This is a genomic window from Amphritea sp. (assembly GCF_050300915.1).
Lineage (GTDB): Bacteria > Pseudomonadota > Gammaproteobacteria > Pseudomonadales > Balneatricaceae > Amphritea.
In genome coordinates, this window is sequence record NZ_JBNKYN010000032.1 from 1 (window position 1) to 43251 (window position 43251).

The 43251-nt window shown below is 50.9% G+C and carries 37 protein-coding genes; 12 read left to right on the top strand and 25 right to left on the bottom strand.

The annotated features are described in order from the left end of the window. Positions 1 to 260: 260 nt before the first annotated feature. Positions 261 to 2324, bottom strand: a complete 2064-nt coding sequence (locus ACQY8X_RS10285; RefSeq protein ID WP_428035049.1) for a PQQ-dependent dehydrogenase, methanol/ethanol family — start codon at positions 2322 to 2324, stop codon at positions 261 to 263. Positions 2325 to 2392: 68 nt separating this feature from the next. Beyond that, positions 2393 to 3274 carry a transporter gene (locus ACQY8X_RS10290; protein ID WP_428035050.1) on the bottom strand — a complete coding sequence of 294 codons (882 nt, stop codon included), beginning with the start codon at positions 3272 to 3274 and terminating at the stop codon, positions 2393 to 2395. A 243-nt stretch (positions 3275 to 3517) separates the two neighbouring features. Here ACQY8X_RS10290 and ACQY8X_RS10295 point away from each other — a divergent pair, with 243 nt between their 5' ends. Together ACQY8X_RS10295 and ACQY8X_RS10300 are read left to right on the top strand one after the other, a co-directional pair. Beyond that, entirely contained in the window at positions 3518 to 4420 is a 903-nt protein-coding gene (locus tag ACQY8X_RS10295) for a helix-turn-helix domain-containing protein (protein WP_428035051.1), read from the top strand. 132 nt (positions 4421 to 4552) lie between these two features. After that, on the top strand, positions 4553 to 5251 hold the full coding sequence (locus ACQY8X_RS10300; protein WP_428035052.1) for a winged helix-turn-helix domain-containing protein: 699 nt from the start codon (positions 4553 to 4555) through the stop codon (positions 5249 to 5251). Positions 5252 to 5306: 55 nt separating this feature from the next. Here the strand turns inward: ACQY8X_RS10300 and ACQY8X_RS10305 are convergent, their stop codons facing one another. The 4 genes from ACQY8X_RS10305 to exaC form a co-directional block, all read right to left on the bottom strand. Beyond that, complete coding sequence (locus ACQY8X_RS10305; protein ID WP_428035053.1) at positions 5307 to 5483, bottom strand: DUF3012 domain-containing protein; 177 nt, start codon at positions 5481 to 5483, stop codon at positions 5307 to 5309. A gap of 26 nt (positions 5484 to 5509) precedes the next feature. Further along, positions 5510 to 5923, bottom strand: a complete 414-nt coding sequence (gene arfB / locus ACQY8X_RS10310; RefSeq protein ID WP_428035054.1) for an alternative ribosome rescue aminoacyl-tRNA hydrolase ArfB — start codon at positions 5921 to 5923, stop codon at positions 5510 to 5512. A gap of 40 nt (positions 5924 to 5963) precedes the next feature. Further along, a complete protein-coding gene (locus ACQY8X_RS10315) occupies positions 5964 to 8072 on the bottom strand; it encodes a cache domain-containing protein (protein ID WP_428035055.1) in 2109 nt (702 codons plus the stop codon). 317 nt (positions 8073 to 8389) lie between these two features. After that, positions 8390 to 9910, bottom strand: a complete 1521-nt coding sequence (gene exaC / locus ACQY8X_RS10320; RefSeq protein ID WP_428035056.1) for an acetaldehyde dehydrogenase ExaC — start codon at positions 9908 to 9910, stop codon at positions 8390 to 8392. Between the two features lie 291 nt (positions 9911 to 10201). On the opposite strand from exaC, the gene ACQY8X_RS10325 reads away from it, so the two are divergent. Next, on the top strand, positions 10202 to 11764 hold the full coding sequence (locus tag ACQY8X_RS10325; RefSeq protein WP_428035057.1) for a methyl-accepting chemotaxis protein: 1563 nt from the start codon (positions 10202 to 10204) through the stop codon (positions 11762 to 11764). A gap of 25 nt (positions 11765 to 11789) precedes the next feature. Here the strand turns inward: ACQY8X_RS10325 and ACQY8X_RS10330 are convergent, their stop codons facing one another. Beyond that, on the bottom strand, positions 11790 to 12416 hold the full coding sequence (locus tag ACQY8X_RS10330) for a LysE/ArgO family amino acid transporter (protein WP_428035058.1): 627 nt from the start codon (positions 12414 to 12416) through the stop codon (positions 11790 to 11792). 121 nt (positions 12417 to 12537) lie between these two features. Here ACQY8X_RS10330 and ACQY8X_RS10335 point away from each other — a divergent pair, with 121 nt between their 5' ends. Beyond that, positions 12538 to 13440, top strand: a complete 903-nt coding sequence (locus ACQY8X_RS10335) for a LysR family transcriptional regulator ArgP (protein WP_428035059.1) — start codon at positions 12538 to 12540, stop codon at positions 13438 to 13440. Between the two features lie 51 nt (positions 13441 to 13491). Here the strand turns inward: ACQY8X_RS10335 and ACQY8X_RS10340 are convergent, their stop codons facing one another. Then, on the bottom strand, positions 13492 to 14106 hold the full coding sequence (locus tag ACQY8X_RS10340; protein ID WP_428035060.1) for a cytochrome b/b6 domain-containing protein: 615 nt from the start codon (positions 14104 to 14106) through the stop codon (positions 13492 to 13494). Positions 14107 to 14245: 139 nt separating this feature from the next. Here ACQY8X_RS10340 and ACQY8X_RS10345 point away from each other — a divergent pair, with 139 nt between their 5' ends. Both ACQY8X_RS10345 and ACQY8X_RS10350 read left to right on the top strand, forming a co-directional pair. Further along, entirely contained in the window at positions 14246 to 14749 is a 504-nt protein-coding gene (locus ACQY8X_RS10345) for a helix-turn-helix transcriptional regulator (RefSeq protein ID WP_428035061.1), read from the top strand. Positions 14750 to 14825: 76 nt separating this feature from the next. Next, positions 14826 to 15662: a 23S rRNA (adenine(2030)-N(6))-methyltransferase RlmJ gene (locus tag ACQY8X_RS10350; protein WP_428035062.1), complete on the top strand. Its 837-nt coding sequence runs from the start codon at positions 14826 to 14828 to the stop codon at positions 15660 to 15662. Positions 15663 to 15738: 76 nt separating this feature from the next. On the opposite strand, the gene ACQY8X_RS10355 is transcribed toward ACQY8X_RS10350, so the two are convergent. From ACQY8X_RS10355 to ACQY8X_RS10380, 6 genes are all read right to left on the bottom strand, one after another. Then, entirely contained in the window at positions 15739 to 17502 is a 1764-nt protein-coding gene (locus ACQY8X_RS10355; RefSeq protein WP_428035063.1) for a PQQ-dependent methanol/ethanol family dehydrogenase, read from the bottom strand. 174 nt (positions 17503 to 17676) lie between these two features. After that, complete coding sequence (locus ACQY8X_RS10360; protein ID WP_428035064.1) at positions 17677 to 17961, bottom strand: hypothetical protein; 285 nt, start codon at positions 17959 to 17961, stop codon at positions 17677 to 17679. Between the two features lie 136 nt (positions 17962 to 18097). Further along, positions 18098 to 19003, bottom strand: a complete 906-nt coding sequence (locus tag ACQY8X_RS10365) for a substrate-binding periplasmic protein (protein WP_428035065.1) — start codon at positions 19001 to 19003, stop codon at positions 18098 to 18100. 12 nt (positions 19004 to 19015) lie between these two features. Continuing rightward, positions 19016 to 19459 (bottom strand): cytochrome c-550 PedF, encoded by a 444-nt coding sequence (pedF, locus tag ACQY8X_RS10370; protein ID WP_428035066.1) that lies wholly within the window; start codon positions 19457 to 19459, stop codon positions 19016 to 19018. 330 nt (positions 19460 to 19789) lie between these two features. Continuing rightward, positions 19790 to 20611 carry a tetratricopeptide repeat protein gene (locus ACQY8X_RS10375; protein WP_428035067.1) on the bottom strand — a complete coding sequence of 274 codons (822 nt, stop codon included), beginning with the start codon at positions 20609 to 20611 and terminating at the stop codon, positions 19790 to 19792. 35 nt (positions 20612 to 20646) lie between these two features. Next, complete coding sequence (locus ACQY8X_RS10380; protein ID WP_428035068.1) at positions 20647 to 21123, bottom strand: copper-binding protein; 477 nt, start codon at positions 21121 to 21123, stop codon at positions 20647 to 20649. A gap of 156 nt (positions 21124 to 21279) precedes the next feature. Here ACQY8X_RS10380 and ACQY8X_RS10385 point away from each other — a divergent pair, with 156 nt between their 5' ends. From ACQY8X_RS10385 to ACQY8X_RS10400, 4 genes are read left to right on the top strand one after another with little or no spacing between them, the layout of a single operon-like run. Further along, positions 21280 to 22461, top strand: a complete 1182-nt coding sequence (locus ACQY8X_RS10385; protein ID WP_428035069.1) for an ABC transporter substrate-binding protein — start codon at positions 21280 to 21282, stop codon at positions 22459 to 22461. A 37-nt stretch (positions 22462 to 22498) separates the two neighbouring features. Beyond that, positions 22499 to 23482: a YVTN family beta-propeller repeat protein gene (locus ACQY8X_RS10390; RefSeq protein WP_428035070.1), complete on the top strand. Its 984-nt coding sequence runs from the start codon at positions 22499 to 22501 to the stop codon at positions 23480 to 23482. A gap of 14 nt (positions 23483 to 23496) precedes the next feature. Further along, entirely contained in the window at positions 23497 to 24222 is a 726-nt protein-coding gene (locus ACQY8X_RS10395; protein ID WP_428035071.1) for an ABC transporter ATP-binding protein, read from the top strand. Then, complete coding sequence (locus tag ACQY8X_RS10400) at positions 24219 to 25010, top strand: ABC transporter permease (RefSeq protein WP_428035072.1); 792 nt, start codon at positions 24219 to 24221, stop codon at positions 25008 to 25010. Before ACQY8X_RS10395 ends, ACQY8X_RS10400 begins: the two co-directional genes overlap by 4 nt. Here ACQY8X_RS10400 and ACQY8X_RS10405 read toward each other — a convergent pair. Next, the gene (locus tag ACQY8X_RS10405) at positions 24970 to 27099 is read right to left on the bottom strand and encodes a cache domain-containing protein (protein ID WP_428035073.1); all 2130 of its coding nucleotides are present in this window, start codon (positions 27097 to 27099) and stop codon (positions 24970 to 24972) included. The genes ACQY8X_RS10400 and ACQY8X_RS10405 overlap by 41 nt on opposite strands. 420 nt (positions 27100 to 27519) lie before the next feature. Here ACQY8X_RS10405 and ACQY8X_RS10410 point away from each other — a divergent pair, with 420 nt between their 5' ends. Then, positions 27520 to 28188 (top strand): response regulator, encoded by a 669-nt coding sequence (locus ACQY8X_RS10410; protein ID WP_428035074.1) that lies wholly within the window; start codon positions 27520 to 27522, stop codon positions 28186 to 28188. Positions 28189 to 28337: 149 nt separating this feature from the next. On the opposite strand, the gene ACQY8X_RS10415 is transcribed toward ACQY8X_RS10410, so the two are convergent. The 3 genes from ACQY8X_RS10415 to ACQY8X_RS10425 all read right to left on the bottom strand — a co-directional run bounded on the left by ACQY8X_RS10415 (position 28338) and on the right by ACQY8X_RS10425 (position 33442). Then, on the bottom strand, positions 28338 to 30935 hold the full coding sequence (locus ACQY8X_RS10415) for a NahK/ErcS family hybrid sensor histidine kinase/response regulator (RefSeq protein ID WP_428035075.1): 2598 nt from the start codon (positions 30933 to 30935) through the stop codon (positions 28338 to 28340). Next, positions 30932 to 32095 carry a nitric oxide-sensing protein NosP gene (gene nosP, locus ACQY8X_RS10420; RefSeq protein WP_428035076.1) on the bottom strand — a complete coding sequence of 388 codons (1164 nt, stop codon included), beginning with the start codon at positions 32093 to 32095 and terminating at the stop codon, positions 30932 to 30934. The genes ACQY8X_RS10415 and nosP overlap by 4 nt, the downstream gene beginning before the upstream one ends. Positions 32096 to 32320: 225 nt before the next feature. Continuing rightward, positions 32321 to 33442: a porin gene (locus ACQY8X_RS10425; RefSeq protein WP_428035077.1), complete on the bottom strand. Its 1122-nt coding sequence runs from the start codon at positions 33440 to 33442 to the stop codon at positions 32321 to 32323. A 639-nt stretch (positions 33443 to 34081) separates the two neighbouring features. Here ACQY8X_RS10425 and ACQY8X_RS10430 point away from each other — a divergent pair. After that, the gene (locus tag ACQY8X_RS10430) at positions 34082 to 34600 is read left to right on the top strand and encodes a M23 family metallopeptidase (RefSeq protein ID WP_428035078.1); all 519 of its coding nucleotides are present in this window, start codon (positions 34082 to 34084) and stop codon (positions 34598 to 34600) included. 199 nt (positions 34601 to 34799) lie between these two features. Here ACQY8X_RS10430 and ACQY8X_RS10435 read toward each other — a convergent pair whose 3' ends face one another. The 7 genes from ACQY8X_RS10435 to ACQY8X_RS10465 form a co-directional block, all read right to left on the bottom strand. Next, positions 34800 to 36614: a methyl-accepting chemotaxis protein gene (locus tag ACQY8X_RS10435; protein ID WP_428035079.1), complete on the bottom strand. Its 1815-nt coding sequence runs from the start codon at positions 36612 to 36614 to the stop codon at positions 34800 to 34802. A 164-nt stretch (positions 36615 to 36778) separates the two neighbouring features. Further along, on the bottom strand, positions 36779 to 37525 hold the full coding sequence (locus ACQY8X_RS10440; RefSeq protein ID WP_428035080.1) for a M48 family metallopeptidase: 747 nt from the start codon (positions 37523 to 37525) through the stop codon (positions 36779 to 36781). A 90-nt stretch (positions 37526 to 37615) separates the two neighbouring features. Continuing rightward, entirely contained in the window at positions 37616 to 39610 is a 1995-nt protein-coding gene (locus tag ACQY8X_RS10445) for a transglutaminase TgpA family protein (protein WP_428035081.1), read from the bottom strand. Next, complete coding sequence (locus ACQY8X_RS10450) at positions 39607 to 40626, bottom strand: DUF58 domain-containing protein (RefSeq protein ID WP_428035082.1); 1020 nt, start codon at positions 40624 to 40626, stop codon at positions 39607 to 39609. Before ACQY8X_RS10450 ends, ACQY8X_RS10445 begins: the two co-directional genes overlap by 4 nt. Before the next feature lie 35 nt (positions 40627 to 40661). Beyond that, a complete protein-coding gene (locus ACQY8X_RS10455) occupies positions 40662 to 41582 on the bottom strand; it encodes an AAA family ATPase (RefSeq protein ID WP_428035083.1) in 921 nt (306 codons plus the stop codon). Between the two features lie 214 nt (positions 41583 to 41796). Next, entirely contained in the window at positions 41797 to 42279 is a 483-nt protein-coding gene (locus ACQY8X_RS10460; RefSeq protein ID WP_428035084.1) for an FKBP-type peptidyl-prolyl cis-trans isomerase, read from the bottom strand. A gap of 145 nt (positions 42280 to 42424) precedes the next feature. Beyond that, positions 42425 to 43251: NAD(P)H-dependent flavin oxidoreductase (locus tag ACQY8X_RS10465; RefSeq protein WP_428035085.1), on the bottom strand; the 827-nt coding region annotated here is incomplete at its 5' end.

Below are 43251 nucleotides of genomic sequence, written 5' to 3' on the forward strand. Positions count from 1 at the left end.
GTCTTGTGACTGTCTTTAATCATATGAAGTCAACGACCAAACCCATATGGTACTTTGGAACTAATAAGGATGACTTTTTAGTCGTAGTCTATCAGCACCATTATCAGGGTTGGTCCACAAGTCCTCATCAGATGTTGAAAAAAGGGATGGCCGGAGCCACCCCAAGCGCGGTTGTATTACTTCGATGAGGGTGTAATAACAACGCGGAGAAGTGTTAAACACTGTCTCTTTTCAAAACTTACGCTTTACCTGGTGGCTCTTTACTGGGTATCGGAAGCAGATGCCTGAGCGTTTTGCAGATCATAGCCACGCTTAATAACGTATGCTTTGATCGCATCGGCCTGCCCGACACTCAATACACTCTTGAATGACGCCATGCCATTCTTCGCTTTCAGGCCGTTGACCACAATCGCTTCCCAGAAACCGAAGGTGTCGGCACTGGCATAGCGAAGGTCTGGCACCACGCCACCACTCACCGCCCCGTCGCCGTGACAGGAAACACAGAAGGTGTGATACAGCGCTTTACCCTGCTCTACTTCTTCCGCCGAAGCGGTCATCTCAGGCAGGTTTAACTGGCGTGGCTTAGCCTCCAGCGTGGGCAGCGTTTTATCCCCGCCCAGTTTAAACACCAGCAAACGGTTAGTATTGGTTTTAACGGCTTCGCTCACCAACTCGCCGACCACCAGAGGAACGGCCCCACCCCAGCCAGCCATGACAGCAACATACTGTTCGCCATTGACGCTGTAGGTCATCGGTGCAGCAACGATGCCGGTCTGACTGAAAAATGACCATTTCTGCTCACCGGTTTTAGCATCATAAGCAACAAAGTTACCCTTCGCATTTCCCTGAAACAGCAAACCACCAGCAGTACTCAAAGTCCCCCCATTCCAGGGAACCGGCATATCAACCCCCCAGACCTCTTTCTGGGCAACCGGGTCCCATGCCACCAGTCGACCTTTAGTGGCTGCTTTTATTGCTTTGCGTACAGCAGGATCTTCCGGCATTGAAGCCGCAAGCAGGCTGACACCCAGATTCACCGTCAGATTCTTAGCTTTAAAATCACCATCGGGAATATAGGGAAACGCCATCTCCCGGGTTGGCAGATACACCAGCCCCGTTTGCGGATTGAAACTCATCGGTTGCCAGTTGTGACCGCCAAACGGTGAGGGTAATGCCAGAAAAGGCTGAGCCGCACTACTGTAGCGAGCTTCCGGCTTGATATTAGGGCGGCCGGTTTTCGCATCAACACCATCTGCCCAGTTGACCGTGACGTAGTTTTCCGCCGAGATAAACTCACCGGTTTGACGATCCAGCACATAGAAGAAGCCATTCTTAGGTGCCTGCATAATCACTTTGCGGGTTTTACCGTTGACCTCAATATCCGCAAGAATCATATGCTGCGCGGCAGTGTAATCCCACTCTTCGCCGGGTGTTGTCTGATAGTGCCAGACATATTCACCGGTATCAGGACGAACCGCTACAATGGAAGAAAGGAACAGGTTGTCACCTTTGCCGTCACTGCGCAGCTCCCGGTTCCAGGGTGAGCCGTTACCCACACCCACATAGAGCAGATCCAGATCAGGATCGTAGGCCATTGAGTCCCAGGCTGTGCCGCCACCGCCGAGTTTCCACCATTCACCCGACCAGGTCTTGGATATTTCAATCATCGTCGGATCAGTTTCATTAGCCGGATTATCAGGCACGGTATAGAAGCGCCAGAGCATTTTACCGCTATCAGCATCATACGCAGAGAAGTAGCCCCGCACGCCAAATTCAGCACCGCCGTTACCAATCAGAACCTTACCCTTAACCACCCGGGGTGCACCGGTTATCGAGTAATACTTGTCTTTCTCTGTGGTCTGAGTTGACCATTTCTGTTGACCCGTCTCGGCATCAATAGCGATCAGACGGCCATCCAGTGTTCCGACGAAGATCTTTCCATCCCAGGCAGCAACCCCGCGGTTAACCGCATCACAACAGATTTTTGGCCCCACCTCTCCCTTGTTGATCTGAGGATCAAAGATCCATTTCAGTTCTCCCGTCACAGCATCAAATGCGTAGACCACACTCCAGCTACCCGTGACATACAAAGTGCCATCGATCACCAGCGGGGTCGCTTCCAGCCCCCGGGTAGAATCAAACTGATAAGACCAGCTTAAGCCCAGATCACCAACAGTCTCTTTATTGATCTGTACCAAAGGGCTGAAACGCTGTTCAGAATAATCCCGGCCGTGGGACATCCAGTTACCGGGCTCTTCATTTGCCTGACTGATCCGTTTGCCATCAACATTGGCGGCTGCCTGCACCTGCGACATAAGGGGCATAACACATAAAGTCCCCAGCATGAGCGGCAAAAGTTTTTTGCTAAATCGCATGATAGATTCCTCGCAGATTAAAATGGAACGACAAGACGTAAAGTGACACCATCGGTTTCAATGCCATTCTCAACATTGAGATCTTTACTGTATTCACCCTGCAGCTGAAACTCTTTACCCACCCACTGGCTATAGCCAACCGTCAGGGTATCGGTGTCGATATCCGTAGCTGCCTGTGTAACCCCATCAATCTGCTGCTCACCGCCTTTCTGTTTACTGTAACGCCCCCAGATATAGCCACCCTGAGTGACATCCTGGGACAGCATTGCGCTCATCCGATACATATTATCCCGGCTCAGGCTATCACCGGCGGCCAGGTCATTATTGTCACCATAGACCTCGACTTCACCAATCAGATCCATGTACAAACCACCCTCGGTCAACCCCTTGGTATAGCCAGCCTGGAGTACAAATGACCAGCGGTTAGCACCCACATTCACCGCCTTATCACTTTCATACTCCCCGGTCGGCAGGTAGACAAAAGGAGTGATACCCAGCCACTCCTTGTTCGCGCTGTCAGCAATAGGCCAGAAAGTAGACCCCAGGAAAATATCACCAATACCAGAGCTGTCATCACCCAGAAGACCAACTTTCTGATCAACAACCGGAATAATAATCTGGGGATCAGCAGGCATACCAAAGAGTTCGGTATAATGGATCAGACGCTCAACAACCGCGTTCACTTCCAGATTTGCGTTATCCGCTACTTTATTACCATCAATATTGAAATTATCACCGTTAACCGTTTGCAGGTAGGTCACTGACAGGTTAACCCCGGAAGGGGCGACAATATAATCGCGCGGGTGAACTGTTTCAGCGACTGCAAATACCTGACTGGACAAGAGAGTGCCGCACAGCAGAGCGGAGACAGGCAAGAGCTTATAGTTATTGTTTTTCACGTTGTATTCCTCATGTACGTTATGCAACAACACCAGAATACTGAAAGAGGTAAAAAGGAAATTGATAAGATTTTATAGATCTTGTAACAATATGTAACAAAATAGGCATCACCAACGAGCAACTTGTTAACATGTAAATTATTAAGCTTATAACGACTTCATTCTTGTCATAGTTTCATAAAATCTCTAATATCTCCGCTATACAGGTCATCATTCAAAATAAAAAAAAGAGATGTAGATGTTATGCCTGAGAATAAAATCAAGCTGATAACGCCAGACCAGAGACTGGAGACTATTTCCTTTAAGCCCACTGACACCAGCGAAGGAAAAAGCTTTTGTAATATCCGCCTGGAGAATTATGCCAAGCTACCCTTTGTCGACCTGAACCTGCCCGGAATGGATCATCATGTACTGATCTACAACTATAAGCCGCCCACCGTGGCAGTGCAGTACAGCTGTGGTGACAACCATTTTCAAGGTGTCTGGGACAAACAGTCGCTCTCGGTTATACCCGCCTTTCAGGATAACCAGTGGCTGATTCCAGAATCTGACTCCAGCACACTTCATATCATGTTTCCTCACTCCGCCGTGCGAAAAGTGATCGAAGAGAACCTCAGCGTAAGCCCTGATAACTTTGAACTACAGTCGCTGTTTCAAACGGATGATCCGGTACTGAGAAACTTATCAGAGCTCATTTTATCTGAGACCCGGGCGCAGTTCCCCAGTGGTAATCTGTATATGGAGAGCCTGGCAAACGCACTGATTGTGCACCTGTTGAACCACTATTCAAACACAACAGATATCAGTCTTAAGCATAATGAGGCTGGAAAGATCACCCGAAAAGGGCTACAAAAGATTGTCGAATATATTGATCGCAATCTGAGTGACAAGATCAGCCTGGAGCAGCTGGCAGAGATCCTCAGCATGAGCAGCTTCCACTTCAGTCGCAGCTTTAAAGAAAGTACCGGCTATACGCCGCACCAGTTTCTTCTGCTAAGACGTACCTATCGCGCACGCCAACTTTTGTTGGATAAACGCTTTACCCCCAGCCAGATTGCGCAGATGACAGGGTTCACCGATCAAAGCCATCTGAACCGTTTTCTGCGCAGGATATTCAACCAGACCGCTTCACAAATCCGCAGTTGATCCCGGCGTAAGCAAATCATTTCATACTAAAATCGAGCATTTTTATACCAGACCCGCAGTATAAAGATCACTATTATTATCAATAGATACTTCTCTAATTTTATTTTCCAATAAAAATAAAAGAATAATAATATGTGTATTAATATAACTATCATTACTGATCAGTCAGATAATAATATTTTTGATTTAGATAAACACAATGACTTCGGCTTTAATATCAAGAAACATAAAGCAGATAGTTGTTTTCAGTCAGACCGCTCTACCGATGTATTTATCGTCGATTATTCAGCATCGAAACGAATAGATTTTTCTACAACCAGAGATCTGCGCAGTAAAAGCAATGGCGGCATTATTATAATAGGCCCTAAACCCAGCAATGAAGATCTGATCATTGCACTGGAGATGGGAGCTGACGAATTCATTACCCCTCCAATCAACTACCGTGAGCTGTCCGCCCGTATCCGCAATCTGGGCCGCTGGTCGAGATTAAGCCAGTCAACCAAGCCGACGGAAGAGAACCCTGTAATCAAATTTTCTGACTGGGAACTGGACACCATACGCCAGGTATTAAAATCACCCAGCGGGCAACTGACTAAACTCGCCAGAAATGAGTTTATGCTGCTCAGCATACTGCTGAACAACCGCAATGAACTGCTGACCCGGGAACAGCTGCTAAACCATCTCTACAACCGGGACTGGCATCCGTCGGACAGGACTATCGATGTGCTGATCGGTAAACTGCGAAAATACCTCAACGATTACCGCAAAGAAAAGGCGCTGATCAACACCGTCTATGGCATCGGCTACATCTTCGCCGGGGAGCAGCGGTAAAGGCTCTGACGACCCTTTACCGCAGAAAAGCTAAACAGCGCAAACGCTGAGTGCCTCAGAGAATACAGTGCTTAGCAAAGTCTTTTGCTTCATTCGCTGTCCAGTCGCCCTTTGGTTTCTCTTTCAACTCTTCGCACCAGGCTTTAGTGCCTACTTCAGGCGAGCAGCCCTGCATGCTGACCACAGCAACCCCCAACATCATCACAAAACTCAACTGTTTAATCATGCTCATCAATCTTTACTCCTGGTTTTATTCAATTAGTCGGTTACCCGCCCCCGCAGAGATTTAGTCTGTCCCCGCCGGGTTTTACTATCGACCCGTTTACGCTGAGATGAACGGGTAGGTTTAGTTGGCTGACGCGCTTTCTGCACTATCAAGACACTGCGAATCAGTAACTGTAGCCGCTGTAGTGCATCTTCGCGGTTTTTCTCCTGGGTGCGAAACTGCTGGGCTTTTATCACCACCACCCCCTCTTTGGTAATACGGGAGTCTTTTAACTGCAGCAGCCGTTGCTTATAAAACTCCGGCAAAGAGGAAGCCTGAATATCAAAACGCAGATGGATCGCAGAGGAAACCTTGTTGACGTTCTGCCCACCGCTCCCCTGAGCGCGGATTGCACTCAGCTCAATCTCATCATCCGGTATCGCGACATTGTTGGAAATTATCAGCACAGCTTAGTCCATTTAAGATATCGGGCGATTATATCAGTTTCTATTGTTCTGATTTTACCCCGGTCATCCACAGCGAAAACAGCTTGTAATTATTACGCCCCTCCTGCTTCGCATGATAAAGCGCAAGATCAGCACACTCCATCAGATGGGTGTCATCGCAGCTATCCACCGGTGCCAGAGCGATACCCAGGCTAGTGGTCAACTGTATCGGTTCACCAGCAACCGTTAAGGGCTGCGCCACTGCAGCAATAATTCGTTCAGCGAGGCTGATAGCGGTCTGTTGCATCTCCCCCGTCTGATTACCTAAGAGGATAACAAATTCATCTCCGCCCACCCGGCTAACCATGTCGATACTTCGCACAGTATCAATCAGGCGCCGGGCAATAATAATCAGCACCTGATCGCCAACCCCATGCCCATAGCTATCATTGATCTGCTTAAAGAAATCCAGATCCATGAAAATCAGCCCTAACTGGCGATCAGGATGACGTTTCAACACACTCAATTCGTGTTGCAGACGACAGCTCAGGGAGCGCCGGTTGGGCAGATCGGTCAGCGAATCACTCTGAGCCAGATGCTCAAGTTGCTCTTCAAATGCTTTGCGCTGGCTGATATCAGTGAAAGTGCCGATATAGTTCTCAATCTCTCCCTTCTGATTACGGTAAGAGGTAATCGACAAAGCCTGAGGGTAAACAGTGCCGTTCTTGCGCACGTTCCAAACCTCACCATGCCACTCCCCCTCGGTTTCAAGGGAGCTCCACATCATCTGGTAAAACTCGTAGTCATGCGCCGATGACTTGAGAATATTTGGGTTTTTCCCTTTCACATCGCTAAACAGATAGCCCGTAATCCGGGTAAATGAGGCGTTAATACTGATAATCCGGTTTTCTGCATCAGTAATCATAATGCCCTCATGGGCAGCATCAACAATCCGCCTGCTGATCTCCAGTGAACGAGCATTTTCACTCAGGGTAACATTTTTCTCATCGAGGTTACTCTGATAATCATCGAATACCCGCCACAACCCCCGGGAGTAATACCGTATCATGCCAATAGCCAGCAGCAGCAACACCGTGAATAGTAAAACCAGAGTAATATTGCTCTGCTTCTGTGACTGCAGAATCGCCTGACGCTGCTGTATCAGCAGATCCAGTGAAGGATCGGCATTACCTGCGGCAACGATCACCCAGTCCCATACCGGCAGTGGCCTCGCGTACACCAGTTGATTATCAACCGGCTGACCATCAGCCTGATACCAGTCAGCTCGAATAAATCCCTCAGCTTTGACCCGGCTCAGCAGCGAAAAAATCCGCTCACGGTCGTGGGGATTATCCAGTTGCGAGAGATTCAGGCCAACAAAGGGCTTAACCCCTTTACCCGCGATAACCATACCGCTACGGTCCAGCACCGCAAGATAACCGGCTTTACCAAACTGAATATGTTGCAGATGGTCAATAATCTCCTGTTGCAGATCATTCTGTATCTGAAACACATAGTCTCCCGCACCGACTAACCAGTTGAACGGTTCAAAGCGTGCGATAAAGGCAATCTTATCGCGCATAACCGACCGGTCACCCGGAGAGTACCAGCGATAACGTACATAACCACGCCCCTCTTCAGAACTGCTCACCTGCATAAAGCGGCGAACAAAATAGTTTCCTCGATCATCTTTAAGGTCAACCATGAGCGTGTTTTCCTGCGCTGGCTCAAGCGGCAAAAGCAGACTCCGACCCTGCTGGTCGCCAACAAAAAGATAACCTCTGCCATTAAAAAAGCGCACGCCCCTCAGGGTTTCTAACAACAGCTTTTTGAGTTCAGCGTCTGGAATCTTACCGTGATTTTGCTGATACAGGCTGTTCATGACCTCTATCGCCTGAATCACTTCATTCTGCGAGCGGGTCATAATAACCTGTTCAGCACTTTTGTAACGGGCATTAATAAACTGATACGCATCGTCCACTTCCCGCTGTAAGCGGCGGTTCAGATTAAGCTGAAGTGATTCCTGAAGATCCTCCAGATGACGGTTGGCACCCTGCTGCCCGGCTATAAAAAAATAGCCAAAAAGACTAACCAGCACAGAAACGAAAACTGCAAACATCAGCCAGAATTGGTACAAACCTGCTCTGCGAATTTTTTTCGTAAAGTCCATTGACACCCCGGCATCACCCTGCAAGCGTAAAAATCATACTCCCCGTTAGCTTAGTTGAGCTATTTCAAGGCGTATAGTTTCACAGCGGGGCAATTTACTCAGGATGACAGATGTTTTAAAAAAAGCGGCCATTGGCCGCTAAAAAACACCGACATAACCCGGCACGGAAATAGGCTACCGGGGACGGAGTGCATCCTGCTCAGAGAGAGCCGGTTGCGGTGCGAATCTCCAACGACGACTGGAGACTGAGAAGCGGGGTAGTAAACTACCCCAGGGAATAAACTATTGCGTTTAAAACAAGTGGCTTTAAGCCCAGCTTAGAAGAAGCCCAGTGGATTAATATCGTAGCTGACCAACATGTTCTTGGTCTGCTGATAGTGATCCAGCATCATCTTGTGAGTCTCACGACCGACACCGGATTTCTTATAACCACCGAACGCTGCGTGTGCAGGGTACAGATGGTAACAGTTAGTCCATACACGACCAGCCTGAATACCCCGACCCATACGGTATGAGCGGTTCATGTCGCGGGTCCATACACCCGCACCGAGACCAAACTCAGTATCGTTGGCAATTTCCAGTGCTTCAGCTTCATCTTTGAAGGTAGTAACGGCAACCACAGGACCAAAGATCTCTTCCTGGAAGACACGCATCTTATTGTGCCCCTTCATCAGCGTTGGCTGAACATAGTAGCCTTTGCTGAACTCGCCTTCATTTGCATGGGAATCACCGCCGATCAGGAACTCAGCACCTTCAGACTTACCTATTTCCATATAAGACATAATCTTATCGAACTGCTGCTGAGATGCCTGAGCACCCACCATTGTTTCAGTATCCAGCGGATTACCACGCTTGATCTGCTTAGCACGCTCAATCACTTTCGCGATGAACTGATCGTAAATGCTTTCCTGAATCAGCAAGCGAGATGGGCAGGTACACACTTCGCCCTGGTTGAAGAATGCCAGAACGGCACCCTCTACCGCTTTACTGACAAACGCTTCTTCCTGATCCATAACATCTTCGAAGTAGATGTTTGGTGACTTACCACCCAGCTCTACGGTTGATGGAATGATGTTATCAGCGGCACATTTAAGGATATGTGCACCAACAGGGGTTGAACCGGTAAAGGCGATTTTGGCAATCCGCTTGCTGGTAGCGAGCGCTTCACCGGCTTCTTTACCAAAGCCGTTAACCACGTTCAGTACGCCCGGTGGCAACAGGTCACCGATCACTTCCATCAGCTTCAGGATTGAAGCCGGAGTCTGCTCAGCAGGCTTCAGTACAACACAGTTACCAGTCACCAGTGCTGGTGCCAGTTTCCAGGCAGCCATCAGCAGCGGGAAGTTCCAGGGAATGATCTGACCGACCACACCCAGTGGCTCATGGAACTGATAAGAAACGGTATTCTCATCGATCTCACCCATGGAACCTTCCTGAGCACGGATACAACCGGCATAGTAACGGAAGTGATCAACACAGAGAGGTACGTCGGCAGCCAGTGTTTCACGAACCGCTTTACCGTTATCCCAGGTTTCGGCAACCGCCAGCATTTCCAGATTTTGTTCAATGCGGTCGGCAATTTTCAGCAGAATATTGGAGCGTTCTGTAACAGAGGTGCGGCCCCAGGCATCTTTCGCTGCGTGCGCTGCATCCAGTGCCAGATTAATATCTTCTTCAGTCGAGCGTGGGATCTCACAAAACTCTTTGCCGGTTACCGGTGAAGTATTCTGGAAATACTGACCTTTAACCGGTGCAACCCACTCACCACCAATATAGTTTGCGTAACGTTCTTTAAAGGAAACAACTGAACCTTCGGTTCCTGGCTGTGCGTAAATCATTATCCAAGCCTCTCTTTTTGTTATACACCGCACTTTGCGGGCTGTTTAACTACGCTTCCATATTAGCCAGTAACCATCACTTTTACCTATGCTCCCTTGGCACTGAAAAATTAGTTATTTAGTAGTAGTTTTTTATGTTTGCAATTCAATGACCACTTTGAGGATAAAGACTTAGCAACATACTGATATTAAACATACAATAAGTACGTCCTTAGTACTTTGAACAACATATCCGCATATACTGCGGATATAAGCACAACTATAAAAATTTAATTTTGTGAGGAGCTTCCCATGACTAATGATACGCATGGAAAGGAGCGTAACTTTGCTGAAGGTAGTCGCCTGATCTCGACGACCAACCTGACGGGATGCATCACCTATGCGAACCAGAACTTCGTCGATATCTCTGGATACAACCGCGATGAACTGATAGGCAAACCTCACAATATTGTTCGCCATCCCGATATGCCTGCAGCGGCATTCGCTGACCTCTGGTCTAACCTTAAGGCGGATAAACCATGGCTGGGCGCGGTTAAAAACCGCTGTAAAAATGGTGATTATTACTGGGTACTCGCCTATGTCACGCCACAATATGATAACGATGGTAAAAAAGTCGGTTATCAATCCGTACGTGGCCGGCTCCCCAACGAGATAAAGCAGCAGGCACAGGCGCTCTACGACAAGATAAATGCTAATCCCAAACGTTTATCCCTGTCCCGCACGCAGATGAGTCAGCGTATCCTCGCCACCGTTCTGTCCGGGCTACTGGCGGTCACGCTGGTTACTCTTACTCCGCTGGATACCCCCCTGCAGTTGCTACTATCAGGGGGGCTGACATGCGTATTTACCGCCCTTACCTACTGGCAGTTGAAGCCGTTGCACAACAGCCTCAACCAGGCGCTGAAGATCTACGACAACCCTCTCTCCCAGCGAGCCATAACCGGACGAATGGATGAAGTGGGTGCATTCAACATTGCCATTCAACTGCTTGAAGCCCGATTACATACGGTTACCGGACGGGTTGAAGATGCGATATCAACCCTCAAAGGGGTGATGGATATCACCACCCAGAGCCTGAGCCAAACGACAACCGGCATCGAACAACAGAATCTTGAAAGCGATATGCTGGCTTCCGCCAGTACTGAGATGGCATCCTCCTCCCATAATGTGGCAGAAAATACCGCCCGCACCTCCGATGTCACCCATCAGGCGGCGCTGGATGCCCAGACCGGCAGAACGACCATCAATGATATGCTCGACACAATTGGGCTACTGGCTGGCGAGGTCGAACAGGCGGCTGAGCAATCAGAGCAGTTGCATCTGCAAACCGAAGAGATCGGCCATATCACCACCATCATCAACGATATCGCCAACCAGACTAACCTGCTGGCACTTAATGCGGCCATCGAAGCGGCCAGAGCCGGTGACAATGGACGTGGTTTTGCGGTGGTGGCAGATGAGGTGCGTGAACTCGCCATTCGCACTCAAAAAGCAACTGAACAGATCAAATCCAGCATTGGCGCAGTACAGAAACAGGTGCGCAATACTGCGGATACGATGAGCAAAACCCATGCACAGGCAAAAGACAGTATCAGCCGGGCAGAGACAGCCGGACAAGCCTTTGATCAGCTGAGTCAGTCGCTGGATCAGATCTCGGATCAGAGTCAGCAGATCGCGGTAGCCGCAGATGAACAGAATGATACCGCTGAAAGCCTGAGCCGCAGCATCATCTCTATTCGCGATATATCCGACAGCAACAAAGACTCAATCAGCAATACTAATCAGGCGATAGAGGATCTCGGCCGACTGGTCACCGATCTGTCTCAGATCATTAACAGAACCGCCAAGCACTGATCAGAGGTACCTCGCCCCTGGATCCTCAGGGGCTGAGGTTGCCGCTCAACAACAAGCCCGCCAGTGTCCACATCATCAGACATACGGTACCATCCAGAATCCGCCAGTTGAGTGGTTTGCGAAACAGCGGAGCCAGCCAGCGCGCCCCCAGGCTGAGTGAAAAAAACCAGATAAACGAAAACAGCGCCGCCCCCGCGCCAAACCAGAAGCGCTCCTGATCGGGATAACGCCCACCGATACTTCCCAGCAGCACTACCGTATCCAGATAAACATGGGGGTTCAGCAGACTCAGTGCCAGAGTGGTCAGCAGTGCAGAGCCAAGCGAGGCAAACTGCCTGCCAGACACCGTCAGGGTTTCACTGCGCAGTGCTGAACGCAGAGCATTAGCCCCATACCACAACAGAAACGCACTACCCGCCCAGCTGATCAGTGTTAACAGCTGCGCCGACTGACTGATCAATATCCCCATCCCGGCAATGCCTGCGGTAATCAGCAGCGCATCAATCAGACTGCACAGCGCGGCAATCGACCAGTGATACTCCCGGCGCACGCCCTGACTCAGAACAAAGGCGTTTTGCGCACCGATGGCAATAATCAATCCGGCACTGGTAGCCAGACCGGTCAGAAAAGCAGCGGGAATCGAGAACAGCATAAAGATGGAATGTCCTGTGATTGCAGTGAAGTCAGAATTGACCAGGGCAGAATATGAGATCGACACCAGTGAGTAAAACTAATAATATTTATATTTCATTAGCAAAACTGATATCACCTCTATGTTTGATTATCGCCAGTTAAAGGCCTTAGCCACTGTGATCGAAGAGCAGAGCTTTGAGCGTGCGGCAAAACGGCTGTTTTTAACCCAGTCAGCCATCTCTCAGCGGATCAGGCAACTGGAAGAGTCAGCAGGCCAGTTACTGCTGGTACGCAGCCAACCGTTACGACTTACCGCGGCGGGAGAACATCTGCAGCGTCACTACCACCAGGTCACGTTGCTGCAGAATGAGCTGTTAAAAACCCTGGACCGGGCCCACGAAGAGGGTTTTACCAAACTGACAATCGGTTTAAATGCCGATACGCTGGCAACCTGGTTCATGGATGCGATACAACCATTACTGGCACAGAGTTCACTGCTGCTGGACCTTCGGGTTGATGATCAGGATCAGACCCATCTGCTGCTGCGGCAAGGCGATGTACAGGGCTGCATCAGCGCCAGTAGTAAACCGCTGCAGGGTAGTAATGCTGTGTTTCTCGGCATCAGTCGTTATCTCGCGCTGGCCAGCCCGGACTTTATCCAGCGCTATTTTCCCGACGGCGTCACAGCAGCGGCCCTGAGCCACGCGCCAGCGGTGGAATATAATGAGAAAGATGAACTGCAGGACAGTTTCATTCAACGCTTCTACCCCGAGGTGCAGGATTATCCCCGCCACCGGGTGCCGTCCTCCGAAGCGTTCACCGAGCTGATACGACGCGGATTCGCCTGGGGGATGGCACCGGATATGCAGATGCAGAGTTTGATCGATCAGGGGGCGGTCACAGAAATATCAGCAGGACAGCGTCTGGAAGTGCCACTGTATTGGCACAGCTGGAATCTGATCACTGAGACAGGTAAGCAGCTAACGCATCAGTTAGCCACCTATTGTCGACACCATCTGCAGCAATCCGCTACCCTGGATTAACGGTCAGTAGCGTAGCCTGAGGCTACGCCAACAACGGAGGAGAGTGCCTCTTCAGTGCTTTTCTTTAAAGCCGCTGAGCATAGACTTAACCAACGATTCGTTATGTAACTTGCTGGACATAACCACCCCGGCAATATGCAGAAGGATTAGTAACACCATCAGGTTAACGGAAAACTCGTGAATCTCTTTCCAGAACTCATCACCTTCACCCTCCTCTTTGCCCTTGTGGTCATGGCCTTCATGCGCATATGCAGCACTGATAAGGTGAATCTGAGGAGCCCCCGCCAGCGGACCTTTACCCTCTTCCACCGCATACAGTTTCATACCACTCAGAGTAATCAGCGTCAGCATCACCAGAAAAGCCACCACCATCAGTCCACCCAGTGGGTTATGCCCCAGGTAATGCTTTGGCTTACCGGATCTGATAGTTGAAATATACTCTTTAGTGGTTGTCAGTGATGGCACAAAATCGTTGAAACGTGCGTACCGGGTACCAAAGATACCCCAGAGAATACGCAAAACAACTAAGACGGCAATGGTATAACCCGAGTAAACATGCAGCCACTCGACCTCCTCTGCCGACAGATAACTGATAGCAAACAACGCCACCAGAGACCAATGAAACAACCGAACAAACTTATCCCATACATACACTTTTTCAGACATAATCCTATCCTGGACGGGTAAACGAAAAAAATCAGAAATTTTTAAACCGCGCTGCTTTATAATTCCCCAAACAAAGCAACAAATCGATCCGGCATCTGCCGGAACTGATGATATAACAGAAATATAACAAGGAATTGCAGTGTTTAAGAATTTTACTCAGGATTATTTGTTGATGTTCTTCCTGGCAATCGTGGTTCTCGCCAGTGGCACCGATATCGTCGCAGATCTATCCCATGGTGCCGGACTGACCCACCTGCTGCAAGAGATTACCATCCTGATATGCGCTCTGGTTATCCTCAGCCTGCTAGCCTACGATAACCTGGTTAAAAAAAGAACAATCAACCATCTGATGGCGGAACTGGAAGCAGTTAAACAGATGCCGGTGCCCGAATCAGTCGCCGTGCTGGCAGCCCGGCACCAGCTAAGCCAGGCGATCAATGAACAGTTCACAGAGTGGCAGCTGACAGGCAGTGAGCGGGATATCGGCATCATGCTGCTAAAAGGCTATAGTCTTAAAGAGATTGCCACCTTGCGTGGTACGGCGGAAAAGACCATCCGCCAGCAAGCATCATCAGTCTATCAAAAATCCGGCACACCGGGACGCCATGCGTTCTCCGCCTGGTTTATCGAAGACCTGTTATAAAGTTGTTGGTGGACACAGCCGCAGGTTGTAACGACACTATCTGAATAAACCCAAACTCACTGATCGGGATACCACTTTGCTAAGTTATCGACACTCATTTCATGCGGGCAACTTTGCCGACCTTCTAAAACATGTGGTTCTGACAGACATTCTCGAACACCTGATCAAAAAAGATAAGCCGTTTGACTATATCGACACCCATGCAGGTGCCGGACTTTATGACCTGCAGTCAGATGAAGCAGAGAAGCTGGGAGAGTACAGCAACGGCATCGGCAAACTCCAGGCAGACAAGTGGCCTGCGCTCGCCAGCTATTTTGCCGCGATTCGCAGCTGCAATCCTAAAGGCGGACTACGCTTTTATCCCGGTTCACCCATGATCGCCAGCCATTTTATGCGCCCCCAGGACCGGGCAACCCTGTATGAGCTGCACCCCACCGATTTCAAACTGTTGAGCAAAAACACCCGCGCCAACCGGCGCATCAGGGTGTTGAATCAGGACAGCCTGGAGGGACTTCTGTCGCTGCTGCCACCCACCTCCCGGCGGGCACTGGTACTGATGGACCCCTCTTATGAGATCAAGAGCGACTATGACCAGGTATTTAAAGTACTGAAAAACGCCCATAAGAAGTTCGCCACGGGTACCTATGCGCTCTGGTATCCGGTGGTTGAACGTCATCGCATTCGTAAACTGGAAAAACTGTTTATCAGCAGTGGTATCGCTAACATTCAGCGCTTTGAACTGGGACTGGAGCCCGACTCACAGGAGCGGGGAATGACCGCCTCTGGCATGATCGTTATCAATCCGCCCTGGACGCTGTTTGAGCATATGCAAACCCTGCTGCCGCAACTGGTTAAAGCCCTTGATGAAGGCAAGGGCGCGTTTTACAGCTGCGATATTCTGGTGCCGGAATAACCTCCTTGCTTTTTTCAGGGCAAAAAAAAGCCGATGCAGATGCATCGGCTTTTTTGATCGTATCAACGACCAGACATTAAGACTTAGGCAGTTTGAAAGTCCAGATTGAGCCACCCTGGTTCAGGTGCTTAATACGCTTGGCAACTTCACCACCCCACAGTGGCACTGCACCACCCCAGCCAGAAACAACTGAGATAAACTGCTCGCCATCCTGCTTCCAGGTGATAGGAGAACCAACGATACCGGAGCCGGTGTTAAACTGATATTTCAGCTCGCCAGTCTTAGCATCGAAGCCTTTCAGATAACCTTCCGGAGTACCGATAAAGACCAGATTACCGGCCGTTGCCAGAGCACCACCCCAGAGTGGAGAGAAGTTCTGGTAACGCCATACCTCTTTACCGGTTTTCGGATCCATCGCCCGCAGCACACCGATATGATCATCAGTCAGAGGCTTAATCGTAAAGCCAGCACCCAGATAGGCAGCGCCTTTCTTATAGGCAGTTGGCTCGTTCCAGATATCCATGCCCCACTCGTTGGAAGGTACATAGAACAGTCCGGTATCCTGGCTGAAGGCCATCGGCATCCAGTTCTTACCCCCCAGGAAGGCCGGTACCGCATGGACAGAAGAGCCCTTCTTACCATCGTCTGATGCACTTGGGTTGCCCGGACGCATCTCTTCGTTGTAGATCGGACGGCCATTCTTATCCAAACCTTTCGCCCAGGTAATCTCATCAACAAATGGGAAGCCGCGGATAAAGTCACCGTTGGTACGGTTCAGGACATACATAAAGCCGTTACGGTCAGCAGTTGCAGCCGCTTTAACGGTTTTACCACCATCCTTATAGTCAAATGAGATCAGCTCATTTACACCATCGTAATCCCAGCCATCATGTGGTGTTGTCTGGAAGTGCCATTTGATCTTACCGGTATCCGGATCGATCGCCAGACGGGAGGATGAGAACAGGTTGTCACCCGGACGCATATGGGAGTTCCACGGTGCCGGGTTACCGGTACCAATGAACAGGGAGTTGGTGTCAGGATCATAGGTGCCGCCCAGCCAGGTTGCTGCACCACCGCTCTTCCACAGATCACCAGGCCATGTCTGACCAGGCTTGCCGCCGGAGATACCGTTTTCAACTTTTTTACCATCTTTCCAGATATAACCCATATGACCTTCAACAGTCGGACGGGTCCAGAGAATCTGACCAGTTTTGGCATCATAGGCTTCAGCTTTACCCACAATACCGAACTCACCACCGGATACACCGGTAATGACTTTACCATTAACGATCATCGGAGCGGCGGTAATTGAATAGCCCTCTTTATAATCGGCAACGGTTTTTTTCCATTTAACCTTACCCGTCTTCGCATCCAAAGCGACCAGTTTGGCATCCAGAGTACCGAAGATAACCAGGTCTTCATACAGGGCTACACCCCGGTTAATAACGTCACAGCATGGCATAATGCCATCCGGCAGACGGGCATTGTATTCCCACAACTCATCACCGGTTTTTGTATCCACTGCGAATACCCGGGAATAAGAAGCGGTGACATACATCACGCCATCTTTCACCATTGGCTGGGACTCCTGACCCCGTTGCTTCTCTCCACCAAAAGAGAAAGACCAGACCGGACGCATATCTTTAACAGTATCGGTATTGATCATATCCAGCGGACTATAGCGCTGTCCACGAGGGCCCATACCGTTGGATACTACATCCTCTACTGTCTTCTGATCATCCAGAATATCTTTATCGGTTACATTTGCCTGACTCAGGCCCGACACTGACATTGCTGCAACCAGCGCTGTCACAGCAAAACTGCCGCTGAACTTCTTCATTGCATAGCTCCTTGATTAAGGATTGTTCTTATTTTCTGACTCTCAACAGGTCTGAGCAAAGATTCCAGACCTATCACATTGTGTAAACTTGCACCCATTCCAACAATTAACCGGGGGAATGAGTTTTATACTTACTTAGTAGTAATACCTGCTGTTATCGTTAAAAAACCGGTCTCAGGCGTTCAGCACGGACAAAAATCCACGCCGCTCAAACTCTTCAAGCACGTCCAGCACATCAAACTCAGTGACATTGTTCAGATCGGGAAATGACGCTAATGAGCGGGCTATCTGAGCACCGCTGCAATTACCATCGCAGGCTTGCAGCGTTATCAGAGTCAAGCGATCAGGAAATATAAGCTGTTGTGGTCCTTTCAGTACCCAACGGTTATGCTGACCATCAAAATAGAGTCTGCAGTCAGCATTGAGCACCGGCATCAACCCAGGCATTGCAGTGATCATGACAAAGCCCTCTCCTGTTTAAACTCTTCTAACTAAAGGCTCTCTGACTAAAGACCCTGCACCCTGCAGGGCCCTATCGTAAAGACATAGCCGGCGAACGGCTGATCGACCAACACCACAGACCAGGCAGGTCAGCTTACTGCGCAACATCCTGATACAGTCCTGGCAACTCATAGCGCAGGTTATAGCTGGCATAGATCTTTTCTACCTCACCACTGCGGATCAACTGATCAACCACAGTTTCAACCTCATTCCCCAGCTGACGATAACTCTGGGCTACCGCCATACCGATATCCCATTGCTGCTTACCCATGGTTGGAAAGCCATTTTCAGCCAGCTTGTAACGCGGGTTCCCCAGCTGTCCAAGCTGCCAGTCAACCTCAGCTCTCATCCCCATTACCGCATCGACCTTTCCCGCCTGCATGGCCGCAAAGGCTTCGCTGTTATTAAAGAAGTGAACGGTATTGTCACGCATCCGGCCACCAAAGGCCGATGTCAGATAAAACGCTGGCAGACTATCAATCTCGACGCCGATAGGGTGATACTGAAACACCGCCACAGTGGCCACCCGATCAAGCTTTTCGCTGTCAAAGGCAACTTGCCAGCGTTCTCGCTGATAGGGCCCAAACAGCACCACCTGCTCATTAATCAGCAACCCCTGATCATCCCGTTTAAAGGCGTATTCACGGTCATATGGCACCCGCATCATCACATCAGCAAGGTGTTTGCGCGCCAGCGGATTAGCTTCATCTTTATCCAGATAGTGACCTTTCCAGACATTGTTGCGCAGATCATCTTCCAGACTCTCATCCGGAGTGATCCAGTGCACCTTCATCTGCAGCCCGAAAGCATCAGCGATACGGCGGCCGATCTCAATGTCTACCCCCTGGGGCTCACCCGCACTCTCAAATGAGTAGGGCGGGAAGTTTTTGTAAGCACCGATGTAGATCACCCCACTGGCGATCACATCATCAAAAGTCCGGGCCTGAGCTGTACCGGTCCAACTCAGGGTCAATACAGCCAGCAGGACTAAAATACGCATCACTAACTCCAATTACTCTGTCGTCGCTACAGACACTAACCAGGTACGGATAGCCCACAGTGCTTCCTGATTCAGGTAGTCAGCCATTTTGGGCATATAGACGCGACCATCGCGAACAGCGCCATTGATAACCCGGTACTTAAACCAGTCATCACCCTCAATACCTGGCTCGAGATAACGCAGATCCGGTGCAATACCCCCGGAGATAGCTTCCAGACCATGACAACGGGCACAGTTCTGGGTATAGGCAGAAAAACCGATCTGCAAAGCAACATCGTGCTTTTCGTATCCCTCACCGTAGGGGTTTTCATCCAGCCATTCATCACCCAATTGCTTCAGTTCATGAGTGTCAACAGACTGCGGCGTGACATCACCATGAGCCATTACCTGCACCGACAGCAGCATAGAAAGTGAACCTGCAGCAATTGCACCCAGAGTTTTAGTTGGCATTCTCATTTACATCACCAGTCTTATTAGAGTTTTAAAATCCTGGATCTTTCGTTTCTGACAGCGGCTAAGCCACAATTCAGAAAATCGACTGACCTCTATGGGTTTGATAATAGAACGGCAGGGTGAAGCTCAAGAATTCTGCTTTGGTGTTGAAAAACTAGTACCTTCGTACTAGCCACAATTCATCAGGAGAGATTATCTTTTTAAGATCATAAACTTAGGCAATAAAAAAAGTAGTCATCAAGCGAATGAGATGACTCATCAGACATAGCTAAAAGGCTGTTGACAGCTATCTGCCAGACCACGGCAGACGGCAGCGGCCTCAATACCAACCGTTTAATCGGCAGGGTTAGCCAGTTTGTCCAACGCAGGCTGATAACTCTGGGCAGCGGAACGCTGCAACCACTGTGCGGCTAACTGGCTATCCTGTGGCTGCCCGACACCGGTCTGATACATCACCGACAGAGCATATTGAGCTTCGGCATTACCCGCCTCTGCTGCCTGAGCAAACAGTTCTGCGGCCCGGGTTATATCCTGTTCAACCGCCAGACCGCTTTCATACAACCATGCCAGCCGTGTAATTGCACGATTATCAGGTGGCGTCGCTGTCGCCAGCGTATGCAGCAGTTGCAAAGCCTGATCAGCATCACCGTTAACCAGTAATGACTCAACCCGGGACAAAGGATCAGCAGGATCATCGTTGTTCAGATTGGCTAACTGCTGTGCCGCATCACTGTCGCCATCCAAAGCGGCAACCGTCAACCAGTGACGCGCCTGATCACGATTCTGATATTCAGCTGAATGCAGATAGATAAGCCCCAGTTGATAGGCCGCAGCCCGACTACCGGTTTCAGCGGACTGTCGATAAAGCTGCATTGCCCGCTGCGGGTCTTTATTTACCCCAACCCCCTGGATATAGAGATTGGCGAGATTAAACAACGCCTCAGATCTGCCGGAGCCACCAATACTCTGCCACATCTGTCGGGCCAGGTCATGATGCCCCATTTTGAATTCGGCATAGGCCATATAGAGCTGATGACTGGGCCGGGCATCGAGAAACTCTTGCGGCAGTTCGATGCTGTCAGCGGCATAACAGCCGGTCGACGCAAAAAAGAGCAGCGCGGTGAAAAACATCGAAACCGGTAGCGTTTTCATCATCGTCCCCAACCCAGTCAACTGCAGCTCTTTAAAGATCACTTAACCACAAACTCTCCCTCCATGCCCTTGTGCCTGAGCCCCCCAATATAGAACTCAAACGTTCCCGGCTTGACCGGCACAAAGAAGATCTCTGCACTGCCCTCCTCCTCAAACTCAAGTTCCATCAGGCTGACAGCCTTGATCTCCATTCCACCCGCTTCTACCTTACGCAGATAAATTGAAGAGAAGAACTCTGGTGCCCGCAGTGCGTAGGGTTTCAAACCACTGGCGAAAATCTCCAGACGATAGGCTTTACCAGTTTCCAGTTCATAGCGTTTTTGTGACAGACTATAGTCACTTGCTTCGCTCCCCATCACCAAATCAGGAAGTCTTTCGGGCTTAAGAGTCAGATCGCCCTTGGCAAACAGATTATCACTAAACATGACCGCAGCCATAAGACAGATAACCACAAACCCGCTCAAAGTGCCACGGGCAATCTCCGCTGACATTACCGGCAAAACTCTTTTAATCATCGATCCATCCTCACTATTTTTTTTATATACCTCAATGCTAAGCGGATGGCATTTTTAAAAAATAGTACTTCAGAACTATTTGATCGGTACTTTTCGCATATTTAATCCTCCTTCAGTACCTCCTATGCTGAAACACTCTGACCGATGAGTTTACATATGCGTACACTAAAACAATTACTCTGGATTCTGGCCGCTGCGCTGTTCAGTCTCTGCGCGCAGGCAAACCCGCAGGAGATCCGGATCGGCTATATCGCCTACCACCCCAACCAGGGGCCGGTGCTCTCAAACCTGCTTCCCGAACCGGAAGACCGGGGCTTCAGCGGTGCTGAACTGGGGTTGCAAGATAACAATACCACCGGACGTTTTTTACACCAGCACTACACTCTGGTATCAGCGCTTGCCAACACCCCGGAAGAGGTTAACCCAACCGTGAAAAAGTGGCTGGATGATGGCCTCAGACTGCTGATTACCGACCTTCCGCAACAGGAATTAATCTCACTGAATAAGCTGGCCAGATCCTATGGTGCAGTGCTGTTTAACGCTGGCAGCTATGCTGATGAGCTGCGCACTCAGGAGTGTTTGGTGAATACCCTGCATACCCTGCCAAGCCGCGCCATGCTCACCGATGCTCTGGGTCAGTGGAGTAACGCCCGCCGCCTGCAACGCTGGCTGCTGATTAAAGGCTCGCAACCTGAGGACCTGGCCTTTGCAGACGCGCTGAAACGCAGCGCTAAGCGTTTTGGTCTGAAGATTGTGGCAGAGAAAACCTGGAGTTTTGATACGGATCTGCGGCGTACCGCACAACGTGAGCTGCCTCTGTTTACCCAGACAGACGAGTATGATCTGGTGGTGATTGCCGATGAGCGGGGCGATTTCGGCGAATATGTCATGTACAACACCTGGTACCCCAGACCCGTTGCCGGCACCCAGGGGCTGACCCCGGTTGCCTGGCACCGGGTGGTAGAACAATGGGGCGCGGCTCAGCTGCAAAGCCGTTTTGAGAAAGACTACCACCGCTGGATGAACAGCAAAGACTACGCCGCGTGGGCTGCCGTCCGGAGCATCGGTGAAGCCGTCACACAAACGAAATCTGCTGACACTGAAACCCTGTTTCGCTTTATCAATTCAGATCAGTTTCAGCTGGCCGCCTTTAAGGGGCGTAAACTGAACTATCGTAGCTGGAGTGGTCAGTTGCGCCAGCCGATACCGCTGGTTCAACCCCGTTCACTGGTCGCACAACCGCCACTGGAGGGTTTCCTTCACCCGGTTACTGATCTGGACACCCTCGGTTTTGATAAGCCAGAATCAAGCTGCACAGTGGTTTATGCAGCACATTGACACTAATCGGAACAAGAATAACAACAGGATCTGTTCTATGAAATGCTTAACCAAACTCCTCCCTCCCCTGGCACTGTCTCTGCTGGGCACTGCACTGGTGTGTAATCAGGCAGCAGCTGAAACCGCCTACGTATCCAATGAGAAAGACAACACCATCTCAATTATCAATATGGATACACTGGAGGTGACTGACACCATCGATGTCGGTGAACGCCCCCGGGGGATTATTTTCAACCACGACAAAACCCGACTGTATATCTGTGCCAGCGACTCTGACACAGTACAGGTGATGGACCTGAAAAATAACCATATCATTGCCCAGCTGCCCTCCGGTGAAGACCCGGAGCAGTTCGCCCTTCACCCGGATGACCACCACCTCTATATTGCCAATGAAAATGATGCTCTGGTGACCATCGTTGACACCGAAACCCAGGAGGTTATCAGTCAGATCGATGTTGGCGTAGAACCGGAAGGGATGGCGGTGAGCCCGGATGGTAAGTGGGCACTGAGCACCAGCGAAACAACCAATATGGTCCACTGGATCGATACCGCGAGTAAACAACTGGTTGATAACACTCTGGTGGATCAGCGCCCCCGCCACGTCGAATTTAACCAGGATGGCAGCATCGTCTGGGCCTCATCAGAGATCGGCGGCACAGTCTCAGTGATTGATGTGGCCAGCAAACAGATCACCCATAAACTTAACTTTGAAATCAAAGGGATCCACCCGGACAAGATCCAGCCGGTTGGCATCAAGCTGACCAATGATGGCAAATACGCCTTTGTCGCACTGGGTCCGGCGAATCACGTCGCGGTTATCGACGCCAAAACCTATGAAATTCTGGATTACCTGTTAGTCGGCAGACGAGTATGGCATATGGCGTTTAACAACGATCAGAGCCGCCTGCTGACTACCAACGGTATCAGCGGTGATGTATCGGTGATCGATATAAACCGGATGAAGGTGACCAAGTCGATCAAAGTCGGCCGTTACCCCTGGGGAATCCAGATCAAACCCTGATCCGGCCAGCGATGATGAGCATTGAAATACGTAATCTCAGTTTTAACTATGGCGACCTGACAGCACTGGAAGAGATTAATCTGTCACTGCGGGAGGGCTGCTTTAACGCCCTGCTGGGGCCTAACGGTGCTGGCAAAAGCACTCTGTTTGCACTGCTGACCCGACTCTACGCCCTCCAACGTGGCGAAATAATCATTGCCGGCCACAGCATCACCCGGCATCCGGCGCAGGTGATGCGTAAACTCGGTGTGGTGTTTCAGCAGAGCACACTGGATCTGGATCTGAGTGTCGCCCAGAACCTCTTCTACCACGCGGCACTGCACGGCATGTCTAAACGCCAGGCCTTGCCCCGGATCAGCGAAGAGCTGACGCGCTTTGATCTCAGTGCGCGCCTGCATGACAAGGTGCGGAACCTTAATGGAGGTCACCGGCGACGTGTTGAAATCGCCCGGGCGCTGCTGCATAAACCCACTATCCTGCTACTGGATGAGCCCAGTGTCGGCCTCGATCCCGCCACCCGGGAATCCCTTAACCGGCACATTCGTAAGCTGTGTCAGGAACAACAGCTGACCGTTCTCTGGGCAACCCATCTGATGGAAGAGGTGCAGCAAGACGACCCGGTAACCATCCTGTTCAAAGGTAAAATGCTGGCCAGCGATACCGCAAACGAGCTTTGCAGACAACATCAGTGTGCCGATATCAGCACGCTGTTCCGGTCTCTCACAGGAGCGATAGCATGACGTTTAGGGATGCACTGATCTGCTTTAACGGCCTGCTGCAACGGGAACTGCTTCGCTTTGTCCAGCAACGTTCCCGTTTTTTCAGTGCGCTGGTACGGCCGTTGTTATGGCTGGTGGTATTCGCTTCAGGCTTTCGCGCCGCGCTGGGGATCGCCATCATCGCGCCTTACGAAACCTATATCACCTATGAGGTGTATATCGTGCCGGGACTGTGCGCCATGATCATTCTGTTTAACGGTATGCAAAGTTCGCTATCAATGGTCTATGACCGGGAGATGGGTAGCATGCGGGTGTTACTGGTCAGCCCTATGCCGAGATCGTTCCTGCTATTGGCAAAACTGCTGGCAACCTCACTGATTTCGCTGCTACAGGTGTATGGCTTTTTGCTGATTGCCTGGTTCTGGGGGGTCGAAGCGCCACTCTGGGGATACCTGGCTGCACTGCCAGCTTTCCTGCTGGTGGCGATGATGCTGAGCGCGATTGGCCTGTTTATCTCGGCCAGAATAAAGCAGCTGGAAAATTTCGCCGGGGTGATGAACTTCGTTATTTTTCCGATGTTTTTTCTCTCGTCGGCACTTTATCCACTATGGAAGATGCGCGAAGCAAGCGAGTGGCTCTACTGGATCTGCGCCTGGAACCCCTTCAGTCACGGTGTCGAGCTGATCCGCTTTGCACTCTACCAGCAGCTCAACGGCGAAGCGCTGCTGCTTGTCGGCGGTGTCACGCTGGTTGCATCCGTGCTCGCCGTCAGGGGTTTTCAGCCTCAGCAGGGGATGGGGAAACGCTAGCCTTTAGTGCATCGCAATAGAAAACCACCCGTCCCCGGCCCTGACGTTTGGCTTCGTAGAGTGCCTGATCGGCACTCTTCATCAGTTCTGAAGAGTCCTCACCCTGAAGGTGAATAGCGGCACCAATACTACAGCTGATATCGATCTCTGTGTCTGCAAAACAAACCGGTTTAATCAGCTGCTCCAGCAATCGCTTGCAGAGTACTTCCAGCTGCTCACGCCCCTCTTCTGGTCTGAGCTTAATAATGATTACAAACTCATCCCCACCTACCCGGCAAGCCAGATCAGTTTCGCGTAAACAACGTTTCAGTTTGTTGGCAACGTCAACCAACACAGCATCACCCACATCATGACCAAGCTGGTCATTAATGAGTTTAAAATGGTCAAGATCAACAAATAACAGCGCAATCCCTGGCATTAGATGGCGTTCTTTAGTCGCCAGATCACGATTCAGACAGTCCATCAGCGTCCGTCGGTTGGCCAGCCCGGTAAGCGGATCAGTTTCCGCCATAAAACGCAGCTGCTGCTCCAGCTCCTTACGCTGGGTAATATCATAAAAAATAGCGATATAGTGCTGCACCTTACCGCCGCTGTCCTTATAGGCGCTGATCGATATCCACTCTGGGAAGACCTCGCCATTTTTGCGCTGATTCCAGATCTCCCCCCTCCAGACACCTTCCGAGTTCAGCTGTTGCCACATGCGCTGATAAAACTCTTCATCCTGAAGGCTGGACGAAAGCATCGCAGGCGTCTGACCCAGCACCTCATCTGCCCGGTATCCGGTGATGCGCGTAAACGCACTGTTCACCTGCAGAATTCGTTGATCGGCATCACAAACAATAATCCCCTCATAAGCAGAATCGACAATCATACCGCTGAGCTTAAGAGAGTCGGCGGTTTTACGCAGCATCGCCTGCTGCCGGTTGATATCATGCTCATAACGCTTAAAGCGTGCCTTTAGCCAGCGCCCAAACGTCAGCGAGACCAGCAGCGCCAATAATCCGATAATGGTGAAGGCAAACACCTGATTAAGCGCAATAGCGTGGATCTCGCTATCTTTTATCTGCTCTTGCGCTGTCAGCAGATTATTCAGCTCATCCTGAAAAATCCCCACAACGAGAATCCAGCCTTTATCGGTTAATGGATGAATCAATGACAGCTTGGGACTGGGTTCAGTCGCTCCCGGCTTATACCAGTTATAGTATTGATAACCGCCTCCCGCACGCGCCTTATCTACCGCCTTCTGTGCGCTGTCACGAACTTGTGGATTGGCGTCATACAGGTAGTTTATGCCTTCGCGCTCCGGTGTTGCTCCGCTGGCCAGCAGCACGCCGTCATCCCTCACGAGGGCGACATAGCCGGAGTTAGCAAAACGAATATTGCGGATATAGTTATAGATGCGGGGTTTCAGATCATTTTCAAAGTGATAAAGATAATCACCGGTGCCCACAATCCAGTTATAAGGCTCGAATACCTCAACATAAGATATTTTATCCTCCATCGGCTTAGCCTTATCGGATTGAAACCAACGGTAAGATGAAAAGCCTGACTTTTGCGGGTTTGACACCGCATCAATCAGTCCCTGAGTGATAAAGTGGCCTTTATCATCCTGCTCAGCATACAGTGAACTCCCCTCTCTTTCCGGCGCAATAGGCAACAGAACTGAAGTGCCATTCATCTCTTTAATGAAGTAATAACCCCGGCCATCAAAGAATCGAACATCCCTGATCGCTTCAACCAGCATCTGTTTCATCTCAGCTTCACTCAACGTCTGATGATAACGCTGATAAAGTGAGTTCATTAACGATAGCGCCTGGCGCGTCTGATCCCGGGAGTGCTGCTTAAGCTGATGCATCGCTTCAGCAAACATCTCGTTAATCATATGCTCGGCATCTGCCATCTCGGCTTTAAGCCGGCCCCGTTCTGCCTGCATCAGGTTTTCACGCAGCGTGTCCTGCTGTATCTGGTGCTGGGACTGGGTATTGAAATAGAAATAAACGCTCTGGGATAGCAGCAACAGTAGAATAATAAAAAAGACACCCCACAAGAGCTGTGTAGGTAAGCGAGTTGAGTTATTACTGTTAAGCACCACTAAAGTCCATCTCATTTATAACAGGAAGTGAGTCACTTTCCCGGAAGAACCAGTAATACGTTTAACAGGCAGCTGAACCTGCTGCTAACGTTTATTGCTGCTCAAATATTTAGCCTTATCATATCATGAAAATTAATCATGATGCCTTAAGGCTCTTTCAATTAAACAGTACTTTAGTACCGCTTTTTTGCACGCATAGTAGAATATCCATTGCCCGGTACTTTAGCTGTAATAGAGTCAGAGATAATTTATGCAGCGCAATATGCTCAGGAGCATCACAGAACCGATACTGAAAGCCATTTCTATTCTGAAGCCGCAATGTAGTAAACTGGGCTAGCAAGCCCAGTCCCATTACAGAATAATTATAACGGGCGATAAATTGCTGCTAATAAGGCAGCCGTCCAACGGGAGAACAACGTGTACAAAATTCTAATAGCCGATGACCACCCTCTGTTTCGTGAAGCAATTTGTGGCGTGATAGCGAACGGCTTCCCGGGTTGTGAAACACTCGAGACTGAGGATTTGGACAGCGCACTCGCCATTGCCAAAGAGGAGGAGGATCTTGACCTGATTCTGCTGGATCTGAATATGCCGGGCATGCATGGCTTGAACGGACTGATCAGCCTGCGTAATGACTCACCCACCATCCCGGTTGTGATTGTTTCTGCCGAGCAGGATAAACAGGTTGTGCTTCAGGCAATTACCTACGGTGCTGTTGGGTTTATCACCAAATCCTCACCACGGGAGCAGATGACCGAAGCACTGCAGCAAATTCTTAATGGTAATGTTTATCTGCCGTCGGACATTATCCGCTCAGAAAAACCGTCAGGCAGCCTACATCGCCGTCACGATGAGAGCCAGATCCCTCCAGAAATGCTGTCCTCGCTAACCCGCAGGCAATTACTGGTGCTGGAACGGATGTCTGAAGGCGAATCGAATAAACAGATCGCCTACACCCTCAATATTGCTGAAACCACTGTCAAAGCTCATGTCAGTGCAATCTTAAGAAAACTGGGCGTACACAACCGCATTCAGGCAGTTCTGTCTGCCGGAAATGTTGACTTTAACGAATACCTGAAGCGGTAACGGCTGAGTCATTCATGCCGCTAAACATCGCGGCAACCAACCCATAAAAACAGAAAAGTGTCTGAATCAGCCCGGCTGATTCAGACACTTTTATCGTTATTGACCTGTTCAGCTACACCCTGCTATCTCAATCGACAACGCCCCTGCTCTCACTCCAGCAGGTGGTTCAGCGTCATTTTCAGCTTCATCGGCTTAACCGGTTTATTGATTAACAGATACCCCTGTTCCCGAACGATCTGTTTCAGCTCATTGGTATAATTAGCCGTGATCATCACCACCGGGACCGGATGACGCAGACGCTGATTGAAGTGTGTCGCCGCATCTAAGCCGTTTTCATCATTTTCCAGATGATAATCAGCAATCAACAGATCCGGCGTAGCATTATCTTGCAACAGTGCCATCAGCTGCCCTTCATCATGCGCGGTTTGTACCCGGCAGCCCCAGCCCTCAAGCAGGGTTTGCATCCCCCTGCAGATTGCCGGATCATTGTCGATCAGCCAGATAGCAGCCCCGTCAAGCTGGTCGCCACTGGCTGGCAAATGCTGCGCTTTACTCTCCACCGGAATCTGATCAGCCCGCGCCAGAGGCACCTCAACGGAGAACATCGACCCCTTGCCTGGCACCGAACTGACACTGATCTGGTGCCCCAGCATCCGTGAAATCTTATCAACAATAGCCAGCCCCAGCCCAAGGCCCTTATCATTCTCGATCAGATTGCCCTGCAAACGCTTAAATTCGAGAAAGATATCACCCAGCTTATCTTCGGGAATCCCCCGGCCTGTGTCCCATACCTCAATCTCTAAGCTATTGCGTTTTCGCCGACAGCCCAACAGCACAGAACCATTATCAGTATAACGAATCGCATTGGTGAGAAAGTTTCGCAGAATACGGGCCAGTAACTGTGAGTCAGAACAGATCACGGCACTGCTTGCCACATAGCGCAGTTTCAGCTGTTCACTGAGTGCAACCTGTTGAAACTCGTTGGCAATATTATTCAGCAGGCTACTGGCGGGAAAGACCGTGACATCGGGTTCAATCACCCCGGCATCCAGCTTGGAGATATCCACCAGGGTACTCAACAATGACTCCACATCATCCAGCGAGCTACCCACCGAATCGATCAGGTGACGTTCACTCTGAACCGCAGGCTTTTCCTGCAGCGCACTGGTAAACAACCGGGCGGCGTTCAGCGGTTGCAACAGATCATGACTGACTGCGGCAAGAAACTTGGTTTTCGACAGGTTAGCCTGCTCAGCATGTTTACTCGCCTCCAGCAGGCGCCCCTCAACCTGTTTCCGCTCGGTGATCTCCAGTCTTAACTGATCATTCAGTTTAGTCAGTTCCGAGGTTCGCTCAATCACCCGCTGCTCCATCGTCTGATACGATTCCTGCAGCGCATAAGCGGTTTTACGCCGTTCAGTAATATCCCGGATCAGCACGAAGAAGCCAACAGCACGACCGTCTGCATCCAGGTTAGGCACATAGGCTTTAAGCATATACCGGGGACCGCCCTGTGGATCTTTCTCTTCGATTTCAAAGGTTACGCTCTCACCGGACAGCGCGCGGTTGATATAGGGCTTCAGATTAACAAACTGGTCACCACCGTGAACCATGGTGATGGTCTTCCCGATCAGCGCTTCCCGCGGCCAGCCATACCAGTCCTCATATACCTTATTGGTAAACTGGAAGCGCAGATCATCGCCAACATAGGCGATCAGTGCAGGTACATGGTCGGTAATCAGGCGGATCCACTGCTCACTCTCCCGCAGGGTTTCAGCATACTGATGACGTTCGGTAATATCGGTGTAGGTGTTAACAAAGCCCCCCTCCAGAATCGGATGGGTACGGATCTCAATCACCTGGCCGTTGCGCAGGCTCTGCTCCAGCTCGATAGTGCCGCCTGAGTGGCGGTGATTGGTAAACGGGGTTAGCAGAATCAGCTCACAGCGGGCGATCAGATCTTCAAACAGAGGCTGCTCACTCAACGCCTCTTCACTAAAGCCTGATAGCTCAAGAAAACGCTGATTCCAGACTTCCAGACGCCCCTCTCCATTTATCAGCACGACCCCCTGAGAGAGGTTATCAACGGTGTTCTGCAACACCCGTGACTTATCCGCCAGCGCCCGTTCCCGACGCGCCGTCTCGTTCTGCTTAAGCTCAGTAATATCGGTATAGAGAATAACCAGACCACCATCCAGGGTCGGCCGTTCACTAACCTGAAACCAGCGGCCATTCTTGAGGCGATAAAACACTGAATTATCGGTTTCGTCTCCACGAAACTCCTCTTCAATCAAGCCGTGCCGGTCCGCCAGGCGACGGATATCCTGAATCCCCAATCCCTCTTCAATCGACACCCCGGTGCCAGCCCAGACCGATTCAAAGCGACTGTTATACAACACGATGCGCCGCTCACTATCAAACAGGACAAATGCATCGGAGATACTTTCAATGCCATCAATTAAGCGCTGATGCGCCAGTTCGGCTTGCTGTTTCGCCTGACTCAGAGCCTGATTGCTGGTTTTCAAATCACTCAGAGCCACATTCAGTGCGGCTGTACGTTCACGTACCTGCTCGGCCAACACCACGGAATGCTCAAAAGCGGCGTAAGGGTCGGTGCGGGTCGTCGCGCTGACTTCCACCCGCTCAATCAACACCCGGTTAATTTTCTGCAGCTTGCGATTCTCCCGCTCCAGCTGCTCAACCCGCTGGACAAGGTCAATCGGCTGATCCTGTCCCATGCCACTCATACTTTTCTCCCGATCGCCACTCCCGTAAAGGTTTGGTTCACGTGCATACCATCGATCTGCTCGCCGTAGGTATTGAAGCCAACCACCCGATGGCGCTGTAACAATTGGGAAACCGGATCACTCTTACCACGAATCTGTGCCTCAAGTCGACGCAGAAAACAGTCGCATCCCAGTGTTAGCAGATGCTCACCGAGCGCCTGTTCTTCACGGGTCAACTGTTGATCCAGCTTGAATATCAGCTCTCCCGGCTCCATCAGCGTTAACACAATACCGTTCTCAACAGCACAGTAGAATGTCAGGCTGAGATCATCGTTGACACTCTGAATAGAACGGACAAAGTACTCATCACCGATTCTCACCGCGATCGGATTCAGCGCAAACGACTCATGGTTCAGCTTTTCCACCGGAACCCCAACAATACGGGAATACTCAATGGCGGCGGGTTCAGCATTCAGCTCCAGTACTCTGCGCTGTTCACTATCCGCTTCAGTGACTACCAGCTTGGTATCGCGGCTTTCCATATGGTGGCCGCTGAACACTCTGAATTCGCAGCTGGTGTTCACCAGAATAATCACTGCCGCATTAGTATGAAAAGCACCATCGAAATAGACATGGGTATTGGCGAGACAGATATCATCACCGGCAGAACCACCAAAATGCGGGATACTGCCCAGCGCCGAGTCCAGAGTCACCAACACCTTCTCCTCCTGTGTAGACAGGCCATCAAACAGTGTCAGGGCAAAACTGTGATCTTTAATCGGCGCGATCTGCTGTTCCAGACAGCGTTCAGATAACTGCTCTACCACCCCCTGAGCATCATTGAAATCAAACTGCTGCAGACCACCTATCAGCTGCCCGCTTACCGCAAACGCCTCACGGGAAAATCCTAATGCTGAGATAGATCCCTGATCGTAGCCTTCGGCGGTAATCTCACCGGCAGTGGTACACCCTGCGACCAGAACACCTTCGAACCGTTGTTGCAAGGCTGCAGCCAGCTTATCCAGCTGATACTCTGCTGAGCAGAAAAACAGCAGAAAGTTAAGCTCAGGCCAGTCCAGCTGTTGGTATAGCTGATCGACAGCCACCCGCTCATCACGTTCTGTCGAAAATGCGGTGCGCAGCTCGGGCTGGCAAATATTCTGGGATGAATGATCGGTCACAGTAAGCACGCCAGTAGTTTGGATGACCCTTGAGTGTAAAAGGGAATCGAATATGAGAACAGTATACTTGAGTACCTGAAGGACAGTAAAAGCGTCGAAGATAAATATTAAGATATTGTTTTATATAGATTTCTAAAACAAAAAAGCAGGACTAAAGTAGTAAAAAAGCATCCTCACCGGCAGAGGAAGGGGTTTACCGGCAAGGAAGCGGGGTCGACTGAGTGGTTACCAGCTCAGCACAGCACCCAGAGCAACGGTATCGGTTGCTGCGGTATCGATGCTGCCGTTATCGGTCTTGTGCACCGTATACTCAGCTACCAGTGTCAGATTGTCGTTGATGTTGTGGAACAATGCCGCACCGGTCAGAGAGTCTTTGGTAGTGACTGAACTACCAGCAGCGGTGTTTTCCGTCTGTCCATAAGACAGCACCACCCGGTTAGTCGAGAACGCATAGGAACCCTGCACCAGATAACCATCAGACTCGGCACTGTCGGTCAGTGTATTACTGGCAAACACGCTGCTGATACCTTCCTGATCAAATCCGGATGCAGTCAGTGCAAATCCAGCGGCAGCGATCTTCGCCCCATAGGAGATACCTTTAGCATCAACACCCGAAGTTACAGAATCACCGATGGCACCACCAATCCAGGCCTTCACAGCAACACCATCGTAATCTGCGCTGTAGGTCGCTTCGGTCTCAAAACGGGCGGAATTAGTATCACCCGCAGCGGTACTACCCGTAGTGTTCGGGTCCAGCACACCTACGGCAACCTGGAAGCCACTCATTACCGGAGAGCGGTAAGTAATCTGCGCAGTCGGGTTGGCATAAGGATATCCCGTAGTGATATTACCAAAGGTGGTATTGCTGGTGGTTGCCGGTGCAAAACCCACGCCCATCAACAGCTCATCACCAAAGATGTTGCTGCGACCATAGAGGCCAAAATCTTTACCGAACAGCACCTGACCAAAGTCGCCATCAACAGTGGCGTAAAACTGACGGACATCGATCATCGAATCCGTCTTATTCGCATTTGTTGACACCTGATTGCTGTCATTAATTGAGACCCAGAAGGAGGAGCGGCCACCCACCGTCAGATCGCCCACCTTTTTACCGACATTAAAGCCGATATAGTTTGGCAGAAATCCCATCCGCACCCGGGAGGTCTTAGTGTTGGTATCAGCAACTTTATCCTCACTGTCCTGATAGGTGTAGAACGCATTGAAATAGCCGTCTACAGAAAATGTTGTACCATCCTGATCGTACAGACTGATACCCGCCATTGCACTGTTACTGAATGCTACTGCCAAGGCTAACGGCACGCTGCGCCATAGTTTTTTATTATTCATTATGCCCTCTGATTCTTCATCGATTGGTTTGTTGTAAGTCAGGGCATTATTGGGGTTAGCGATGCCAGCCAACAGAGCACTTTAGCCCTGTTCAGATACCTAATTGGACGCTGCTACCAGACCTTGCTATCGCCGCGCACAGAAAGGATAAGCAGGCGTACAGCGAAAGTACTTAAGACTCTGGCGGGGCTGTGTGTACACCTTTAGCAGCTGTCACCCACCCTCACAGACTGAGCATGAAAACGTCAAAACCGGGCAGTATCAACCGGGCTTGTTAGCTGGACAAACTCGTGAATAGCGACTCGCGGTAAGAAAAAAATCAAAGCGGTGGGGTTCGGTGTTGTTGTTACTCACAAGCAATAAGATGTACTGAAGGGGTGATTGCCCCTTTCGCTTCGTCGTTTAATTAGCAGGATATCGCTGCGGTTACATTTGCCCTCGGCTCCTACAGACGAAACCTCAGGTTGAGCCCCTTGCTAAACGCTGGTCATTAACATTTAATAACCACATCAATCGCCAGGGATAGTGACCTTTCCATAAGAAGAGATTCACTTCATTAGCTCACGGCCATGCTGGGCAAAGATACAAAATATGATTACTGCCCCGCACACTCGACATCTTTAATTGGCGCAACTCAGTATGAGAATGAAGAAACGTTATCACCTCTTAGTCATTGCGGGATTAATACTCAGTATCGGATTTATCATCCCTGAACCGAAAATCATCCCGGTTGCTGGGGCCACAGATGCTGATTGGAATAAAGACACATTCTGGTACGAGCCATGGGGCAGCTCTGGCGTGCACAAGGGGATTGATATCTTTGCGCAGAAAGGAACTGCCGTACTTGCTTCGTCCAATATGCTGGTCCTCTATCGGGGATCATTGAGTCAAGGTGGCAATGTGATTGTTGGGTTGGGCCCAAAGTGGCGTATTCACTACTTCGCACATTTGCAGGATATTGATCAAACTGCCGGGCTTCTTTTGCAGGCCGGTCACCCAATAGGCAGCGTGGGAGACAGCGGCAACGCCAGGGGCAAACCCGCACATCTGCACTATTCAATAGTAACGCTATTGCCAAGACCCTGGGCTATCGATACGTCTACTCAAGGGTATAAGAAAGCGTTTTATCTCAACCCAATCCGTTACTTTGCAGATTGATCTCAATAGCTATCAGAGACACGGGACGACAGATAACTTTATATCTGGAGATATAAGGGGATGAGATGACACTTAAGGGCAAACAGGTCTTTGGCACGTATTCGCACAAAGTCATCAACCTGCAGCTGATTACAACCATAAAAAAGCCCACTTCCTGTGCGGAAGCGGGCCGGTTATAGATCACCGATAAGCGGCTGACTTATGCTTTACTGTCGTTATCCAGCAAGATCTCCGGATTGAAACCCAGCGCAAATGCGCCCCAGTGTCGGCCGTTGACATAGATTGGAAAGGTCAGATCGTTGAGCACTTCGCCAGTATCACGGACAAATGTCTGCAACAGGAAAGGCGCCGTGTTGGTGACCCGGCGCACCTCTGCACGACTGCCTTTAAAGAAGCGACGATGACGGCTTTTGGCATTATCGACATCAAAATCGCCGGTCAGGGGTTCGGACACCTTCAGATGATGTGCCGGAGCATACCCATCAACACTAATCGCCAGTGCGTAGATCAGATCGGGTTTCTGTCTCAGATAATCGTCATACATTGGCCGTAATAGCTTTTCATAAGCCTCAACATAACTGACATCATATTTTTCAGGCAGCATACCTTCGTTAGTACGTTTGTAATTGCGGTCAAACAGATCAAAGCCCTGGCTGTTGAGTGTTTCCAAGGCATCCTGTATCTGCCGCGCCCATCCCCGCCCCGCCTGAATAATATTTTCGAAGCTACCGTAACCAATAATAAAGCGTGACAGCAACTCCTGGGTTTCCTCCGTTGAGCTTTCCAGCTCTGCAGAAAATACCCGGGAGCGTTCCATCTCATCACGAATATCTCCACTGATACCCGCAATACGCTCTACATGAGAGTGGGACTCTTTATTGGTATACGACAGCTCATCCAGGGTCGAACTGATGGTGGTCAGCTGATTGTTAACCCCTTCAAAATCGCTCACCAGACGGGTGAACTGCACACTGGTATCACTGATAAACCCTTCGGTATTCCGGGTGTATTCAAGAATGTTGGCCGAATTGGTTTTGGTATCACTCACCAGATCGGCCATCACCGATATATTCTGATCGATCTCAGAGGTAGCATCCTGCACCTGTTGTGACAGGTTGCGTACCTCATCGGCAACCACTGCAAATCCCCGCCCCGCTTCACCAGCCCTGGCTGCCTCAATAGAAGCGTTTAACGCCAGCAGGTTAGTCTGATCGGAGAAGCGTTTCACCATCGAGAGAATTTCAGTGATTTTCTCTGAACTGGAACTCAGTTTTTCTACCGTATTCTGAAACCCGGATGCCAGTTCAGAAATATTGCGCACCTGGCCCAACACCTGTTCCAGTTCATGACTAGAGCTTCTGATCTCATTCAGGTTATTGCTGGTATATTCAGATATCTTCAGCGTATTGCCAGCCACTTCCTGAATCGCGGTGGTCGATTCCTGACTGGAGATCAGCACCTGCTGAGCCTGCTCTTCCTGAGCACTGGTGGATTTATGCACCTCTTGCAGGACTTTACTCAACTGAGTCGCACTCAGGGCAACCCGGACACTATGATTACGGGTCTCAGCGATAATTTTCTTCAGACTGGTGGAAAATCCATTGTAACTGGACGCCATGGTAGAGATTTCATCATGGGTAAAATCAGGTAGTGTCGCGGAGATATCGCCATCTTTATCCTTGATAGCACTGAGTACATCAATCATTTTACCGATAGGCCGTAAAAAGATGTGACGCATGAAAAAGATGATAAACAACGAACCAGCAACTGCGAAGACCAGCAAAAGCCAACTGAAAAGCTGTAACTGATCTAACATGGATATCAGTTCAGCGTTGTTACCAGTCTGGGTGACTGTTTGCGATAGTTGCCCAAGGCCATACCAATTGAGCCCCATAAACAACAGCGAGGGCAGCAGCAGGAAAATCACATTACCAACAATTTTGCGGGTTAGTGAGTTGAAAAAGTTTCGTTCTAATGTGTCATAGAGCCCCATACTCATCCACTTCTTTGTCATTATTGTTTGGATACGGTCAGACACTGTTTTAAATCAAAAGCATCGCCATTAACAGGAAAATACTACTCATTTCATGTAATCTCGATAAATATCGGCGAGATAGAGACTAAGGGTGTATAGCCTTTAACCTAAAGTCTTAATCGCGTCACAGCCTCTCAATTTTGTCAGTTCTGGCTCCCGGGGAGGTTGACTAGCGGCGGCCATTGCAACTGCCCGCTACGGCGGTTTAACCAGGCTTTAGCATCACGGTAACCGGGGTAGTACTGGGCGACTACCGACCAGAATGCCGCTGAATGATTCATCTGTTGCAGGTGACTGAGTTCATGAACAATGACGTAATCGATAATCCCCACGGGTGCCATCAGCAGCAGCCAGTTGAAGCTGACCACTCCCCGACTGTTACAGCAGCCCCACTTGCGCCGATAGCTACGCACCAGCACTTCAGAGGGGGTTAATTTCATCAGTGCGCTCCAGTGCGCTACCCGGGCCTCGAAATAGTATTGCGCCTGTTGCCGATACCACCTCTCCAGTTGCTCTTTAACCGCCTCGGCTGGCATTTTGCGGATACGCCGGGAAAGCGCCAGCCTGAGACGTCCATCGGCACAGTGAATCAGGGTTTCGGGCTGATTAACGACGATGTCGAGGGTTAATCTTTCACCCAACCAGAGTAACTGACTGCCCTGCTCCAGCACTGTCGAAGGTGACGCCGCCGGTAACCGCTGGCGCAGTTCCTGCTGTCGAACCCGAATCCACTCAGTTTTCTCTGCCACCAGCCGGTCGATACGGGATTGCGCCACCCGTGTGGGGGCAAGTACCCTGACACTGTCAGGACGCACCTGGATCTCGATGGTACGGCGCCGGGAGCTACGACGCAGTGTATATTGCGGCAGACAACGTTCTTCAGCACTCATGGATAGGACTCACAGAAAGTCATGTGGGGAACAAACAGTGATGTAAACGCTATATCTTGACAGGTCATTGGTATGTTTCGGACAGGGTTATCATTGGGTAATCAGCGTGCAACAGCGCTTCATCATTCGCCTGAAGTCTTGCTCCAACTGTGGATCAGGATTTTCTGCATAACGAACCTGCTCATAGCAGTGCGACAATGCCGCAAACTCATCAGAAAGTGAAGGATACGACCGCGCTAAACGGGCAAAAAATTGCCCTGTCGTTTCCCCGCTATGTCTTTGCAAGCCAAACGGCAGCAAACGTTTATCCAGCTGTTGCAACGCCTGTTGCAGGGAGTCCCTGTGCGGTCCCCGGCGGATAAACAAACTCCCTGCTACCGCCAGCAGCACTAATCCACCCGGTAACAGAAGCAGCAGTATCACTTTAACCACAGAGATATCGCCGATTAACTGTTGCAGAAAACCGGACTGACGCTCATGAAAATTTAGCACCCAGCGATGCCAGCCATAATTAATCGCTTCATAGCGCAGTCGTAGCTGTTTCAACAGCGCACCATTGAGAAAGCCGTTGCGCATCAGCATAGCATCAGCCAGAAAGGCAGGTTCCGAACTGAACAGTTGCGCCGCAGGCTGCTCCAGCCGCAATGGCGCAACCACCGACGTGGGGTCCAGTCGGTGCCAGCTTAAGCTTTCACTATCCCAGTACTCCAGCCAGGCGTGGGCTTCATACTGGCGAACGGTTAGCGCACCGTCCAAAGGGTTCAGTTCGCCCCCCAGATAGCCACCGACAACCCTCGCCGGAATACCGGCTGCACGCAACAGAAACACGCCGGCACTGGCAAAATGGCCACAAAAACCTTGCCGGGTCTGAAACAGAAACTGATCCATCCGGTCTCGCTGTGTCAGCAGCGGTGGCTCAAGGGTATAACGAAAATCAGAGGCAAAGAAACCCAGCATTTTTGTACTGACTCCCTGTGCATCCAGGCTTTCCGAGCGCCACTGCAACGCCAGTTGCCGGGCTTTGTCGTTGCCCTGTTCAGGAAGTTGCAGATAATCCCTGATGCGCGCGGCAGAAAGCGACTCTTTCAATGGCGCAAAACGGGATCTCAGCCGATACTGCATCCGCTGCATCAGCGGCCCCTTCCCCTGCAGCGTCATATCACTGATACGCTGCATCGATACCGGGTAACTGAACGGCAGATCCAGGGCGTAGCGCCAGGGCTGGCCGGTCGCTTCCATCGTCATCTGGTAACGATACTCCGGACCGGTAAGCAGCTGAACGTTGGTATTGGCAAGCGTGTCACCGCCCCCTCCGGGTAACTGTTGAGAGCGACTCCAGCGCTGACCATCAAACCGGTCGTAGGTCAGACCGCGCCAGTAACGCTGATTTTCAGGCGGCAGCTGTTCATCAAAACGAGCGCGAAAAGCGATCTCGGCAGAGCGGGTCAGACGGCTGACATCTCCCGGAGAGATCGAGTCGGATAGCCCGGTAAAGCTCTGTCCGGTATTCATGTCCACCTGCCACAGTGGGCCGATGCGGGGAAAGATCAGGAATAGCACCAGCATCATCGGCAAGGCCTGCAGATAGAGCACTGCAGAGCGTTTTAATGGCCGCCAGACATCGCTGTTCTGCTGGCTGCGATAGACAGTATTCAGGCAGGCTGTCACCACCATCAGCGACAACAGACTATACAGCGCCATCGGAATCGACTGAAAAAAGAGAAAGCTGCACACAATCAGCAGCAAAGCGACGTAGAGCACCACCAGGGCGTCCCGACGATGGTACATCTCCATCAGCTTCAGCAGAAAAGCTGCCACTAACAAGCCGACGGTCACGACCATCACCGATCCCGAGCGCAACTCCAGCAACAGCCCCACCAACACCAGCAGCAACAAGCCTGAGCGCACACTCCAGTGGGGGAAGTTCCAGCGACCACTGTGCACCATCAGACGCCAGCCCACCGTCAGCAACGCCAGCAGAAACAGCCACACGGGCACCACCGTTATATAGGGCGTCATCACCATCAGAATAGTTACCAGCAACCAGATCATACTGCTGCGGGTTAGCTGAAACAGCGGCTTCACGAGTGCTGCTCCTGCGTCGGATATTGACTACTGATCACCTGTGGACTCAAGCCAAACAGTGCCAACGCTTCCAGAACCCTGACCCGATGAGCCTCGCCCCGTTCGGGACTGATCTCCACGCCGGGTAACAGCAGGCCATACTCCTCACCGCTACGGTGCAACTGCAACACCCACCAGGTGAGCCGGGAGATACGCGCCTCCCTGGCAAGCTCTGGCCAGAGATCCCAGTGTAGCCAGCGCCGGTTATCACTCAGTTCAACATACTGCTTCGCATGCATCCCCTGCCCCCGGGCATAGTTTTTCCAGGCAACACGCTTCAGTGACATACCATCCTGATACTGTTCCAGCCCGATAAACTCTTCACCTCCCATACGCACACCCGGATGCACCTGAGCCTGATCACCGGCACCTGAACCGTTCAGGTCGGCTAACTGCCCCCCTGCCTCTGGCCGTGGGTAAGCCAGGGTTTTCAAGTCAACCTGCAACCAGGTCCAGGCGCGAAACAAACCTAGCGGGTAGTAGGTTTCAACGAGCAATGCGTTGGCCAGCAGAGGCCCCCGCTGGCGGGCAGGCTGGTACAGCGTAACGGAGGTTTGCCGGGTCTCTAACAGATCCACGGCCGTCACACTGCCATCAAGCAGACGCAGCTGAATACTTTCGTAGTGGCGCGCCCCCTGCGCCGTTAACGTCAGGTCAAATGCCGCCTGCTCGCCGACAAAACAGGCATGCCCACGCAAAAATGTTATCGTCAGTCCTGACAGGTTTGCATAGGTATGCAAAATGGTTATCACAAACAGGCTGGCCAGCAGAAACGTCACGGCAAACATCAGGTTGTTCTGAAAGTTAATCGCCAGGATCAGCATCACCAGCAATAGCAGCAGAAACACAAACCCGGCGCGCGAGGGCATGATATAGATACGCCGCTGACTCAGGGTAAGCTGTTTTAACCGCGGGCTGCGCCGCAGGCTCCAGTTGAATACCGCCCGCCCCAGCCGTTGCCGTATCGACCCGATCATCAGCGAAACCTCTGTGCAAAGGTCATCTCTGTCACTCAGCCCAGCACATCAACCCGACTCAGCAGTTGCTGAATCAGAGCGTTAGCGCCAAAGCCGCCGATATCTTCAGCGGCACGCAACCGGTGACCGGCAACCGGCCCCAGCAGCTGTTGCAGATCTTCAGGGATAACATAGTCACGGCCTTCGATATACGCCCAGCTGCGACTGGCACTCAGTAGCGCCAGCGCCCCCCGGGGGGAGAGACCAAAACTGAACTCAGGCGTCTGACGGCTATGGGCGATCAGCCGTTGCAGATAGTCGAGAATGCTGTCAGACACTTTAACCCCCGCACAGGCCTGTGATATCTGTTGCAACTGGGATACCGAGATCACCGCGGGCAGACGACTGAGACGCTCACGTGGATCACCGCCACGCAGCAACTCGCGTTCCGCACGGGCATCGGGATAGCCCAGCTCGATACGCATCAGAAAACGATCCAGCTGAGATTCGGGCAATGGAAAGGTGCCCTGCTGGGTCACCGGGTTTTGCGTTGCGATAACAAAAAAAGGCTCGGGCAGTTGATGGGTCTGACCATCCAGACTGACGCGCCCCTCCTCCATCGCCTCGAGCAAAGCAGACTGGGTTTTCGGGGTGGTCCGGTTAACTTCATCGGCCAATAACAACTGCGTAAATACCGGGCCGGGGTGAAACTTAAACTGATTGCTGGAGGGGTCGAAAATCGTGACGCCGAGAATATCCGCGGGCAACATATCACTGGTGAACTGCAAGCGCTGATACTCTAACCCCAGCACTTTAGCCAGAGCATGGGCCAGAGTGGTTTTTCCCATTCCGGGCAGGTCTTCTATCAGCAGGTGTCCCTGACTGAAGATGCAGGTCAGTGCCAGTTTGATCTCCTCCTGCTTACCATAGAGAACACTGGACACCTCTTTTATCACCGCTTGAATCTGATCTCGCATCGGGATTCACTTTTCCTTTGGCTGGGCTAAACATCCATCCATTATATATACAGCAACAGGTGAAATAATCGATAACTCAGGGGTAAAAAATATCCAGAATCATAATTTTTTGATACTTCACTCGCTCACAGAGCGTCAGGTTCAGACTATTTTTGCCGATAAAAAAAGGCGCTTAGCGCCTTTTAATGGGGTGTTACTGTTATGACGCAGTGTATCAGTGGTGATGTCCACCTTCGCCGTGTGCATGACCATGGCTCAGTTCTTCCTCAGTTGCATCACGGACTTCAACGATCTCAACATCAAACTTCAGGGTCTGGTCTGCCAGCGGGTGATTGCCGTCAACGATAACCGTTTCATCGGTAATCGCCGTGACAACCACCGGCTGCTGCCCCCAGGCAGTCTGCGCCATAAAACGCATACCCACTTCGATATTATCAACCCCTTCAAACGCAGCACGATCAACCTCCTGAATCAGTTCAGGGTTAAGCTCACCGTAGCCCTCTTCAGGAGAGACCTCGACATTCACCTTGTCACCGGCTTTTTTGCCCTCCAGCTCTTTTTCCAGACCCGGAACAATACTGCCGCTACCATGCAGGTACGCCAACGGCTCAGCGCCTTCAGATGAGTCCATAACCTCATCATCCAGGTTTTTCAGGGTGTAGTGTATAAGGACAATTTTCTTGTCAGCTATCTGCATGGTTCAGACCTCAAAGATATTAAGACATGAACAGCGCTGCTGACAGAGGCCTAGATTAGTGAATTATTTTTAATCTGGGGGTGAGTATTCATATATCAACCCCTGAGATAAAATTATCCCGACCCAATTGCATCAACCCCACCAATCAAGCTATCCCGTCAAACAGCTCGCGAATCAGCTCTGCAGCGGGCAGAGCACGACAGCCAGAACGATTCTGTCCACTCCACAAGGGTGAGAAATCACCCGACTGTTGCTGTTCTGCTGCCGCTCTCAACGGTGCAATCGAGGCGGTTGCCAAAGGGAACACCGGAGCATCAGGGGCAATAGGGCCTAACTCAGCCATCACCCGGTTGACGATACCCCGGGCTGCACCACCAGAAAAAATATTGCTCAGAGCGGTGGGCGTCTTGCTTTCCTGCAATGCCTGGCGGTGAATCTCGCTGATACGTGACTCATCGCAGAGCAGAAACACAGTGCCCAGCTGTACGCCAGCAGCCCCCATTGCCAGTGCCCCACGAATCCCGCGGTGATCGGCAATGCCACCGGCCGCAATCACCGGCAACCGGGTGGCGGCAAGAATCTGCGGCAGCAGCGCCATTGTCCCCGACTGGCTATGCAGGTCACGATCAAGAAAGAAGCCCCGATGTCCGCCAGCTTCAACGCCCTGGGCAATAATCGCGTCCACGCCCTGCTGTTCCAGCCATACGGCTTCGGCCACCGTGGTGGCACTGGAGAGAATTTTGCAACCACAGTGACGCACCCGTTCAAGCAGATCCGGCGCTGGCAGACCAAAATGGAAGCTAACCACGGCCGGTCGGTACTGCTCGATCAATGCCGCCATCTCGCTATCGAACGGATTACGGCCCGGCCCGGCGGGGATACTTTCAGAATCGATACCAAACTGCTGATAATAGGGCTGTAACTGTTTGCGCCATTGCTGCTCACGCTGCGGATTTGCAACCGGCGGGGTAT

What these genes read in the sequence shown, in the direction of transcription:
- ACQY8X_RS10415 (WP_428035075.1), bottom strand. Translation starts at nt 30,935, where the DNA reads ATGAGTGGCATGGGACAGGATCAGCCGATTGACCTTGTCCAGCGGGTT.
- ACQY8X_RS10285 (WP_428035049.1), bottom strand. Translation starts at nt 2,324, where the DNA reads ATGCCCCTTATGTCGCAGGTGCAGGCAGCCGCCAATGTTGATGGCAAA.
- ACQY8X_RS10315 (WP_428035055.1), bottom strand. Translation starts at nt 8,072, where the DNA reads ATGGACTTTACGAAAAAAATTCGCAGAGCAGGTTTGTACCAATTCTGG.
- ACQY8X_RS10295 (WP_428035051.1), top strand. Translation starts at nt 3,518, where the DNA reads ATGCCTGAGAATAAAATCAAGCTGATAACGCCAGACCAGAGACTGGAG.
- ACQY8X_RS10305 (WP_428035053.1), bottom strand. Translation starts at nt 5,483, where the DNA reads ATGAGCATGATTAAACAGTTGAGTTTTGTGATGATGTTGGGGGTTGCT.
- ACQY8X_RS10340 (WP_428035060.1), bottom strand. Translation starts at nt 14,106, where the DNA reads ATGTCTGAAAAAGTGTATGTATGGGATAAGTTTGTTCGGTTGTTTCAT.
- ACQY8X_RS10335 (WP_428035059.1), top strand. Translation starts at nt 12,538, where the DNA reads ATGTTTGATTATCGCCAGTTAAAGGCCTTAGCCACTGTGATCGAAGAG.
- pedF (WP_428035066.1), bottom strand. Translation starts at nt 19,459, where the DNA reads ATGAGAATGCCAACTAAAACTCTGGGTGCAATTGCTGCAGGTTCACTT.
- ACQY8X_RS10355 (WP_428035063.1), bottom strand. Translation starts at nt 17,502, where the DNA reads ATGAAGAAGTTCAGCGGCAGTTTTGCTGTGACAGCGCTGGTTGCAGCA.
- ACQY8X_RS10450 (WP_428035082.1), bottom strand. Translation starts at nt 40,626, where the DNA reads ATGATCGGGTCGATACGGCAACGGCTGGGGCGGGCGGTATTCAACTGG.
- exaC (WP_428035056.1), bottom strand. Translation starts at nt 9,910, where the DNA reads ATGATTTACGCACAGCCAGGAACCGAAGGTTCAGTTGTTTCCTTTAAA.
- ACQY8X_RS10385 (WP_428035069.1), top strand. Translation starts at nt 21,280, where the DNA reads ATGCGTACACTAAAACAATTACTCTGGATTCTGGCCGCTGCGCTGTTC.
- ACQY8X_RS10365 (WP_428035065.1), bottom strand. Translation starts at nt 19,003, where the DNA reads ATGCGTATTTTAGTCCTGCTGGCTGTATTGACCCTGAGTTGGACCGGT.
- ACQY8X_RS10440 (WP_428035080.1), bottom strand. Translation starts at nt 37,525, where the DNA reads ATGAGTGCTGAAGAACGTTGTCTGCCGCAATATACACTGCGTCGTAGC.
- ACQY8X_RS10455 (WP_428035083.1), bottom strand. Translation starts at nt 41,582, where the DNA reads ATGCGAGATCAGATTCAAGCGGTGATAAAAGAGGTGTCCAGTGTTCTC.
- ACQY8X_RS10330 (WP_428035058.1), bottom strand. Translation starts at nt 12,416, where the DNA reads ATGCTGTTCTCGATTCCCGCTGCTTTTCTGACCGGTCTGGCTACCAGT.
- ACQY8X_RS10460 (WP_428035084.1), bottom strand. Translation starts at nt 42,279, where the DNA reads ATGCAGATAGCTGACAAGAAAATTGTCCTTATACACTACACCCTGAAA.
- ACQY8X_RS10425 (WP_428035077.1), bottom strand. Translation starts at nt 33,442, where the DNA reads ATGAATAATAAAAAACTATGGCGCAGCGTGCCGTTAGCCTTGGCAGTA.
- ACQY8X_RS10375 (WP_428035067.1), bottom strand. Translation starts at nt 20,611, where the DNA reads ATGATGAAAACGCTACCGGTTTCGATGTTTTTCACCGCGCTGCTCTTT.
- ACQY8X_RS10430 (WP_428035078.1), top strand. Translation starts at nt 34,082, where the DNA reads ATGAGAATGAAGAAACGTTATCACCTCTTAGTCATTGCGGGATTAATA.
- ACQY8X_RS10360 (WP_428035064.1), bottom strand. Translation starts at nt 17,961, where the DNA reads ATGATCACTGCAATGCCTGGGTTGATGCCGGTGCTCAATGCTGACTGC.
- ACQY8X_RS10390 (WP_428035070.1), top strand. Translation starts at nt 22,499, where the DNA reads ATGAAATGCTTAACCAAACTCCTCCCTCCCCTGGCACTGTCTCTGCTG.
- ACQY8X_RS10395 (WP_428035071.1), top strand. Translation starts at nt 23,497, where the DNA reads ATGAGCATTGAAATACGTAATCTCAGTTTTAACTATGGCGACCTGACA.
- ACQY8X_RS10300 (WP_428035052.1), top strand. Translation starts at nt 4,553, where the DNA reads ATGTGTATTAATATAACTATCATTACTGATCAGTCAGATAATAATATT.
- ACQY8X_RS10400 (WP_428035072.1), top strand. Translation starts at nt 24,219, where the DNA reads ATGACGTTTAGGGATGCACTGATCTGCTTTAACGGCCTGCTGCAACGG.
- ACQY8X_RS10435 (WP_428035079.1), bottom strand. Translation starts at nt 36,614, where the DNA reads ATGACAAAGAAGTGGATGAGTATGGGGCTCTATGACACATTAGAACGA.
- ACQY8X_RS10380 (WP_428035068.1), bottom strand. Translation starts at nt 21,123, where the DNA reads ATGATTAAAAGAGTTTTGCCGGTAATGTCAGCGGAGATTGCCCGTGGC.
- ACQY8X_RS10325 (WP_428035057.1), top strand. Translation starts at nt 10,202, where the DNA reads ATGACTAATGATACGCATGGAAAGGAGCGTAACTTTGCTGAAGGTAGT.